A 57,671-nucleotide genomic window follows, 5' to 3' on the forward strand; every position below is an offset into this window, starting at 1 on the left:
AGCTATCGCATCGGCATCAATATAATCATTTTTATTTGTTTTAACGTAAGGTTTAACATATTGGGGAGGGATGAGTTTAACCTCATGACCGAGTGATTGGCATTTTCTTGCCAACCAGTGGGAGCCTCCGCATGACTCCATTGCAATTGTCGTTTTAGGTGTTTGCGACAGAAATTGAATGAGCTTTGGACGACTTAAATGCTTACGTAATTGTTCACGACCTGTGTGATCGTGCCCAATAAGATGAAAAGAAGATTTGCCTAAATCGATCCCAATTACTTTAATAGTAGTCATGATGGTTCGCCTCTTTGATTAGCCTACCCTAAGTTTAGTTTAGCTTAGGGGTGAGGCGGACCATCTAATTAAGACCTCATGTGAGGTCTTTTTGTTCATTGCGATGCAATAATTACCCGTGATTGAACTATTCAACGTCCAGCAATGGCCACAACACAATGCAGTCTTCTAGGTATTTTACTTTCATCTCGTTAACCGTTTTACCTTGCACAGAAATACCCGCAGCATGCATCGCCTCTTTACTGCCGGTTAACAGTGGATGCCAGCTAGGTAAACCTTTACCTAAATGTAGACGACGATAAGCACAGCTATTAGGTAACCAGGTTAATTCGCTGATATTATCTGGTGTAATTGCGGTACATTCTGGTACATATTTAAAACGCTCAATGTAGCGTCGACAGCCGCAGCTCTCACTGTCTAATAAGTGGCAGGCTGCATTGGTGTAATAAAGCTCGTCGGTTTCGTCATCGATTATTTTATTTAAACAACATTTTCCGCAGCCATCACAAAGTGATTCCCATTGTACAGGTGTCATTTTTTCAAGCGGAGTGGTTGTCCAAAACTGTGTCATCATTGTCTATCTAACTGGCTATTGATTTAAATTTGCCGTTATTTTACACCTAAAACCCTTGTGGTTACTGCTTAATTTTTTCTGAAAGATAGGTTAACGCTAAAGTGTCATGAAATGACGCAGTAAATTGATCTAATAGCCTAAAGTTTTCATACACCAAATAAAAACGTCCTTGAGGGCCATCGGGGGCAATAAGTGATGCGTTAATGTCATCTCGTTGCGGTAGGTTATTGCCATTATAGCGCCTGAACCCGTATGCCTGCCATTGCGAAAAGGTATGCGTGCTGGCAAGCCCTAACAAGTTTGGATCTAACATCATTGTTGCTTTAACTTGCCTGCCCCAGGTTGCATCAAACTGCCACCCTTGTTGATTAAGCATATTTGCAGCACTTGCAAAGGCATCTTCTGCGCTGTTCCAAATATCAAACCGGCCATCTTTATCGCCATCTACAAGGTAAATCAGCAGTTGAGATGGCATCATTTGCATTTGCCCCATGGCCCCTGTCGATGAGCTTTTGAGTGCATTTACTTCAAACTTCTTTTGTTCTATGAGCTTAAGTGCAGCAATAAACTCATTAACATAAAAGAGCTGATTTTCACCATTAAAGGCTAATGACGCCAATACCGATAAAGCAGGAAACCGACCCGGACGCTCGCCAAAGCGCGAGTTTATTCCCCACAATGCAATAATAAACCGTGGTTGCACTTGGTATTGTTGGCTCAGGTTGTTAAGTAAGGTTTCATGCTGCTGAAGCATGGCCCTGGCGGTACTGACGCTGATTTCAGGTACCATTTGCGGTATGTAGGTTTCAAGGGTGTGTTGTGAATCGTTATCGATATTGGCTTTTTTAAATATTTTGATGTCGCCAATTAATCGCTCGGCTAACAGAGGCGATACACCGGCACTGATGGCTTGCTGTTGTAGAGAAAGTAAATAATCTTCAAATTGGTGATGGCTATTGTTAGCAACCACCAAATGAGAAGTGAAGAAGTAAATAATTGCGCTTAAAATGATTTTTAGAATCATATGAGTCCTGTTTACTCCTCAAGAGATTCTGTTTATTGTTTAAAACCTATCTCTTGTTTATGTTGATCTAGCAAATTAACGATTGGTGGCGGTATTTGTAAATAAAAGCCCTTTTCTTCTAACGCGCTTTTAACTTTGTCTATGTCAGCAATACCAAGATGATCACGCTTAGATAACGGGAAAACCATTACTAACATCGGTGTGCCAAACATTTCCATTAACGGCTCTGGAACATCATCAAAAACATCACGTTTTTTGACAAAAAGGTATGTATCGGCTTTTCTACTACTTTTATATACTGCACAGATCATTTTAGTGTAAATTTCCAAAGGTTCAAACTTGATAGTCAACTAAGCACACTATAACATGGTGACTCAAGAAAATAATTGTAAATCAGCCTCTAGCTGATGTTTTGGAGAACAATGCCGGGATGGCTAAACAAAATCTCGAATTAAAAGCCACGTCTTTTACATTATCAGTACTGCATATTAATCATCACGATCTTGACCTAATCGCAGCTGAATTAGATAACAAACTGGCTCAAGCGCCTCAATTTTTTCTGGGTGCACCTCTGGTCTTAAACCTGTCTGCCATCCAGCATACTCAAATTGATTTTTACGCCCTCAAGCAATTATTAACTGACCGAAATTTAATTATTGTTGGCATAACCGATGCCAGCAAGGAACAAATAGAACAAGCCAAAGAGATGGCGATTGCGGTGGTAAAGTCTGGCAAACAAGCGCCCAAAGCTGAGTTACCCAAACGCGCCACTAAAATTGTTAAGCAAAATGTGCGTTCTGGCCAACAAATATACGCACAAAATGCTGATTTAATCATTTTTGGTGCAGTTGGTAATGGCGCTGAAGTCATTGCTGATGGTAGCATTCATATCTATGGAGCCTTGCGTGGCAAAGCCATGGCAGGTGCTGCGGGTGATAATCAAAGTGTGATTATTGCAAACTCGCTAGAAGCAGAATTAGTGTCGATTGCAGGACAGTATTGGTTAACAGAACATTTACAACAATACGCTCTCAATCAAAGAGGTTGTGTCCGCCTTGATGGCGAGTCTCTCACTGTAGAATCATTGCCCCAATAATTGGCAAATAAAAGGATATAAAACAAAATGGCGCAAATTATTGTTGTCACATCAGGTAAAGGCGGTGTGGGGAAAACAACATCCAGTGCTGCAATTGCCACTGGATTAGCCTTAAAAGGCAAAAAAACCGTCGTTATCGACTTTGACATTGGCTTGCGTAACCTTGATTTAATTATGGGTTGCGAACGTCGTGTAGTATATGACTTTGTTAACGTCATTAATGGCGAAGCCAATTTAAATCAGGCATTAATTAAAGATAAACGCTGTGATAAATTGTTTATCTTACCCGCCTCGCAAACGCGCGACAAAGACGCCTTAACCAAAGAAGGTGTTGGCCGTGTATTAGACGATTTAGCCAAAGATTTTGACTACATTGTGTGTGACTCACCTGCTGGGATTGAACAAGGCGCAATGATGGCGCTGTATTTTGCCGATATAGCCATTGTGACCACTAACCCAGAAGTCAGCTCTGTGCGCGATTCAGACCGTATTCTAGGGATGTTACAAAGCCGTTCTCGCCGTGCAGAACAATCACTTGAGCCGATTAAAGAATATTTACTGCTGACGCGTTATTCTCCTGCTAGAGTAAAAACAGGCGAGATGCTTGGCGTTGAAGATGTGAAAGAAATTTTAGCGATTGAACTGCTTGGGGTTATTCCTGAGTCACAATCAGTACTTAAAGCATCAAACTCTGGTGTGCCGGTTATTATTGATCAAGAGAGCGATGCCGGTTTAGCCTACAGTGATACTGTCGCGCGTTTATTGGGCGAAGATGTACCGGTTCGATTTATAACAGAAGAAAAAAAGGGATTCCTTAAAAGGATATTTGGTAGCTAACTATGTCGATACTTGATTATTTCAGAAGCAATAAAAAAACCAATACCGCATCGTTGGCGAAGGAAAGGTTGCAAATTATTGTGGCTCATCAGCGTGGAGAGCGCGGTGCCCCCGATTACTTCCCAAAGATGAAACAAGAAATCATTGAAGTGATCCGTAAATATGTGCAGATATCAGATGACCAGGTGTCTGTGCAACTCGACCAAAACGATGATAATTTATCGGTATTAGAACTTAACGTCACGCTGCCCGAGTCTAAGTAACTTAAGCAGCCAATAAGTCACCTAATTGTTGGGTCATTAATACCTCAAAATTCGTTTGATAAAAAAGGATACTGGCATAATGCGAGTATCCTTTTTTTATTGGTATTAGGGCCTAACCAAAGCGCACATCTGCCAGTAAATCTTTTACCAATTCACCGCGCCAACCACTTAACAATAATGGCGTTGCAGTTTGCTTGTTATGATAAAGCCAAAGTAAATATTCATGTATATGACGTTTTGCCCCCACAAACTCAAGTGATACGGCCTCACGCTCGCATAATTCGGTTAAACGATTTTTAACGTCCTTAAAGGCCGACTTGTATCCTGATTTAAGCGCAACAATATCAACCACCTCAGGTAAGTGAGTTAAGTCGGCGGTTGCCATTACACTCAATAACTCTTTGCCATGAATCCGTTTTTCTTGCTCAGTTAAATCGGTTAAACGGTTTAACTCAGTTAGGGTGGTCGGCTGTTTTTTCGCTAACGCAATTAATGCATGATCTTTTACCACAAAACCCAACGCTAAATTGCGATTAACGGCTTTATTTAAACGCCACTTTGCTAACACTTTTAAGTAGGCTAATTGCTGGCTATTTAATTGAAAAGCATTTTTCACTTTCAGATAAATTGTGTCGCCGTCAGGTAATGACATCCGTCCTTCGGTCATGCGCTGCCCTTCTTCAAAAAGCCAGGCTTCACGCTGGCTTTCAGCGAGCTTTTGTTGAAGTTGCGGATAGAGCTTATATAAATAATACACATCGTTTGCAGCGTACTGCAGCTGCGCCTCAGTCAATGGGCGTTTCATCCAATCAGTACGAGATTCGCCTTTATCAATTTCAACTTGCAAGCAAGCGTCAACGAGCTTGGCATAACCTAAACCGTGGCCTAATCCTGCAAGACTGGCTGCAATTTGGCTGTCAAATAGCGGGCTTGGCTGACACTCACCATAATGGGCAAACACTTCAAGGTCTTCGCTGCATGAATGTACTAACTTCACAATCTGTTGGTTGGTGAGTAATTGCCAAAAGGGACTGAGATCGGTAATTGCAACAGGGTCGATTAACGCTAAGGTTTTACCATCATAAGCTTGGATAAGCCCTAATTTGGCATAGTAGGTTCGAGTGCGGACAAATTCAGTATCAAGTACCAATAAGGTGCTCTGTTGGTACTGCTCAACTAATGATAAAAGGCTGGCATCATCACAGATATATTCAAACGTTAACAAAATAAGCTCCGCTAAAAATACAAATGGGGAAAAACACCAATAAAAAAGCCGGCTCAATTGCCGGCTATCATTTTATGCTTTGTTAACTTCATCTCGAAGTTGTCGGCGTAAAATTTTACCCACATTCGTTTTTGGTAATTCGTCCCTAAATTCTACCAGCTTAGGTACTTTATATCCCGTTAAATGATGCCGGCAATGCTTAATTAGATCTTCTTCGGTCAAAGATTTATCATTGGCAACCACAAACACTTTGACTAATTCTCCACTTGCTTCATGAGGTACGCCTACAGCGGCCACTTCAATCACCTTAGGATGCAACGCAACGACCTCTTCAACTTCATTCGGGAATACGTTAAAGCCAGACACTAAAATCATGTCTTTTTTACGGTCAACAATAAAGAAAAAGCCCTTTTCGTCCATGTAACCGATATCACCTGTTGCGAGCCAGCCGTCTTTGTCGATAACTTTTGATGTTTCTTCAGGACGTTGCCAATAGCCTTGCATAATTTGTGGGCCTTTTGCGAATAACTCGCCTGTTTCGCCTTGGGCTAATACATTACCATCATCATCACGTACTTGAATGAAGGTTGACGGAGCAGGGAAACCAATCGAGCCATTATAACCGTCTAAATTATAAGGGCAGCAAGTCACAAGCGGTGATGCCTCAGTTAAACCATAACCTTCGAGTAAGCGGGTTTGAGTAATTTTTTGCCACTTGTCAGCCACTGCACGCTGTACGGCCATACCGCCACCAATTGAAAACTTTAACCGTGAAAAGTCTAACTGGGTAAACTCTTCATTGTTCACTAAGGCATTAAATAGCGTGTTCACCCCAGTTAAGGCAGTAAATGGGTATTTTTTCAGCTCGCTGACAAACGCGGGAATATCACGTGGGTTGGTGATTAACAGGTTTTTGCTGCCTTTGTGTAAAAACAGTAAGCAGTTCACTGTTAACGCAAAAATATGATAAAGCGGCAATGCGGTAACCACAAATTCAACACCGTCATTTAATGCCGGTGAATAGGCGCCATTGGCTTGCAACACATTGCTGACCACATTTTTATGGCTGAGCATCGCCCCTTTTGACACACCGGTGGTACCGCCGGTGTACTGTAAAAATGCTAAATCATCACCATTGATGTCTGCTTTAATGTATTGCAAACGGCGACCTTTGCTTAACGATTCTCGAAACGATAAGGCATGTGGCAAATGGTATTTAGGTACCAACCTTTTGATGTACTTAACGACAAAATTAACCAGGGTACGTTTAGGCGCACTGAGCTGATCGCCTAAGCTGGTAATGATGACCGATTCTACTGGGGTTTGATCAACCACTTCTTCTAAGGTGTTAGCAAAGTTTGATACCACAACAATGGCTTTTGCGCCCGAGTCGATTAATTGATGCTTTAGCTCACGGGGGGTATAAAGTGGATTAACATTCACCACCACCATTCCAGCGCGTAAAATGCCAAATAATGCAATTGGGTATTGCAGCAAATTGGGCATCATAATGGCAACACGATCACCTTTATTTAAGTGCAAATCATTTTGTAAGTAGGCCGCAAATGCGCGACTGCGCTCTTCAAGTTTGCGATAAGTCATCGTCGCACCCATGTTGATAAATGCAGCTTGATCGGCATACTTTGCCACTGAATCTTCAAACATGTGTACTAAAGAACTATATTGAGATGGGTCGATTTCGGCCGGAACTTGTTCAGGCAGGTGATTAATCCAAGGCTGGTCCACAGGTGTCTCCTAATAAATCCCACTGTGCTAAGACGTGCATTCCCCGTCAGTGGTAAAATTTTTAGCGACTGCGTATCATTAATATTGTTATCGCAGGCTTTTATGTTACTTATAATGAAAAATGCTAATGACAAACTGCCGTGACAAAAATCATACAAGCGTTTTAATTTTTGACCATAATCACATAAATGAAATCAAAATAACAGCGATTTCAGTAGCCATAAGCACTAATTTAGAACAAAAGCTCCAATCGTTTCTGCGACCTGGTTAGCATTCCCCATATGTAGGTGATGATCGCCAGCTAATGTTACCATTTTAATGTCGCTAAACCAGGTATTTGCATGTTGTTCTGTCAGGGTAAGCTGTTTATAGCCATCTTGGGCAGCGATAAATAACGTTGGGGTATTACTGATGGTCATTAATCCATCAACCTGTTCAAAAGTAAAACGATTTAATGAATCTAACTTTAATCTAGGATCACTTCGCCAGGCACATTTTCCATCAACGAGTTGCATATTTCGCGCAGTAATCATCTCGCACCAAGGCAGTGCCAGCCCAGTTAATTGATGGCGGGCCTGAATGGCAACATCCGTCGAAGAATACGTAGGAGTGGGCCGAGATAATTGCTGATTAAAACGTTGCTGTTGCTGTAACCCCTTATGTAGCCTAGTTTTAGCATTAATAGCAGACTCAAATAATGGCGCTAGGGCTTCAATTAAAATCAACTTTTCAATATTGTCTCCCATGCACGCATTATAAGCCGATGCCACAATGCCCCCTAACGAATGACCTATCACATTGATGGGTTGTTTTTCTTGGCTAAGCGATTGAATAACAGCATGTAAGTCATAAATGTAATCAATCCAGTGCAGCGGATAATGCCCTGGACGGTGGTCTGATAAACCATGCCCAGGCCAATCAATGCAGATTAATTGATATTGATTAAGTAGTCCCTGCTGCTCAAAAGCTTGTGCCAAAGGAATAAAACTGTCTACGTTGTCTAACCAACCATGCAATGCCAACAGAATCGGCTTATCTTTTTGGCCATAACGCTTTGCTGCAAGGGTAATATGCGCCAAAGGTAATTGAAATTCAGTTGAATTCAGAGTCAGCATACTTGGCTCACCTTTATGTGTAAAACGACATTGGATGGAGTAAAGAGTTGGAACAGAGACAGCGCATTTACAGGCATAGACCCTAGGGGCTGTTGATCTTTCAAGGTTGTTTTTGCAGCGAATTGTTGGCCATTACTCGCATTTACAACTGCGCGGCAGAGACTTTGAGGTGTAGTTATTCTACATAAAAAAGTCGATAACTCAGTAAAAATGGCCAACAAACGCTGCCCGAAGGATTCGGCTAAAAACGTTTTACTCTTTGTTGAAAGGATTTTGCTTAGATGACTAGGCATCAATCCATTCGCCTCGATTAAAAGGTTTTTAACTCGAATAAAATTCAACCAGCAAAAATCAACAGCCCCTAATAAATGATCAATGAGGAAATCATTTAAATAAAAGGGATAACCCACTTCATAAACACAGTGTGTTATCCCTTAGCCGCTTATTTAGCCGCTGTTTTGGTGAATTTCAGTGTCATACGATCACTTTCACCAATGTCGATGTATTTTTGTTTATCTTGATCGCCCATGGCTAAACGTGGAGGAAGAGTCCACACGCCTTTTGGATAATCTTTGCTGTCTTTTGGATTGGCGTTAACTTCTGAGCTAGCGGTTAACTCAAAACCATACTTTTTAGCCAATTCGACCATTTGGTTTTCATCCATATAGCCGCTTTCAGCTGCCATACCAACATTAGCACGGTGCTCAACAACGCCAAATGAGCCACCCACTTTTAATACATCATGGGCTGCTTTAAACACACCTTCTAACTCGCCTTTCATTGCCCAGTTATGCAAATTACGGAATGTCAGCACGTGATCAGCTGAGTTATCTTTACCTAATGAAAATTTAGCCGGAGGATCTAACGTCACAAATTGCACATTACCGACACTGGCCTTGTTGTCACTCACCCACTTTTCAAAACGCAAACCCGCTGATTTAAAATAAGCAGTTTGCTTGGTGTCTGCAGCCGGTTTTGTTTCAAAATTTGCCGCTACGTACTGGCCTTTTTCGGCTAAATATGGCGCTAAAATTTCAGCATACCAACCACCGCCTGGCCAAAGTTCAATCACGGTTTGCTCTGGCTTAATATCAAAAAACGCTAAGGTTTCTGCTGGATGACGATATTTATCACGCAGCTTATTTTCTGCTGTACGGAACTCACTTGCCACAGCTTTAGCTAACGCGGCATTCACTTGAGGAGCCATCACTTGTTCAGCGGGCACTGCATCTGCAGCAAGTACATTTGCTGTTAACCCTAGGCTCGACAACCCCATTAAGGCACCTAACATCATGTTACGTTTCATTTACTTACTCCCTTGTTGTAATCGACTTTCTGCCAACATAGCCACAGCATTAACCCGCTGAATAATAGCCACGTCATGACCCATATCCATGCAGGTATCCAAGTCAATTGCGCTAGCATGACCGCATCGCCCTGGCCGCTTAAGCCTAATAACACCATTGGACTCGCCATGGCATTCAAAATTATCATGATCCCTAATATACGCAGTAAGGTGTTTAACACACTACTGTTTTTTAATTTAAGTGGTAACAAAAAAAGTATTGTTAGTACCAACAAAATAGCGATGGTAAGAATATCGCGGGCCCAAAACACTAATGATGCTGCGACAGTTAACCCGAGTAATCCGAGTGTAAAGCGAATACTGCTTCTTTTCGTCGCTAATAAAAAAATAACATAACCCCATAATGCCGCACCGAAATAGCCCGCATAAGCAATGACCATACTTATCCCACCTTGGCTGAAGCATAAACCGGCACCATTAGGAAATAACTGAATATGACTTACTATGCCACCGGTTAACAAGGCGGCAATACCATGTGATAACTCGTGAAAGTAGCTTTCGAGCCATTTGAAAGGGATAGAAATAAAAGGCAAACGTGTCAGTAAAAAGGCCACCAGCAGTTCAAGCATAAAACGACCGCGACTAGGTGTTGCCGATACCACACTAGGCATATAAGTCGATACCAACCATTTGTTGAATTTCGTCACGCTTAGCTGAGTGTTGTGTAGACAAATATTGGGCTATCGCGCCGCGTTGGCTCGTGGTGTCACGATCATATTCAACGCGAGCTTGTTGCTTTGCTGATAAAGTGACATCATCAACGATTGCAAGTTTTTGACTGTCATTGTTTTGCTGATCAGCATCTGTAGGAATAGGGTTAACAACAATAGGGTCACGGGCTGGCGCAATAGGACGATTTCCGGCAACAGCTTGACTCAGGCTCACTGGGCCTGATTGATTATGTGCTGTTGATAGTGCTGGATTAATCGTCATTTACGATTCAGTTACCTTATACTGTGATTAACACGTCTATGTAAATAATATGTCAAAATATCGCCAATGGCTATTCTCGACCGGGAAGTTTTTTCCAAGTGACGGTATCACGCAAATAAACCGGTGCAAGTTCATCAACGCTGGTATGCAAGCCTTGTTGTTGACCTTGCTGAGCCAAAACAAGCATATACTTGGCATCGGGATAACGGGCTTCGGTACAGGGCATCGTTTGAGGCGTCAGTGTTAACAGTTGTGGGTATGCATCAAATCCGGTACCACAAGCATGAATATCTTGGCGTGGGTCAAGTAATAATGCAATCGATTCAGGCGCACTCACATGCTCCTCACCCACTAATATGGCCATGCCATCTTGAGCAATATATTGTCCCCAATACACTTCATTCATGCGCGCATCAATACAGCAAAGCACTTGAGTTGCGCCGGCTTCAGTAATGGCAGCTTGTGCCATTGCCGCAAGTGTAGAAATACCAATCACTGGTAAATCAAGACCTAGTGCTAAACCTTGAGTCATACTGGTGCAAATGCGTATTCCAGTAAAACTGCCAGGACCACGGCCATACGCAATTAAATCCACATCGGCTAACGTCACTTGAGCTTGCGCTAATACGTCATCAACCATAGGTAATAAACGCTGGCTGTGCTCACGTGGGGCATCAGCAATCTGGGCAAACACCTTGCCATTGACAGTAAGTGCAGCAGAACAGGTTTCGGTGCAGGTATCAAGCGCAAGGATGGTTAACAGCTGTGACATTATAAAAAAGTACCCAGTAAAAAAGCATCAAATAAGCCGAGTATGATAACTGATGCGCCGCGTTTTAAAAAGCTTAAGGGATGTGTTTTAAAAACTGCAGCGCTTTGTCTAAATCACGTGTGCGCTGCATTGGCGGCAATGAATTAATAAAAGCTTGCCCATAAGCGCGATTGACAATGCGGTTGTCGCATAAAATCAACACGCCACGATCTTTCTCATCACGAATAAGCCGACCAACACCTTGCTTTAAACTAATCACCGCCTGGGGTAACGATATCTGCCTAAAAGGGTCTAACCCTTGGCGCTCAGCATTGGCTGCACGGGCTTTATAAAGCGCATCATCAGGCGACACAAACGGTAACTTATCGATGATGACACAACTGAGTAATTTACCGCGCACATCGACTCCTTCCCAAAAACTACTGGTGCCGAGCAGCACCGCATTGCCAAGTTGCCTAAATTTATTTAATAAGCTTTGTTTACTCGCCTGTCCCTGTACCAATAACGGATAAGTTGTACGCCCTTGCAATGACGAGGCAACTTGCTCAAGCATTTGATGGCTGGTGAACAATATAAATGTTCTTCCCTGCGCGGCATTAATGGCTTGAATACACACATCAACCAATTGTTTCACCGTATGTTGCGATTGCCCTACCTTGCCTAAATGTCTCGGTACACAAAACATCGCTTGATTGGGGTAATCAAACGGACTGTCTAAAATGATCTGTTTAGCTGATGTTAAGCCTAACTCGGTGGCAAAGTGACCTAAGCTGCGGTTGACCTGTAATGTGGCCGAGGTAAAAATCCAGCGGGTGTTAGCATCAAATAATTGCTGGCATTGCTTAGCCACATTAATTGGGCTTAATCTTAGCATGACAAACCTTGCACCTAATTCAACGCTGTAGGCCGCTTGCATGTCTTTACATTCAAAATAATCTTGTAGTTTTTCAGCGAGCTCATGGAGTTGCTCAAACGCTAAATCAAGCTGATCATCACGGCCAAGATGATGGGTCATGAGTTTTGCTAAATCAGCTAATGCTTGTTGCAAAGTCCACGAGACTGTAGCTAACTGTTTGTTAGCCAATACTTTACGCCAGTCAGACACTTGATTGTCGTACATGGCGTTGTGCCAATCACTTAGTGCCTGCAAACCTCGTTGGGCTAATTGCTCTATTTGAATACTGTCGCGGATCACTTCTCGATGAAGTTTGATAATCCCATTGAGTAAGGTATCGATTTCACGGCTGGATATATGGCTGCCAAAGTAATTAATGCAAATGTCTGGCACTAAATGGGCTTCATCAAAAATCACCACGTCGGGGTCGGGCAACAACTCTGCAAACCCAGTGTCTTTGAGTAATCGGTCAGCAAAAAACAAATGATGATTCACCACCACCACTTTAGCGTCCATAGCCCGCACCCGCGCTTTACGAGTAAAACACACATCGTAATGTTCGCACTTTTTACCGGTGCAGGTTTCTTTGGTGCTTACCACACTGGGTAACACCTCTGAATGTTCGGCAACCGAGGTTAAATTACCAATATCACCGTCTTTACTTAAATTCGCCCATTGATTAATTTTAAGTAAATCGTCGATGTAATAGTCACTAAAATGAGCGGCATTTTGCATTTGTTTTTCAAGACGTAACTGGCATAAATAGTTATTACGCCCTTTAAGTAATGCGATGGGGACGTGCATGTCTAACATGGTTAACAACGCAGGTAAGTCTTTTAAAAACAGCTGCTCTTGTAAGTTTTTACTGCCAGTACTGACCACCACTTGTTTGCCGCTGAGAATCGCTGGGATTAAATACGCAAACGTTTTGCCGACACCGGTGCCGGCCTCAAGGATGACATTTTGTTTTTGGCTAATCGCCTCACTCACCGCCACCGCCATGTCAGTTTGACTTTGACGATGATGATAGCTGTGCACATTTTTAGCCAAGGCGCCTTGTTGGCTAAATTGGTGAATCACGGTTTGAGTAAGTCTTGAGCTCAAAATGCCCTCAAATGGTCGACAAATACTGGCTGAAATTGTTAAGTATTATGCTGATAACACGCTTATGTTCCAACTATTAATCGCAACAGAACTACACAATAGATTTTTTGAGCTGGTGTATGCCACAAAACCACGTAAGCTTAACTAAAAAATGCACGAGTTATCCGATGAAATCATTACTAGTATTATTCATACTGTTAACCCCGTTTAGCGCCTTGGCCAAACAATGCGATAACCTCGATCAGTTAACTGGCTTATTGGGCAAATGGCAAAGTGTACAAGCACACAGCACATTACAAGAACAGTGGCATCAAGTTAGTGACAACACCTTCGAAGGCAGTGGTGAAACTTACACCGACCAATGGCAACATAATGAGTCGCTGCGTTTAGTAAACATGCCCGAAGGGATTTATTATCTCGCGAAAGTAACGCATAACCCATTGCCTGTGGCCTTTAAACTAACCCATTGTAAAGATGCCTTAGCCGTGTTTGAAAATCATGACCATGATTTTCCTAATAAAATTGAATATCATTTTATCGACAGTCAACACATCCGCGTTACCGTAAGCGGTCAAGATAACCAAGGCTTTGAGATCAAGTTTACTCGGGTCAACGAAACCCATAACAAGGATGAATAATGCAGCGCAGACAATTTATAACATTGGGGTTAATCGGAGCAGCAGCGGGAATCACCGGAGCAAGCGCATTATGGCTAAGCCAAGGCAACGACCCACGTCTGCTTAACCTTAATAGCTTAAAAGCCAAACTTAATGTAATGCTCGCCCTTCCTTCAGAGCAACTGGCAAGCTTAAGCACAGGTGACTGGAATAGCGCCCAGGTGTTTAGCCATTGTGCACAAAGTGTCGAATTTTCAATGAGCGGATTTCCGCAACATAAATCAGCGGTATTTAAGCACTCTGTAGGCGCACTTGCCTTTGCTGCGTTTGCCACTAAAGGTGCAATGACTCATAACCTTAGCGAAGCGATACCAGCCGCTCCTGCACTTGACCCTAATGTTGATGTAAAACAAGCTCTGACGAGGTTGTTAAACTCTGTGACAGACTTTGAGCAGTACCAAGGGCCATTGGCACCCCATTTTGCTTACGGAGAATTAAATAAAGCAGATTATGAACTTGCCCATGTTTTACATTTTTACAATCACCTAGACACGTTTAGCGCGTTTAGCTAGATCAGCGTCATCATTAATGCAACTTATCGTTAATGATGGCTGCTTTTAAACGTAATGCCCAGTTACCGTTATGCTGTTGTTGGCAAGCGGTTTCAGAATCAAAACTGACCTGTTTATCTAAATTGTTAAGTTCAATGCCACCGTCTGCCAGGCAGCGTTTAATTTGAGCGAGTAACGCAGTTTTATGGCCTTGATGATTAAATTGCCTTAACTGCTGCTCAGTATCAAACACACATACAATGCGTAAACTTTTAGGAAACGCGTTATAATCTACGGTATGAGTGATCCACTCAAAACCAGAATAAAGCTCAAGAGCATTTTCACACACATCGGTTAACGCCAACCTCAATTGATTATCTATTTTTTTATCGCTTTTACGCATGATACTGCTCTCTAATGTTCTATGATTCTACCTATACAAGGTTCTATTCAGCTTTTAATATCCGTGCCACAATGGCGCTAAGTGTCACACATTATTGCAATTGGTCATGCATCATAATAACGTTACCCTTCGTCGATGTTAAAAATAGCGTTAACAACTCCAATGCGAATTGTGCTTAAGGAAAAGCAAAAATGAAATGGTTAATTGTGGTGGTGCTCAGTTGGGGCATTGGCTTTATAAGCTACCCGCTTATTTGGCAAAATGATGCTGATAATCGCCAAGACCAGCAAACGGTCAATACTCATGCTGCAATATCTCAGCCCATTGGTGTGGCCGTTTCATCTAATACGAATGCTAGCACACCACAGCAATATGATGATTCTGGCCATGACCGAGAAGCAATGAAAGCGTCTATAGCGCAAGATGACACCTCTTACATGTCGATTTTTAGGATATTGCAACTTGCAGAACAAGACCCTTTAGAAGCCCTGTTAATTGCCCAAGAAACACAACACGAAGACTTGTATGGCTTTATTTTAGAAATTGCTGGCAAAAATCAATTTTCGAATGTTATTTCATGGATAATCGAGCAAAATACCAGCGACGATTACGAGTCGTTAGTCGACAGTTACTTACGCGGATTGGCCTCGGTGAACCCTCAACAAGCATTAAGCGATGTAGACTTATTGACGGTGGAGCCGATGAAAACCTCAGTCACCATGTCGATTGTAGACTCTTGGGCAAGTACTGATGCTATGGCTGCATTTGAGTGGCTAAAGCAACAACCAGAGAGCCCCTCTACGCTCAAAATGTATTTAAATACCATGTACTACTATATCGAGCAATCCCCTACCGAAGCGGCTAGCTTAATATCATCATTACCATTAAATGAGTCGACTAATTACCTTATCACTTCGATGGTTTATCAATTAGTTGACAAAAATGTGCAAGAGGCTGTCGACTGGCTCGACAGCATTGCCACAGAGCAGCGCGCCAGCGGCGTGTTTATTATATCGCGTAAAATGGCAGAAACCGATCCTGAAGCAGCTTTAATATTTTTAAATAACCAAAAACAAACTTACGAGCTTAACCAAGATTATTACAACAGTGCAGTGGCAGAAATTGCCAGTGTCGAGCCAGATATGATGCTTGCGCGCATTGACGATTACGAGATTAATGTGCAGCGCGACATTATCATTAACGCCAGTTATGCCCTTGTTGATCACTCTGAAGCCACCTTTTTACAATCAATTGACTCCTTATCTGACGACAATAAAGACATTGCCTTTCGGCAACGAGCCAATCAGTTAAACCAAACCGATCCACAACAAGCCTTTAATGTTGCTGAGCGCATTAGCGATACCAGTATCCGCTTAGAATCTATTATCAGTACGGTTAATGTGTGGAGCGCTTTCGATAAAAAAAATGCATTGATTGCCATCGATAACTCAACACAATTAACCGCCAGCCAAAAAGCTGACATCAGTAATCAAATGAAACTGCAGCTCACCTCATCCAATATTATTTATCCATAAACCCATGACGTGATTAAAATTCATGCACGCATCATGAGTAAAAATCATCATGACGATGCAATGCATAACTTATGCAATAAATTTGGGAATTAAATGACAGAAATGCTTTGTTCACTATTGCAAACAAGCATAAATGCGGTTAAGTTAACTGCAAGTCGTTTTACACGACATTAAGTGAGTGAATAAGTCCTCATTTAAAGTGATTATTTAAGACAACACCAAGAGATAAATTATGAACATCCAAGTGACTACAATCCACCATCATCACCATATGCGGTAGCCTTCGGATGCTTACTGCCGGAGGACATTATCCTTCTGGTGGTGAACACATTTCACATAAACCCCTGGAAGGAATTTCAGGGGTTTTTTGTTTTCTGCTCTTTGTTTTTCGAAATAATATTTTTATTTAAGCTTTTAATTTTGCAATATTTTAATTTAACATTTTAAGGAAGTATCTCATGAGTCAGTCAAAGCGTTTACGCATCGCCATTCAAAAATCAGGTCGTTTATCAAAAGAGTCACAACAGCTACTGAAAAGCTGTGGCGTAAAATTCAACGTCAATGAACAACGCCTTATCGCTCACGCTGATAACATGCCAATTGACTTATTACGCGTTCGTGATGATGACATTCCAGGCCTAGTAATGGACGGCGTTGTTGACCTAGGCATCATTGGTGAAAACGTACTAGAAGAAGAACAAATCGAGCGTCAACTAGCTGGTAAACCTGCTGGATGCACTAAATTACGAGATTTAGATTTTGGTTCTTGTCGTTTATCACTTGCCGTACCAAATGAGTTTGCCTATAAAGATGCGACGTCACTTGAAGGCCTTCGCATTGCCACCTCTTACCCAAATTTGCTACGTCGTTTTATGCAAGAAAAAGGCATTAACTACAGCGACTGTATGCTAAAAGGTTCAGTAGAAGTTGCCCCTCGCGCAGGCTTGTCTGATGGTATTTGTGACCTAGTCTCTACCGGTGCCACACTCGAAGCTAACGGCTTATATGAAACGGAAGTGATTTATCGCTCAATGGCTTGCATCATTCAATCAAACGAAGAGCAAACACCTGAGAAACAAGCACTCATCGACAAAATTTTATCTCGCATGAATGGCGTTATCCGCGCTCGTGAAAGTAAGTACATCTTATTACACGCACCAACAGAAACATTAGATCAAATCGTTGCACTACTGCCAGGCGCTGAAAACCCAACTGTACTGCCATTAAATGATGACACTAACCGTGTGGCGATTCACGCCGTTAGCAGTGAAGATTTATTCTGGGATACCATGGAAGAATTAACCGCCCTAGGTGCAAGTTCTATTCTTGTGATGCCAATTGAAAAAATGATGGGGTAACACACATGCAAATTCTCGATTGGGCGTCTTTATCTACAGCTGAGCAACAACAAACGTTAGCGCGTTCGCCATTAATCGGTGACGCCAGTGTTGAGCAAGGTGTGCGTGATATTATTGAACAAGTTAGCAGCCAGGGTGATGCGGCGTTAATCAATTTTAACAAGCGTTTTGATGGTGTTGAACTGACCGAGCTTACGTTAACGGCTGTGCAAATTAATGCTGCATGCGAGCGTGTCAGTGACGATGTAAAGCAAGCGGTGGCGCAAGCTGTTGCCAACATTGAAACATTCCATAACGCCCAAGTGTTTAATGGTGTCGATATTGAAACCCAAGCGGGAGTGCGCTGTGAGCTTCGAAGTGAGCCAATTGAACGTGTTGGCTTATATATTCCTGGTGGTACCGCACCACTAATCTCGACCGTGATGATGCTGGCTTTGCCAGCAAAAATCGCCGGCTGTGAAAAACGCGTACTCGTCAGCCCTCCACCCATTAATGATGCCATTGTGTATGCCGCCAATGTGTGTGGTATTACCGACATATTCCAAGTGGGTGGCGCCCAAGCCATTGCTGCACTAGCATTTGGTACCGAATCAGTACCAAACGTCGATAAAATTTTTGGCCCAGGTAATCGCTACGTTACCGAAGCAAAACGTCTTGTATCGCAAGATAGTCGTGTCAGCGTGTCGATAGATATGCCAGCGGGTCCGTCTGAAGTGCTGGTGATTGCCGACAAAAACGCTAATGCAGGTTTTGTGGCCTCTGATTTACTGTCACAAGCAGAGCATGGAGTTGATTCACAAGTGATGTTAGTGACGGACTCAGTTGACTTAGCAGAAGCGGTTAACCAAGCGTTAACGGAACAACTTGCGCAGTTGAGCCGTAAAGACATTGCCGCAACTGCACTAGAATGTAGCCGCAGTATTATTGTCAGCGACATGAGTGAAGCCGCTAAAGTGTCTAACTTATATGGCCCAGAACACTTGATTATTCAAACCGATTCGCCACGTGATGTGCTTAAGCAAGTACGCGGAGCAGGCTCTGTATTTTTAGGTGCTTATACCCCTGAGTCGGTCGGTGATTATGCTAGTGGCACCAACCATGTATTACCCACCTATGGTTACAGCCGCTCAGTATCAAGCTTGTCTTTAGCCGACTTTAGCCGCCGTTTTACCGTGCAAGAGCTCAGCAAACAAGGCTTACAAACTTTAGGTCAAAGTGTCATGGTACTGGCCGAAAATGAGCTGTTAGATGCGCATAAAAATGCCATCGCAATTCGTTTAGCCAGTTTAAGTTAAGATCGCAACAACACAAGATCAGTTAACACCTATAACGTGTAGAAAGTAGAGAGCAAAACCATGAGCCAAACCATAGCAGCGCCTTTTGACCCAAAGCAATTAGCCAGACCAGAATTGCTACAGTTAACCCCGTACCAAAGCGCCAGACGCATTGGTGGACGTGGTGATATTTGGATCAATGCTAACGAGTCACCGTTTAACAACAGTGATTTAGATAAAGTAAATCGTTACCCAGAGTGCCAACCTCCTGAGCTGATTAATGCATATAGCAACTATTCAGGCGTAAAGGCCAGTAACATTATTGCTAGTCGCGGCGCTGATGAAGCTATTGAACTGTTAATCCGCACCTTTTGTGTGCCCGGTGTCGACAGCATTGCTTGTTTTGGTCCTACTTATGGCATGTACGCCATTAGCGCTGCCACGTTTAATGTTGCGGTGACCACTTTAAGTTTAACCGATGATTATCAGCTACCACAGGCATGGCCAACTCAAATTGGCGCCGCTAAAATCGTGTTTATTTGTAACCCAAATAACCCAACGGGGACGGTGATATCAAAAGAGAACATTGAGCAAGCCATTCAAGCTGCACCTAATGCTATCGTGGTGGTTGATGAAGCCTATATTGAATTCTGTCCACAATACAGCGTGGCAGATTTACTCAGCACCTATCCTAACTTGGTGGTATTGCGCACCTTATCAAAAGCATTTGCATTGGCCGGCGCGCGTTGTGGCTTTATGCTAGCCAATGATGCCATCATCGATTTAGTCATGTTAGTGATTGCACCTTATCCTGTGCCACTACCCGTGTCTGAATTAGCCACTAAAGCCTTAAGTGCGCAAGGTCTTGATACCATGCAAACCCAGGTAGATTGCTTAATTGAACAAGGCCAGCGGTTAAGTGCAACTTTAAACTCATTTGGCGCTAACGTTTTGCCTGCAAATGGTAACTATGTATTAGCCAAATTCGAGGATGTTGCTAGCGTAGCTGAGCGCTTACGTGAGGCAGGTATTGTTGCCCGCGCATACAAAGATCCACGCTTGGCTGATGCTATCCGCTTTAGCTTTACCAACGAGCCACAAACCAATGCCATTATTGCGTTGTTTGACGGCTCTGCGGCATAAACCCAATTGAAACTTGTAAAAGTTAACTATAAAAATCACACCCTATTGTTAAGGTAGTCACATGAAACAGAACATATTATTCATCGACCGCGATGGCACTCTAGTAGAAGAGCCTGCAATCGACAAGCAATTAGACAGCTTAGAAAAATTGGTTTTTGAGCCGCGAGTGATTCCTGCATTACTCAAGCTACAAAAAGCCGGTTTTCGCTTAGTGATGGTGAGTAATCAAGACGGTTTAGGCACGCCTTCATTTCCAAAAGAAGACTTTGATGCCCCGCACAATATGATGATGCAAATTTTTGCCAGCCAGGGTGTTAAGTTTGACGATGTGGTCATTTGCCCACACTTTAATGACGAAAATTGCAGCTGTCGCAAACCCAAACTTGGCCTGGTGAAAGACTACTTAACTCAAGGTAAAATCGACTTTACCACCTCTGCTGTGATTGGCGATCGTGACACTGACGTAGAGCTTGCCAATGCCATGGGCATTAAAAGCTTTAAATATGACCGTCAAAGCCTTAACTGGGATGACATTGCCAATGCCCTACTAAGCAAAGGTCGTATCGCGAATGTTGTGCGTACGACTAAAGAAACCAACATTAACGTTACTATCGACTTAGACAGTCAAACCAAAGGTTCAATTGAAACCGGTATCGGCTTTTTTGACCACATGCTTGACCAAATTCAAACCCACGGCAATTTCAAAATGGACGTGCACGTCGACGGCGATTTAGAAATTGACGATCACCACAGTGTTGAAGACACAGCCCTTGCCATTGGTGATGCTATTCGCCAGGCGCTTGGCGACAAACGTGGTATTGCGCGTTTTGGTTTTAGCTTACCGATGGATGAAGCCAGCGGCGAATGTTTAATGGACATTTCTGGTCGCCCATTCATTAAATTCACCGCTGACTTTGACCGTGAAATGGTCGGCGAAATGGCCACTGAAATGGTGCCGCATTTCTTCCGCTCATTTGCTGACGGTCTTCGTTGCACACTGCATATTGGCTCAACAGGTGATAACGACCACCACAAAGTGGAAGCACTATTTAAAGTATTAGGCCGCACACTTCGCCAAGCGGTGAAAGTCGAAGGCGACATACTGCCATCAAGCAAAGGCGTACTGTAAGGAGTTAACGTGACACAAGAATCTGTTTCTTCAAGCAATGACAATGATCTCACGGTGATTATCGACACTGGCTGCGCCAATTTAAGCTCTGTGCGCTTTGCTTTTGAACGCCTTAACGCCAATGTCGTTGTGAGTGCTGACTTTGATGTTATTCGCAGTGCAGCTCGAGTGGTATTGCCCGGCGTTGGCACCGCTGGCGCTGCGATGGATGCGTTAAAGCAAAAAAACTTAATCGGGTTAATTAAAAGTTTAACTCAGCCAGTCATGGGCGTGTGTCTTGGCATGCAAATGCTCGCCAGTTTATCGAATGAGCATGGCGGACGTAGCGAGCAAGATATTACTTGTTTAGGCCTTGTACCGACTGATATTGGCGATCTTGACAGCAAAGGCTTGCCATTACCGCACATGGGTTGGAACCAAATAGATGTTGGCGACCACCCGTTATTTATCGGGATTGAAAATGGCAGTTATGTGTACTTTGTACACAGCTACCGCGCGCCCATCAGTGAATACACCTTAGCCAGCAGTACTTATGGCGAATCATTTAGTGCAGCCATTGGTAAAGATAACTTTTTCGGGGTGCAATTTCACCCTGAAAAAAGCGCCAAAGTCGGTGCGCAAATTTTAAGAAACTTTTTAAACATGGGGACACCACAGTGATTATTCCTGCCATTGATTTAATTGACGGCCAAGTGGTGCGCCTATACCAGGGCGACTACGATAAACAAACCACTTTTGACTTAAGCCCGCTGGCACAATTACAGTCTTATCAAGCACAAGGTGCCAAGTTACTGCATATTGTTGACCTCACCGGCGCAAAAGATCCCAACAAACGTCAAACCCAGCTGATCAGTGAATTAGCCGCAGGGCTCAATGTTGATATTCAAGTTGGCGGCGGTATTCGCAGTGAAGAACAAGTCGCAGAGCTGCTCAATATTGGCGTTAAACGTGTGGTGATTGGCTCCCTTGCAGTCAAAGAACCTGAACTGGTTAAAAGCTGGTTTGTAAAATATGGCAGCGATGCTATTTGTTTAGCCCTTGATGTCAACATCAACGACGCAGGTGAAAAAATTGTCGCCGTTTCAGGCTGGCAATCAGGTGGCGGTAAGTCACTAGAATCATTAGTCGCCGAGTTTGAAACCGTGGGCCTTAAACATGCTTTAGTGACTGACATCAGCCGTGATGGCACCCTAACCGGTGCCAATACCGAGCTTTATACTGAACTGGCATCAATTTACCCTAATATTCTGTGGCAAGCATCAGGCGGTATCGCCACCCTAGATAACGTTGCAACAGTACGAGACAGTAAAGCATCGGGCATTATTATTGGTAAAGCCCTGCTAATTAATCAATTTACCGTTGAGGAGGCAATACAATGCTGGCCAAACGCATAGTTCCGTGCCTTGACGTCCGAGAAGGTAAAGTGGTTAAAGGCGTGCAATTTCGTAACCACGAAATTGTCGGAGACATCGTTCCCCTCGCCGCCCGTTATGCTGACGAAGGCGCTGATGAATTAGTGTTTTATGACATTACCGCGAGTGCCCACGACCGGGTTATCGATAAGTCCTGGGTGAGCCGCGTCGCTGAACAAATTGATATCCCCTTTTGTGTTGCCGGTGGCATTAAAACCATTGAGCAAGCGCGCGAGAAACTGGCTTTTGGTGCAGATAAAATCTCGATTAACTCGCCAGCATTAACCGACCCAAGTTTGATCTCGCGCTTGCAAGATGAGTTTGGTCGCCAATGTATTGTGATTGGGATTGACTCATACTACGACGCCGAAACTGATAGCTACAAAGTGAAACAGTTTACCGGCGATGAAGCCGCCACCAAAGACACCCAATGGTATACTCAAGACTGGGTTGAAGAAGTGCAAAAACGCGGTTGTGGTGAAATTGTGCTTAACGTCATGAACCAAGACGGCGTGCGTGGCGGTTACGACATCAAACAACTCAGCATGGTACGCGCTATTTGTGACGTACCATTAATTGCTTCCGGTGGTGCGGGCATCATGGAACACTTTAAAGACGTGTTTGAACTTGCCAAAGTCGACGCCGCATTAGCTGCAAGCGTATTCCACAAAGGCATTATTGATATTGGCGAATTAAAGCAATACTTACACGCCAATCACATCGCCATTCGTTTATAACGTTGCCGAAAAAAAGAGAACATCAATGACTGATATCGTATTTGACAGTACAACTGTAGATTGGGACAAACAACAAGGGCTTATTCCTGCAGTTGTTCAACATCACCTAACAGGCAAAGTGCTCATGCTTGGCTACATGGACCAGGCCGCGCTAGAAAAAACCCTTGCCACTAAGCAAGTCACTTTTTTTAGCCGCTCGAAGCAGCGTTTATGGACCAAAGGTGAAACCTCAGGTAACACCCTAGATTTAGTTGCTATTGACAAAGATTGCGACAATGACAGCTTTTTAGTGCAAGTCATCCCGAACGGCCCAACCTGCCACAAAGGCACAGAAAGCTGCTGGAAAGACGATAACGCGCACCCTTTTATTGATAATCTGACAAACTTGATTATTTCACGTAAAGGCCAAAGTGCTGACTCAAGCTATACCGCATCATTATTTGAACGTGGTACTAAGCGTATTGCCCAAAAAGTCGGTGAAGAAGGTTTAGAAACCGCACTTGCTGCAGCCACTCACGACAAAGAAGAGCTGGTCAATGAAGCCTCTGATCTGATGTATCACTTAATCGTGCTACTTGAAGACCAAGGACTATCAATGGCTGATATCAATAAAAATTTATTGGATCGCCACACCAAAGCCAGCAAATAGAATTTGTTCAGCCGTGCTGAGTCAGATTCTATAAACAACAAAAAAGACGCCGCGGCGTCTTTTCTGTTATTTCAAAATGGTGAGAAGTTAGTTTTTATGGCTTTGAGTAATCGTTAGATTGCCATCGACATGTAAATCACGTTGTGGGTAGGCGATGACCACTTGATGCTCATTAAACAGTTCATACATTCTAAAGCGAATTTCACTGCGGCGACGGCGAATATCGGTTTCAGATACCGCACTCACCCAAAATATTAAGTCAAAAATCAGTGCGTTATCACCAAAATCTTCAAATAAAACCACTGGCTTCGGTTGCTGCAAAATATCATCGCGCTCACCAATCACTTGATAAATTAAATCGCGGACTTTAATCACATCAGAGCCATAAGCCACCCCAACTCGAATAAAAGTACGGGCATTTTTATCAATTAAGGTCCAGTTGGTTACGGTGTTTTCAAGTAATTGGCTGTTGGGCACTAACATGTGCACCCCATCATTACGACGAATTAAAGTCGAGCGGGTATTAATACACTCAACCACACCTCGCGCTTCGCCGACTTCTAAAAAGTCGCCAATACGGATTGGCCGCTCCCACATCAAAATCCAACCACTGATAAAGTTATTAATGATGTTTTGCGCACCAAAACCGACACCAATGGCAATCGCACCTGACACAAACGCAAACGCGGTTAATGGAATATTTAAAATCTCCATACTGGTAAACACCAGCACCGCAATACTGATAATAAAGTACATGCGGGTAAATAAATGAATCGCGTCTGCGCCAACATGACGTCGCTTTAACGCTTTGACAATGAGCCGTCCGGCTCGAGTAATAATAAACCAGGCTAAAAAGAGGTATAACGGCACTTGCAACAATTGCAGCAAAGTAATTGGGCTGTTGTCATAAGTGAATACCACAAACGATAAGGCAGATAACAATTCGTTAAAATCCATATAAACCTCTTTTTATTTTTATAATCAGTATTGTTGAGCTTGTTAGCGCATCTTTAACACTTAGTAATGTGCGTATTAGTAAAAGCGCTGCTCACCCGGTGGGCGAGTTTTAAGCAGCTTTAAAAACCACATGTATTGTTCTGGGTAGGCTTTAATCACCTGCTCAACCGCTTTGTTTAATGCTAAGGCTTCGTTTTCTTTACCTGCCATCTCTTGTGGACTAATGGCGGGCATTATCGTCATAACAAATTGCTTAGCTTGTTCATTATAGCCAATGTTAACTGGCATCACTTGAGCGTTGCCTGCTTGAGCAAGACGCCCTACTACGGGTAATGTTGCTTTTACTGTGCCTAAAAACGGCGTAAATACGCTTTTATCTGGCCCTAAATCTTCATCCGGTAAATAAAAGAAACTGTTATCTTTTTTAAGTTCAGCTAATAACGCGCGGATCCCAGCTTCACGCATATACACTCGACCATTTTGGCTGGTGCGCATGCGATTACTAAACCAGTTAAATAAGTCATTCCGGTGTGCTTTTGCCATGGTCACGATGGGGATTTCCATGTTCACACGTAGCCCTGCATACTCCATTGGCCACACATGAGGCATAATAAAAATAATTGGCTGGCCGGCATCTCTGGCCGCTTTAACATGCTCATAACCATTCATTTGGATACGACGCTTTAAATGATCCGTTGATCTAAACAGTAATTCGGCTTGTGACAGCAGCACCAATACAAACATCTTCACATTTTGCTTAACTAACGTTTCAACCTCTGTTTTCGACATTTCAGGAAAACAATGACTGATGTTAATTCTGGCGATTTTTATGGGCTTTTTGGCTATTTTCATCACAATCACCGCTAAAAATCTGGCAATAGGATCACGCACACTGGCGGGTAAAATACCAAATATAACCAATACTGCTATGGCTAACCATGTCAGCCAAAAACGCGGATGTAATAACGCCATTTTAAAGCGGGTATCAAAATGTTTTGCTTCTCGAGACAAAAGGAACACTCCAAATAAACGTGCACGGACAATACACACTTAAGGTTGATATCTAGGATTATACCAAGGCTTTGGTAAACTCAAAAACAAAAGAGCCACTCAATTAAGAGTGGCCCTTCGTAATACAGATCTAAAATCTGAATTGGCGTATTAACCAGTGATCTATTTTTTACCCGAGTTTGCCGCTTCAACGCGTGATTTTAACTTCTGTCCAGGACGGAAGGTAACAACACGGCGAGCAGAAATGGGAATATCTTCACCAGTTTTCGGGTTCCTTCCCGGTCTTTGATTCTTGTCCCTAAGGTCAAAGTTGCCAAAGCCAGATAGCTTGACCTGCTCACCATTTTCGAGTGCTTCACGAATCTCTTCAAAAAAAGACTCAACCATCTCTTTGGCTACACGTTTGTTAATGCCTAACGTTTCAAAAAGATGTTCTGCCATTTCGGCTTTGGTAAGTGCCATACTTTAATCCCTCAACGATGCGTTGAACTCGGTCTTAAGAGCAGATATTACTGAATCCATAGTTTCGGTAATGTCTTTTTCTTCAAGTGTACGAGTAGTGTCTTGTAATGTAAGTGCGATGGCGAGGCTCTTTTTGCCAGGCTCAACACCTTTACCTTGGTATACATCGAACAAGTTTAAGCCAACCAACTGATTTTCGCCAACTTTTCTTATCAAATTCATAACATCAGTGGCAGAAACTGCTTCATCTACTACTAGCGCGATGTCACGACGGTTAGCAGGAAACTTAGATACAGCTTGGGCTAGCGGCAAACGGGCGTGCAATAATGCATCCAGTTCTAACTCAAAAACAATTGTTTTGCCATTGAGTCCAAAAGGCTTTTCCAAGCTAGGATGGATAGCGCCGATGTAACCAATGACTCGATTATTTCTTAATATTTCAGCACATTGTCCTGGATGCAGCGCAGGATGAGTTGCCCCTTTAAAACTAAATTCTGAAGCGGCAACTGTCAAGCCTAGAATCGCTTCTAAATCACCTTTTAAATCAAAGAAGTCGACTGTTTTCGATTCCATTGACCAATGTTCTTCGTTTTGCACCCCTGAAATTACCGCACCCAGCATGGCTTGCTGGCGAACACCAGAATCTGCTTGTGCATCAGGAACAAAGCGTAAACCGGTCTCAAATAATCTTACACGACCCTGTTGACGGCTTTGGTTGTAGCCAACCGCAGTTAATAGCCCTGTGAACATAGACAAACGCATTGCCGACATTTCGATTGAAATTGGGTTTGGTAACACCATTGCTTCTTGGCCAGGATGCACTAAATTTTGCATTTTAGGGTCAACAAAGCTGTAGGTCACTGCTTCTTGGAAACCGCGAGCAACAAAAATGCTACGAACACGCTTAAGCGAAATGTCCGCTTCTTTGTGATCAGGCATAGTAAGCGCTGCTTGTGGCGCTGTATTCGGGATGTTGTTGTAACCGTAAATACGTGCCACTTCTTCGATTAAATCTTCTTCAATCGCCATATCAAAACGGTATGTGGCGGTCGTGACCTGCCATGCATCATTTACCGTTTCAACGTTAAAGCCTAAACGCTGTAAAATCTCAACAACATCAGTATCAGGAATATGATGACCTAATGTTTTGTCTAACTTGTTACGACGTAAGGTAATCGTGGCTGCTTTTGGTAAATGTTCAGCTGATACTGCTTCAACCACTTGACCTGCTTCACCACCACAAATATCCAATACAAGACGTGTAGCACGATCCATCACCTTATGTTGGAGCTCAGGGTCTACGCCACGCTCAAAACGATGTGATGCGTCTGTGTGTAAGCCTAAACGACGTGATTTACCCATAATGGCAAGGGGAGCAAAAAATGCGCACTCTAATAAGATGTCTTGGGTATTTTCATTCACGCCAGTGCTTTCGCCGCCAAATACACCTGCAAGTGCAACGGCTTGTTTGTCGTCTGCAATCACTAAAGTGTCGTTTGGCACGGTAATTTCGTTACCGTCAAGCAAGGTTAACTTTTCAACGCCGTCGGCTAAACGGACGTTAATCCCGCAGTTTAAGGTATTTAAGTCAAACGCATGCATAGGTTGACCAAACTCGATCAACACGTAGTTGGTAATATCGACAATCGGGTCGATTGAACGAATACCACTGCGACGTAACTTTTCTTGCATCCATAACGGCGTAGCGGCTTTAACATTGATGTTTTTAACCACTCGGCCTAAATAGCGCGGGCATAAATCTGGCGCAACGACATTGATGCTAAATGGCGCATCAATTGTTGCTTCTACGGCTTGCCATGTTGGTTCTGTTACTGCTTGACGGTTTAATACGCCCACTTCGCGCGCAAGACCTGCCATACCTAGGCAATCTGCGCGGTTAGCCGTTAAATCAACGTCGATAATGACGTCATCTAATTGCAAAAACTCACGCACATTAACGCCTAATGGTGCATCTTGTGGCAGCTCAATAATACCATCGCTTTCGATGTCGATACCGAGTTCACCGTATGAGCACAACATCCCCATTGAGGGTTGACCACGTAATTTGGCTTTTTTGATTTTAAAATCGCCAGGCAATACTGCACCGACCATAGCCACCGCAACTTTTAAACCTAAACGGCAGTTAGGGGCACCACAGACGATATCAATTAGCTCGTCGCCACCCACATTGATTTTGGTTACACGTAATTTGTCAGCATCAGGGTGCTGGCCACATTCAACCACTTCGCCAATAATCACGCCGCTAAACTCTGCCGCTACTGGGTCTACGCCGTCTACTTCAAGGCCTGCCATGGTGATTTGGTGTGATAATGCGTCACGACTTACAGATGGGTTAACCCACTCACGAAGCCAAGATTCACTGAATTTCATCTAATTATTGCTCCGTTATTTGAATTGCTTAAGAAAACGTAAATCGTTTTCGAAGAAGGCACGTAAATCATTCACGCCGTAGCGCAACATGGTTAAACGCTCTACGCCCATACCAAAAGCAAAACCAGAGTATTTTTCAGGGTCAATGCCCACACTGCGCAGTACATTTGGGTGCACCATACCGCAGCCTAAAACCTCTAACCATTTACCGTTTTTACCCATTACGTCAACTTCAGCAGAAGGCTCAGTGAATGGGAAGTAAGATGGACGGAAACGCACTTCTAGGTCTTCTTCAAAGAAGTTGCGTAAAAAGTCATGCAGAATCCCTTTTAACTCTGCAAAATTAACATTCTCAGCCACCATCAACCCTTCCACTTGGTGGAACATTGGCGTATGAGTTTGGTCGTAATCGTTACGGTAAACACGGCCCGGAGAAATGATGCGCAGCGGTGGCTTTTCGTGTTCCATAGTACGGATTTGCACGCCCGATGTTTGGGTACGCAACATTACTTTTGGATTAAAGTAAAAGGTATCGTGATCGGCACGAGCTGGATGGTGCTCAGAAATATTTAAGGCGTCGAAGTTATGAAAATCATCTTCAATTTCAGGACCTTCCTTAACAACAAAGCCTAATTCACCAAAAAAGGTTTCAATGCGTTCGATTGTACGCGTAACCGGATGTAAGCCACCGATTTCTAAGGTACGCCCAGGCAAAGTCACATCGATTTTTTCAGCAATTAATTTTGCTTCTAATGCCGACGCTTTCAATCCATCGATACGCTCAGTCAGCTTTTGCTGTACGGCTTGTTTAGCTTGGTTGACGGCTTGACCAAAGGCAGGTTTTTCTTCTGCGCTTAATGATCCCATCATTTTCATCATGTCAGTGATTTTACCTTTTTTACCAAGGTAATCGACACGGATATCATCCAATGTCTTTAGATCACTGGCCTTATCAATGACCTCTAAGGCTTGTTCTACGATCTCGGTTAACTGCTGCATGTTATCATCCACTGCATTTGTGCATATCAATGCGATTGGGCGCCTAGTCTGCTATTGGTGAGTCGATAATCAAAATCAATCACAACATTAATAGCGGCGACGCGGTAGTTTAACGCTTCTGTGGCTTTAATTAGCCACAAAGTGCTAAAACTAGGGTTAAAATAAAAGAGTGAAATTTTACGTGAGAGACCGCGATTTTACTAGTCATTATTGGACTTTTTAGTGGCAAATAGCTGTATTTAACTGCAATTTAGCTTTCTAGACTCGTCGTGATAGCTCATCGTCAGTCATCTTAATTATCCGCACCGCTTTTTTGCCGACAAACTAAAATTAACAGAATAATTGACGAGAGAATTAACGACAGAGTTAAGCATTAAAAATATCAAGTGGAATATGAAAACGATAATACCCAGAAACGCTAACCCCCTAAACAATCCTAATTCGCAATCTCTCTTTATGTCGCGTTAACTGAAGACAAATAATTGATATTAAATACAAACCAATTATTAATATCGTTTTTTAAATGCGGCGTTATCAAGCAAGACTGATTAACGCTTTAACCGATAACGATGCACTGTCAAAAACAGGTCAATAAAATAAAAATACCGCTTTTTATTAGCGGTATCGTTCAGGTCTGTTATTTGAAGTTTAGCTGGATTTAATGCTCTTGCGACACATCAACAACATAATGCCCTTGAAGCCAGTTACGTCCAATCAGCAATTTGTAACCCATTTTTGTGCGGTCTTTTAAGTTAACATCCACTAAATATTCTTTCCTGGGTTCGCCGACACTGAGCCTTACCATGTAACGAACTTCAGTGCCCTGAGCATTACGAATAAAAGAAGTGCCACGAATTTTAGTCCGCACATCGACCGTTTCGCCTTTGTCATTTTCGGTGGTAAAGGTGATCATTTTACCGACGTTATTGGTCTTATCGTTAAGATCTTCATCATCAATGCGCATGTTGACCGCATGCAATGAGTTTTCTACCGCGCCGGTATCAATGCGAGTATTGAATAACAAACCGGTTTGTTTGATGCTAAGTTCTGCCACTGGGCCAATGATCTTTTTTCGAGACACATCGACCAGATAGCCTTTCTTTAAAAAGTTACGCCCAATGAGAAGTTTGTAGTTCATGTGGCTGCGGTCGCGTAAATTAACATACACATTATGAAGACTATCTGGAAAGCCGACGTCGAGCTTTACCATATAGCGGGTTTCTCTCCCTTGTGAGTTTCTGACGGTTGAAGTGCTGACAATTTCCGCTTGCATCCGCTGCTTGTCACCTTGCTCGTTGACAGTGGTGAAGGCGATAGTTTTACCAATGTTTTGTTTCATATTGACAGATTCGCCGCCAATCACTTCAAGGTCGACAGCATGCAGAGAGGTATTACCGGCACCGGTATCAATACGGGCCTTAAACATTAAGCCTGAATTGGCCACGGTCATGGTTTCAATTTGACTCACTACAATGGCTTGACTATTGGCAAAAACAGATAATGATAAAACACATAAAACAGCAGAAATAACGACTTTTTTAAACATGTTCAATTCCAAAAACAACCACGCCTAAAACAACCAAGCTTACTGTGCAGTTAAGCTAATAAATGAGCGATTTCTTGATCGAATAAATTTTTAATTAACCCTGAAAACTCAGTAATAAAAATACTTTGTTCAGGCGTGGCCTGTTGGTTGGCCACTGACGCTAAAATCTCCTCTAAATCGTACACAATCGCGTCGATTTCACGGATCACCATATTACGCTGCGCAAATGACAATTGTGGGTTTTGACCACACACCATAATAATTTGTGCAGATAATTGCTCTTCAAATAATTCCATTACGGTCTCCGTCGCGGCCGCATTCTGTTCAGGCGCTTCAAACAAGCCTAAATGTTCAGTTAAATACTGAATTAAATGCATGTATCCGTCTTTATCGGTAACCATTTTTTCACCTTTTTTACGATTATTTAATGGGCAATGGCTTAGGTTTACATAACCAAAAGCCATTGCCCATAGTGTTCAATTATTGGGCTAAGGTTAGCACAAACGATACTGGCACCGCTAAGCTGATGCTTGGCAAACCAGCGATTTCTCTTAACTTTTCAACACCTGTCACTAAATTAAACTCGTCAGCTTGAACCAATAAAGGGGCAAAGCTGCTGACAACTAATTTGTCATCAGATAATTTAGCCACAAGCACTTCAACGCTTTTTTGCTGTTTTTTACCATGTAACTCAACAGTGGCATCAATTTTTGTGGTTAAGGTGTCACCGACTTTCATTCCCATCAATAACTGAGGATTAATCACGGCATTCACTTTCAACTGCGGAAATTGTGCTATTTCAAACAACACCGTTTGCATGCGGTCGTCACGAATTTTAATGCCTGTATCAACCGAATTTAAATCTATCGATAACGCAAAAGCTCCCGCTTCGGTCAATGAGCCCGCAACTTGCTTAAAATGGTGCACTTCAGCAATGTCGTTTTTCTTTACCGAGATAAAGCTAACGCGCGAGTGATCTTGGTTAACCTGCCAATCGCCTGCCATGGCTTGAAAACTTAACAACCCAGCTGCGAACAAAGGTAATGCGATTTTCATTGTTGACTCCTTTTAATTAAAATTAACACGTTATGAAACAATACAACTTGAGTATAGATAAGTCTTTTATCAATTAGGTAAAAACCGTTATTTTACTTTCGCGAGCCATTTATCTAATGCCTGCGCAAACGCGTGCTTGTCTGCCTGAGAAAAACTATTAGGGCCACCGGTGTGAACCCCACTGCTGCGCATTTCTTCCATAAAATCGCGCATGGTCAAGGTTTGTTTGATGTTTTCTGTGGTGTACACAGTCCCTCTTGGGTTTAACACCAACGCGCCTTTTTCAACGGCCTCTGCCGCCAATGGAATATCGGCAGTAATAACCAAATCACCCGAGTCCACTTGCTCAACGATATAATTGTCGGCTTCATCAAAGCCCGAGCTCACTCTAATCATCGAAATCAACGGAGAAATCGGCACTTTAATCAATTGATTAGCCACCAATACTAATTGAATCGACTTACGTTCTGAGGCACGAAACAACATGTCTTTTACGGCATTTGGGCAGGCATCAGCATCGACCCAAATTTTATTGCTTATCACGCGATATTGCTCCCATTTATTAACACAGATTAAGGTGCTAAACGATCTATTTGCCAATCGCTATCCGTTTTACTGTACATAAATCTGTCATGCAGGCGATGTTCACCACCTTGCCAAAATTCAATACTGCTTGGACGCACTAAATAACCGCCCCAAAATTTAGGTAAAGGCACTTCGCCTTGAGCATATTTAGCCTTCATTTCAGCAAACTTACCTTCTAACGCTTGGCGCGCTGAAATTTTACTCGACTGTTTTGATACCCATGCAGCGATTTGGCTATCTTTAGGTCGGCTCATAAAGTATTTAGCCACATCTAACATCGATAGAGGTTCAGCCTCACCGATGACGGCAACTTGACGCTCTAATGGATGCCAGGGAAACAACAAACTGATTTTGTTATTCACACCAATTTGCTTGGCTTTGCGGCTTTCAAGGTTGGTAAAAAACACAAAGCCGTTATCGTCAAAACGCTTGAGCAACACAATGCGCTGAAAAGGCTGCCCTTGCTCATCAACCGTTGCGACACACATAGCCGTTGGATCGGTTAGTTGCGCATCTTTAGCTTGCTGCATCCATTTTTCAAATAAATCCATTGGATTAGCAGGTAAATCACCACGTCTTAAGCCACCTTGGGTGTACTCTCGGCGAATATCACTTAAATCACTCATTGCGCTTCCTTGTTTATGCTTACTCACACTATTTTACGCTGAGCATACACAAAAAAGCCAACGCCTAAACGTTGGCTTTATCATTTAAAAGGTTATATCAACGACTTTTTTATTAAGGCTTTACCTGCGACTCAAAGGTGTAACATTTTAAGGTATCAAATTGTACCTGAGCAGTTACATAAATTCTGGGCTCAGTACTTCTGAGTCAAGCTGCTGAAAATGGCCAAAGTGGACATGATAATCTGGCTCAATCGGGTAGGAACAATGGGCTAGGCATATATTTTTAGGCTTAGCTGATGCAATCACTGGTGCATTAAATCCGATAGTGTCCCAACTAATTGGCTGTAATAAAGCTAATAATTGCGAAGCAATGGGATTGTCAGGTGAGTTAACATCGACATTGGTTTCAACACTGACATAAGAGCTCTGCTCTTGCGGGGTAATGTGAATGGTAAAATAGTGCTCATCTTTTATGCCGTTAACTGAAAACCCTAACGGAGTAAACAAGTGGGCATCGTAGTCAAACCCCTCAAACAATTTGCTTAAGCCTAATAATGCGCAAATTTGCTCTACTGTTTGTTCAGTTGAGGTTAAATACTCGGCGACTGGCCCGCTAATGTGGTACATCAATAGTTCGCTGGTGTTATCTTGCACGGTTAATAAGTAAGGTGTGTCACTGGTAAAAATAAAATGATGATGACTGTCTAAGTGACCAATTCGACACGCTGTACCGGGTATATATTGACGCAAGCGGGCAATGTCATCGGCAAACGTTGAGACTTGCAAATGCGCTAAATATTCATTTTTACGTTGATAACTCACAAACGCCACGTGGTCGACACCGATATGTTCGAGCATGGCCAATAAGCTGTCTATCAAGGTCGACAAACCGCACGTTAGCATGACGATGCGGTTATCCCAGACAAACAAACTCGACTCGCTTAATAAATACGCATCGCAATGTTGATTATGAATAACCGAGATAATATCCGCTTTGGCGAGGCTGACTATTTGAGTCCAAAAATCAGAACCAAGTGCACGCAATGAACCATGAGTCGATGCGGTTATAAGCTCAATTTTTTTTTCGGAACCTTCAAAAAACATCAGTGTGGTTAACCCTCAAACAACGTTATATCGTTCATATCATAAAGTAAGCCTTAGCAATAAATAAAGGCTTAGTTATTATACATAACTAAGCCTCTCATCTGTCGCTGTTTATTTTACGCTTACCTTTAGAAATCTTCTAAGTAAGTGTAACCGTCAAGGCCGACTTGTAACTCTTCTAAAATACTGGCGCGTTCATCCTCAACAATATGTTGAGTCACTAGTTCTTCAAAAGTGCGCATGAACTCTTCAGCGTCTAAGTTAACATAACGTAATACGTCTGCAACAGTATCGCCTTGTAACACTGACTCAATATTTGCCGCGCCGTCTTGATCAAGACGAACAACGGCTGAGTTAGTGTCACCGAATAAGTTATGCATATCACCCAGGATTTCCTGGTACGCACCGACCATGAAGAAGCCGATTAGATATGGGCTTTCTGCGCTCCATGCTGGCACAGGTAGTGTGGTTTCAATACCTTGACCATCTACGTATTGGTCAACAATACCGTCTGAGTCACAGGTAATATCAAGCATGACAGCACGGCGCTCTGGTGCTTTATCTAAACCCGATAACGGCAACACAGGGAACACCTGGTCAATACCCCAGGCATCAGGTAATGACTGGAACAATGAAAAGTTAACAAAGAACTTATCAGCTAGTTTTTCGTTCAATTCGTCAATAATTGGACGATGATAGCGGTTATTATTGCTCAGTAAGCCTTTCACTTCGTGACAAACACGTAAGTGAGCTTGTTCAGCCCAAGCACGGTGTGCCAAGCTAAATTGACCTACCGCAAATAAAGAATGCGCTTCAGCGATATCGCTTTGGGTATCGTGATAAATTTCAATAATGGCACGTTGGTCGTGTCCGCCACTGATTTCTTCCCACGACTGCCACATGTTATGCAACAGTTGCGGCGCATCGTCCGCTGGTGCTTCAATCACTTCAGGCATGTACGCTTCAGTGCCAATAACATCGGTAATCAATACCGCGTGATGTGCAGTTAAATGACGACCAGATTCCGAAATAATACGTGGCATTGGCTGCTCGTATTCATTACATAAATCGGTTAACACATTAACGATATTGTTAGCATACTCATTTAAACCATAGTTCATTGAGTTATTGCTTTGACTACGAGTGCCATCATAATCGACCGCTAAACCACCGCCAACGTCAAAACATTCAATTTTAGCGCCGAGTTGGCGTAGCTCACAGTAAAAACGCCCTGCCTCACCCACACCCTGGCGAATATCGCGAATGTTGGCAATTTGTGAGCCTAAATGAAAGTGCAATAACTGTAATGACTCAAGCATGTTAGCTTGTTGTAATTGCTCAACCACTTTTAATACTTGGGCAGCAGACAAACCAAATTTAGACTTTTCGCCACCACTTGCTTGCCATTTACCTTTGCCTTGGAAAGCTAAACGTACCCGTAAACCTAAACGAGGTGTCACGCCAAGTTTCTCAGCTTCTGCCAATACCATTTTAAGCTCAGACATCTTTTCAAGTACGATGTAAACTTTATGGCCTAACTTCTCGCCGATTAAGGCTAAGCGCACGTATTCTTTGTCTTTATAACCATTACACACGATCACAGAACTGGCTTTTTGAGCCATGGCTAATACTGCCATTAATTCTGGCTTACTGCCCGCTTCAAGGCCTAATTGCGGTACTTCTTTGGATTTTTGGCTCGCCAAAATCTCTTCAACAACGGTTTGTTGTTGGTTAACTTTAATCGGATAAACTAACAAATAATCATTTTGATATTCGTATTTAGTAATCGCATCATTAAAGGCTTCACATAAACTTTCCACTCTGTGGTGTAAAATCTGTGGGAAACGAACCAGTACCGGTAACGAAACGCCCGCTTTAACCATATCTCTAGCCAATTCATTTAAACCGACTTTATGATCAGGGTTTTGTGGATCGGGTGACACTGTGACTTCGCCATCTTCACGAATACCGTAAAAGCCTTGGCTCCAGTGAGTCACGTTATAACCCGCGCGAGCATCTTCGATAGACCAATCAGACATAATTATTTTCCGTATTTGTATCAAAGTTAAGCAGCACTTTTTATGAGACTGCTTGTTAACATCCAGATAACGACTTAGCGCTATCGCTGGTATAAGTTGCCATGTTTTGTGCTATTGGCACGTATTCATTGGCGTTGTATTCTGACGCATTAAGCTCTCTGAAGGGTTAAGTTTAATGCTCACAACCATCAGATTTTATAGAAGCAACACCACTTGTTAGCCTGATGGTGCTTTAACTAAAGGCATAACACATCTTAGTCACACATCTGCATGGCTTGCAAATATTGCCGGTCCAACATCACTCAATTTTTGTCACAAGTGTTTTACTGCTTAAAGCAAAAATAAGATCACTTTATCAAGGTTAAACCGACTTGCTAAAATCGGCGCAATTAAAACCTGCAATGCAGTGTAATGCAAGTAAATTACCCATTAATTACAGCAAAAAACCTGATTTTTTACCCTCAGCCAAGTTCAATAACGCACTGAGCGAATAAATCAATTTCAACTCACGGTAAATGACACAACTTAGTGTTGATTTACGTGTATAATTAACCGATTGAAAACACCTTTTCATTTTTTATTAAGTAGAGTCATTCATGATACAAATCGGTAAACGTTATTCATTAGAAGTGGTTAAGCAAGTGAACTTTGGAGTTTACTTAAATGCTCAAGAGCTAGGACAGGTCTTACTTCCTAATAAATTTGTCCCTACCGGTTGTAATGTCGGTGATATGGTCGATGTGTTTCTTTATCTCGACTCTGAAGACATTGTGATTGCAACTACCCAAAAAGCTCTGGCGCAAGTGGGCGAGTTTGCTTACCTAAAAGTAGTGGCCACCGGCCCATACGGCGCATTTTTAGACTGGGGCTTAGACAAAGATTTACTGCTGCCTTTTGGTGAACAACACAAACCCGCAGAAGAAGGCCGTTCTTATTTAGTTTATGTCCATGCAAACCATGCCGATGAACGCATTATGGCGTCATCTAAAGTGGATAAATTTGTCGACAAAACTGAAGCTCACTACACCCCTGGCGAACAAGTTAACTTAATCATCGGTGGAACCACCGATTTAGGTTACAAAGCCATTATTAACAACGCACATTGGGGTGTTATTTACACTAATGAAGTTTTCCAAAAGCTTCGCTTTGGCCAAAAGTTAACCGGGTTTATTAAAACCATGCGCAGTGATGGCAAAATTGATTTGGTTTTACAAAAAAGCGGCAAAGAAGATTTAGACAAAAACGCTCGCCTCATTATCAACAAGCTGCGAAGCGCTGACGGTTTTTTACCTTTGCATGATAAAACCGATGCCGACATCATTTATGACCAATTGGGCATGAGCAAAAAAGCCTTTAAAAAATCAATTGGCGGTTTATTTAAAGCAGGTGACATCAGTATCGACAGCGATGGTATTCGTCTAACCATGTAAATCGATATCGTCACATAAACATGATGAGTGGGTCTTTAGCCACTCATCATATTATTTATCCTTCAGCCTACGCAAAAATAACAACAAGTATTACATCGATTTTTTATAAGGACAGTGTATGGAATTGACGTCATTAGAAGCCCGCGTTATCGGTTGCTTACTCGAAAAAGAACTCACCACCCCCGACCAATACCCTCTGTCACTTAATTCGTTAACCCTCGCCTGCAATCAAAAAAGTAGCCGCGAACCTGTAATGTCATTAAATGAATCCGAAGTACAAGCTCTCATTGATGACCTAACTAAAAAACGCTTAATCAGTGAGCAAACAGGGTTTGGCAGTCGCGTTGTTAAATACAAACACCGTTTTTGTAATACCGAATTTAGTGAATTACAACTCAGCAGTGCTGAAGTTGCGATCATTTGTGTATTACTTTTACGTGGCCCACAAACACCTGGCGAACTCAAAACTCGCACACCTCGTTTACATGAGTTTAGCGACGTAAGCCAAGTAGAGGCATCATTGTTGGGCTTAAGCCAACGTGAAACGCCGCTTGTTGTCCAGTTAGCTCGTGAGCCAAATAAACGGGATTGCCGTTTTTTAGAATGTTTTAGCGGTAATATTGACGAGCACCTGGTCAACAGTAGTGACAGCATTCAAGTCTCAGCCCAAACGCAACACAGTTTGGCCCAAGAAAATCGCATCGCAGAATTAACTGAGAGAGTTGACGCACTAGAGCAAAAAATGGCTCGGTTAGAAACGTTACTCGACTAACCCATTGAACACCACTGTAAACTCAGACTGGTAGCGATACGAGCATCGCCTCTGCTATCTACATTAGTGCAGTTTATCCAAGGATTATTACTATGCACCACGTTTCGCCCCCGTCGGGGCTGTCTCATATTTGGTTATTGGCCAAATACGAACTCAGCAAGCGCTTTACCAATAAAAGTGGCATGGTCGCCCTTATCGCTTTTATGCTTATTTGGGCGATTTTATTACTTTATCCAATCAAAAGTGCCTCTGAATTTATTATGGGGCCTAATTTTAGAGGCTTTACCGAAGCACTATTTGGACCAGACAGTTTGCAGCATTTATTTGAATGGCCTGTTGCAGAGTTTGCCGTGTTCTGGCTCGCTGCCTTATATTTATTTCCTATGTTTAGTATCTTTATCGCCGCAGATCAGTTCAGTTCAGACAAGCAACGCGGAAGTTTGCGTTTTTTAACCTTGCGAGTGAGCCGAAGCAGTCTTTTCTTTGGCCGTTTTGCCGGGCAAATGCTAATCCAATTGTCGTTAATTATACTGACTTTGCTGGCCACTATCGCCATGGTGCTCACTCGCGATATGAGTTTGTTAGTACCGTCACTCACCACTAGCCTGCTGGTAATGGTTAATCTTTTTATTGTGGTATTACCCTACACCGCTGCAATGGCACTCTTGTCATTACATGCAAACTCAGCAAGACAAGCGAGTATTTTTGCGATTATTCTTTGGGCGTTAGTCTCAATTATTATCGGGTTAATTAATTTCAAATTCCCGCAACTGAGTGGGTTGAACATGATTTTACCGGGTTCTCAAATTTCAAGTATGATAAATACTCAGGGCTTTGGGTCACTGGCTTACACGCCAATTCCCTTACTGCAAACAGTCGTCATTTTAGGTTTGGGTAATTTATTGATGAAACGGAGTGCCCTATGAGCCTAATTCAATGCAATAACCTATCGAAACATTATCCTAATAAATTAGCGCTCGACAATGTGAATCTAAGCTTAGATGCGGGTGCACCTATTGCGTTAGTAGGCCCAAATGGTGCGGGTAAAACGACACTGTTTAGCTTACTCTGCGGTTATATTCAGCCAACCCAAGGCAATGTGACGATCCTTGGCCATGCTCCAGGCAGTAAAGCGCTTCAAGGGGTGTTATCAGCCCTACCGCAAGATGCAGAACTTGACCCTCATTTTACCATAGCATCACAGCTACAATTTTTTGCAACGTTGCAGGGCTTCAGTCAAGCCGATGCCAAGCAAGAAGCATTACGTGTATTAGCGCTAGTCGATTTAGCTGAGTCAGCGCAAGCAAAACCTAAAAGCCTTAGCCATGGCATGAGTAAAAGAGTATCGATAGCCCAAGCGTTAATTGGTTCACCGACCATTATATTACTCGATGAGCCTACCGCAGGGCTCGATCCTGCCAATGCGAAAAAGATACGCCAAATCGTTAAAGATTTATCAAATGACACAACTTTTTTAATTAGCTCGCATAATTTAGATGAACTTGAAAAACTGTGTGATCAGGTGGTGTATCTTGAACAAGGGAAGCTACAACAATCGGTTTCAATTAAAGCCAGCCAGGCAACTGACTTTATTACATTGACGATGCAAGTGTGTGATATGGAGAGCTTACATCAACAATTACTCGGATTAGCTCAGGTCATTGAAGTTAAACGCAGTGGTGATGAGCAATATGTTATTGAGTATCAAAAACAAAGTGCTTTTGAACTTGAACAACAAATCCTCAGCTTATTAGCAGAAAAACAATGGCAATACAAAGCTATACTCAAAGGTAGAACACTGGAAGAAACCCTCTTCTCATAAGCCATTGCGCTATGTCAGCACCTGAAGCCCGTTAACACGGGCTTTGTTATGGGCTATGGGCTACGGGCTACGGACTTTTATTATGACTCAAGTTCTATCCAGCCGTTAACGTGACGATGTTCTGCAATAAATTGAATTGACTGACAAACGAACCAACACCAGGCTTGAGGTATAGGTTGGTTTTAAAAGTGATGAACAAATCCGAGTATTCTCCATGTATTAAGGTGTTTGCACTTTAAAGCATGGCGATAAAATAGTGCGCTAAAATAAATTACTTAAAAGGAATACTTAAATGGAATGTCGAAGTTAGCGGGTGCGTTCAAATAGAGTATTAAAGTACCTGTGCTGAAATATCTCTCTGGATATTGAAGCTAAGACTTCTGAATTGTAAAAATGTAGACGAGGATGAAATCGAAACATAAGTAGAAGCTGGAGTAGAAGCAGTTTATCTCGTTTAGAAGCAGGTGTTGAAGATAGCGTTTGTACTAGGTCATGTTAAATTTGCAAAAAAAAACTGCAGCATAAATGCTACAGTCTTATTATCAATATCTAGTCGAAACTAGATAGAAATATTAGCCAACTACTGAAACGTTTTCAGCTTGAGGACCTTTCTGACCTTGAGTCACAGTGAAAGATACTTTCTGACCTTCGTCAAGAGTTTTGAAACCGTCAGAGTTGATAGCACGGAAGTGAACAAATACGTCTGGACCAGACTCTTGCTCAATAAATCCGAAACCTTTGTCAGAGTTGAACCACTTAACAACACCAGTAACTTGAGACATGATATAAATCCTGTAAAATATATAATTAAAGCCTTAACGGCGGTAAAGCTGGAAAATGCCGGTATTACTTATGTTCACAGGACGAAACTGGTCGTATTGAAACACATAAATATAAGCCCAACCTTCAAGCTAAGTAGACTATAAACCATTCTCAGAATAAGTCAACAAACATCAAGTCATAGCTCAGATTTTTTTGACGAATCAACAATTCGGTTTATCTTTGAGCATCAAATAGTTATTTGCATCATTTAATCAGCCAACGATTGTTCGCGTTGATGAATTTCAATTTTAAAATCGATCTCACATTCGAGCCCTTGCTCTATTATTTGCCGCTTTTGCATATCACTTAACTTCCAGGCGTATGGCGTCATATTAAGGAAGTGTTCAATATCATCAGCTTGAGTCAAGGTAAGCGGGTAAGTTAACGCCTCATGCGCAAGGTAATTAAAGCCTTCTAAGAACAATGATTCTTGCGGATGTAACCGCGGGCTACTATAAATTTTTTGTTTTAATGCAAAGTGATGCATAGGCCCTGGTGATACAGTAATTAATATACTACCGGGTTTCATAACCCGTTGTAGCTCTTCTACTTTTGACGGGGCATAAATACGAATGGCTAAATCGATACTGTCATCAGCAAATGGCATTTCAAACACACTTGCCACACAAAAGTGTAAATCAGCATAACGTTTTGCTGCAGAACGAATAGCAGATTTAGAAATATCTAAGCCATAAAGCGCGCACGGCTTTGGCATTGATTGATGAAGTGTTTCAAACAAACGATGGCTGTAATACCCTTCACCACAACCAATGTCCAATATCGTTTCAACATTAGCAGCGTAATCAACCGCTAATTGATTAACCTTGTCACTTAGCGGTTGATAAAACCCTTTATTCAGAAATTCACGACGGGCAATCATCATCTCTTTATTGTCGCCAGGGTCTTTGGTTTTTTTCTTTTGTACCGGCAATAAATTAACATACCCTTCTTTGGCACAATCAAACTGATGACGTTTGGGGCATGCCCAACTTTTATCGTTTAGTGTTAACGGCGCAGAACAAATGGGGCAAATATAAGGCATGGGGAGACTCTAAATAAGATTTTAAATTTCGTCATCAGACAGTTTATTGACCATGTCTGATACATCTTGGGGCGCGAGTAATTCAAAACAATCAAGTTTACGCTGCAATTGTTCAATATTAGACATTTGCTCGTTTGACGAACGACCCAAGCTTGGGCGCTCTAATGATTGATGATAAGTTCTGAACAACCATTGATGTTTATTTTGCAGTAAATGGTCGAGTTTTAATAGTTCTGTCGACACGCCTGGATGAATTTTGCCCGACTCCCCTTTTAAATACTCCCGTAAATCTCGGCGCACTTGTTCTAATTCACTAATATGAACCGCCAACATTGAAGACGGTTCATCATAGTCAAACTTACGCCCTAATATTGCTTTTGCCATCACCAGCGCGTGAGGCTCGCTTAAAATACGTAAGTCTTGTTCAAGGGATATTAATTCAAATCGTGCATTTTTCTCCAGGCTAAAATAAACGCTTTGGTCTGCCTGAATATTTAGGGTTAAGCCATTTCTTAATTGATCGATACACACTCTTGGTGCAATACCCATCATTGGATATAAACGTGAACCTTGACCTATCAATCTGACTTGATCATATTTTTCAGCGACGGCTTGGCAATGCTCGTAAACTAAGCTAATAAAAGGCTGATGTCGCACAATGAAGGTGGCCTCAGTTGTATTAACTTGACTAATGACAAACTCAATTAACGGGTTACTCATTGCTGACAACACCAACAAATCACTCACCGAGTCTAACAACCGCAGCGTTAATAACGTAGGTTGCTTAATTTCACTGACAATAGGTTGAGTAAATATATGTTGATGCATTCAATATCCTTTTATATCTATACCACTTATATTAGATGTCTTACTTAGATTAGCTGTATCACTTATTATATGAATTATCTTACTTGTTAGTGACTAAATTGTAACTAGCAACGCTATTAAGTTCATAGTGAAAGTTTTAAACGTTAACGTCATTATCAATTTGATGCGCATAAATGTTAATATGCAGATAATCGCGAAAAGGATCTTAACTTATTATGGCTAATGCAATTCAACCAACACTATTCTGGCACGATTATGAAACCTTTGGCGCAAACCCAGCAAAAGACCGACCGTCACAATTTGCAGGGATCCGTACCGATTTAGCATTAAATATTATTGGTGAGCCCGAAACGTTTTACTGTAAACAGGCCCCAGATTACCTGCCGTCACCTGAAGCTATTTTAATTACTGGCATCACCCCGCAACTGGCCAATATGAAAGGCGTACCTGAAGCCGAGTTTATGCGCCGCATCAACAACTTATTTAGCCAACCTAACACTTGTGTTGTCGGCTATAACTCATTACGTTTTGATGATGAAGTCAGCCGATATGGTTTTTATCGTAACTTTATTGACCCTTACGGCCGGGAATGGCAAAACGGCAATTCTCGCTGGGACATTATCGATTTAGTCAGAGCCTGTTACGCCTTTAGACCAGAAGGAATTAATTGGCCTTTAAAAGAAGATGGTACGCCTAGCTTTAAGTTAGAGCTGTTAACGCAAGCCAATGGCTTAAGTCATGAAAAAGCCCATGACGCGATGTCAGATGTGTACGCCACCATCGCCATGGCGAAGCTTATCAAAGAAAAGCAGCCTAAATTATATGACTATTATTTCAATTTACGTCGTAAACAAGCGGTAGCAGATCATATTGATGTATTAAAAATGCAACCATTAGTGCACGTCAGCTCAAAAATTAGCGCGGCACAGGGGTGTACAACCTTAATTGCGCCTGTGGCTTACCACCCGACCAACAAAAACGCCGTTATTTGCATCAATTTAGCAATGGACATCTCACCGCTGCTTGAGTTAACCGCTCAAGAAATCAGCGACCGCATGTATACACCTCGCCATGAATTAGCCGAAAATGAACTGGCCATTCCGCTCAAACAAATCCATTTAAATAAATGCCCTTTCATTGGATCTGCAAAATTACTTGACGATGAGGTAGCCACAAAATTACAGTTTGATAAAGACTTTGCTCGCGAGCAATATAAACGCTTAAAAAACCACCCAGAAATACGAGAAAAACTTAACCAAGTATTTGAATTAGAATCAGATCGTAAACCAATAACCGATCCAGATCTTATGTTGTACAGTGGTGGATTTTTTAGTCATGCAGATAAAACAAAAATGGACATCATATGCCACACCGAACCGCGCAACTTAGCCGCCTTGGACCTGCAATTTGATGACCCTCGGATTAATGAAATGCTCTTTCGTTTTCGGGCACGTAATTACCCGGAAACATTATCCGACAATGAAAGCCGCCGTTGGCGTGAGTTTTGCCACCAACGCTTATCGGATGCCGATTATGTGATTAATCTCGAAAACTTGGTCGAAGAAACCAGCGAGAATGAACACAAACAAAAGTTACTCAAAGCCCTATATCAATACTTACAGTCATTATAGTGAATCATCACTTTGCCCAGTTATTTCATTTAAGGATTAAGGGAATGCAAAATCGATTTTTAGACAGCATAACAATGCTAGACAAACCATTAGCTACCGCGTTAGCACCATTATTACATGACCAATTTTGTGGTCATATTGATGCCAATCAATTTGCAATGCTTGTAGAAGCCAGTGGTAAAAAAGAAGAGCAAGTGTTAATGGATCTATTGCCTATAGCTGCAGCACTAGCCAATCCTCCAATTAGTGAATTTTATGTCGGTGCAATCGCCAAAGGTAAAAGCGGCGACTTATATATGGGGGCCAACCTTGAGTTACCCGGTGAAGCGTTATTTCACAGTGTTCACGCTGAACAAAGCGCCATTAGTCATGCATGGTTGAGCGGCGAAACAGAAATTGTAGATATTATTGTTAATTACAGCCCGTGTGGCCACTGTCGTCAATTTATGAATGAATTGTTCAACGGCAGTAACATTAAAATCCATCTGCCACAGCAAGAAACTCATACTTTATCTTATTACTTACCTTATGGATTCAGTCCTGCTGACTTAAATGTCACCATGCCACTACTGTGCAAACGTGAAAAAGAATTTAGCCTAAACTCTGATGACCCAATGATCATCGAAGCACTAGACCAAATGGGATTAAGCTACGCACCATACACCAATACCAATGCCGCCGTCGTGCTTGAAACTACAGATGGAGCAACCTTCTGTGGCCGTTATGCAGAAAACGCTGCATTTAACCCATCAATGCAACCGATGCAAATGGCGTTGTCGAATTTGATTAGACACAACCGTCAATACAGCGAAATTAAACGAGCAGTATTGATTGAATCATCTGAGGGTAAAATTAGCTTAGTGGGCGCAACGATGGATGCATTGCACACCATTGCCGCGGTCGAATTAGAGCATATTGTTGTTGAACCTATGCCAGCTTAATATATTCGCAATATACCTAAAAGGCGCTTAATTGCGCCTTTTTTATTGGTTTTTGAAAGGATCGTATCACACAGGTTATAGACCTCGTCAGTGCCTAAGTGCGGAACCTAAGTGCAGAGCCAAGTCATAATAGAAACCATCTTTACATTAAGCCTAATTAATTATCTTTTATGGGTTTCATCAATCACAGTATTAACATGCTAAGCTCATCAATACTTAGCCATTTTTAATATTGTTACAGCGGCAAAAAGCGAGTCACTATTGCGCATATTCACCATCAAACGGATTATGGTTTTTATACTGTTATGCACAGTAGGTCTAGTGTGGGCAATAATCGAACACGCCAACCCCCTTACCGTTAAACTACTCAATAATTTACTGGCCGATAACCACATTGAAGTGCTTAACTTTGATGCTGAATATGTCTCATTAAATCATATCCGTATTCCAAGGCTTATTCTGAAAATTGAAGACAGCCATATTGCCGTTCAAGAGTTTAATCTTGAACTGCGTGACAGTATTCAAATGCTAAGAAATCAACAGTTCAATGCCGACGACATTGTCAGCATTGACACCCAAAGCGTGTATGTTGATTTAGGTGAAAGCTTTTTTATTCGCCAATCGCAGCAAACCGAAGAGTCCCCGGCAACAATGTCATTAAACCTCACTAAGTTACCTACTGTAAACTTAGGACAAATAGACATTAGATTACCCGCCTTAAATGATAACCAAGCAACGAAACACCGTTTAACTATGGATAACTTAACCTTGTCCAAAGCCGGTGAACTCGATACCTTATGGCGCTTTGATGATTATCCGCTGTTCAGTGTCAATGCCACCTTAGGCAAACGAACATGGGAGTTTGATACTCAAGTAGATTTAGGCCTGAGTTACCAGGGGCTTGAGTCTTTGCAGCAATATTTAAATGTGCTCAATGACACTCAATTTAGCTCACCGCAAAATGAGCCGAACAGTAACCCTAATTTATTAAAAGGGTTGCACTCGCAATTGTCAGCTATTTTACAGCCGATTAACGAGCAACAATTAACCATTGAGGGACAATGGCGCACTCATACCACTCTTGATTTAGTCAGTGCAACGCTTAGTAGCCAACAATCAATTAGTGACTTTTCATTACGTTCAGCACGTTGGCCAAGTGTCTATTTCGCTCCAAAAAATCCCATCAATTTTATGCTCAACATGGACCAATATCCTGTTAGCAATCCTTTTGCTGCAAATGATGCCCAAGCTGAACCCTCAACATTTTTAGGATTAACACTCAACCTTGCGCCTTTTGAATATCAGTTAGCGCCCAATAAAGCAGATTTTGAGCAATTTATTGATTTACTGGTAACAGACACATCAACTAAAACGCAAATACGCAATGTATTGGCGCAGCTGTCCCCTACCAATAAACAGCCACAATTATCCATTACTGTGCCAGAGCCCATTGAAGTGCGTTTACCATTGAATAATAACGCTATCTCGACGTTAGTGAGCATTCCCAAAGTGCGTTTAGCACTTGATGGGCATCATTTACAAAGCTTACTCACATTGCATCATTTGCAAGCAAATACCGACCTGCAATGGCGCAGTCAGTTTGAATGGAATGTTGAATTAAACTCGACAAAAATCGATAACAACACCCCTACATTTGACTTAACAACTTGGATGCCCGAACTTGGAATCGAACAATTTAGCCTCGAAAACGCAGCGCTCAACTTAAACGGTGAAATGAATACGCCCCAAACCGACAGCATTGCTATCAGCATTAACCCCAGCTCTACGCTCGCCATTGATAAAATCATTTATTCTGATCAACAAGGCGACAAAAGCACTCATAAAATTCAAAAAAATATCGGCGTACAATTAGCTCATTTAACGCTTAGCCTTGGCCAGAGTTCGACAATAAACTTGCAGCAAAATATTGAAATTAATTTGGCGCCTTTCTCACTGGTGGCCCGTGAATTTATAGGCCAGCAACTCGTCAATCAAACAGGTGTCAAATCGGTTACCACTTATGCAACAGCCAAAAATGCCAGTATTGAGGTTGAACAACCAACCTTATTGTCCGTTAATGACCAAGAAACCGCAGCGCAAGCACTGCAGCGGTGGTTGCAATCCCCTGCGACCAATAATGTCACCTGGAAAATAAACCAACTCGATGCCGCCAAACAAATTGGTAAAAGCCGAAAACAACCACTTGTCGCACTCAATAAAGTTACAGTCAATCAAGCACTCAATTTATCAAAGGGCTTGCTCGTTGGCAGCGAACAATGGCAATTAGATACCCTGGCCCTGAGCAGCTATCATTTACTGAAATTCGCTGATGAAAAAAGCCCGTTGTCGCTCGCGGGGCAATGGACATTTGATTCAGATATCGACACCGCACTTGCTACCCTGAGAAAAGTCCAACCATTGCCAACAAACTTTAGCCTACACGGCCACAGTCGTTTAATCGCTGGGTTTGCCTTAAGTGAACTGAATAATGCCAGCCAGTTCGAAATGAAAATTCAACAACAGTTGTCATCATTAAGCGGTCGCTTAGCAGACAAATCGTTTATCGGTGGTGATGTTTTTGCTCAATGCCAATTTAACTGGCAGCAGCAATATGACAAACCCGGTACCCCATTAGCTGAGCAGCATTTTGCCCAAAGCAAATTAATGTGTCCGCAAACCGCTATCAGTGTAGAAAAAGCCAATGTTGGTATTTTGCTCACTAACCTCAACATGAACGCCAATATTGAGTTAAATAAAGACGGTAACAAAGTGCCGACCAACTGGTTGCAACAATTTACCGGATTAAGTGAAACCAATGTCAGTCTAACGGCCAGCGGAGACATGCTAGATGGACGCTTTTTATTACCTGAGTTTGTGCTAAAACTGCACGAAAAATCGCACGGCTATATGTTACTGCAAGGGCTAAGTTTGGCCACATTGTTAGAAGAACAACCTCAAGTGGGCGTAAAAGCCAGTGGCATATTTGATGGGGTACTACCGGCAGAGATTTTGGATGGACAGGTCACGATTGCTGGCGGCAAATTGGCTGCACGCTCGCCAGGGGGCTTAATTGAAGTGGCCGGCAACCCTGCGATGGATCAATTAGCCCTATCACAACCTTATTTAGAATTGGTGTTTACAGCACTGGAACACCTTAACTACACTGAATTAGCCAGCACCTTTGATATGACACCAAATGGAGACGCCTCTATTTATGTAGGGGTTAAAGGCAAAAGTCGTGATATCGAGCGCCCGGTTCACCTGAATTATGACCACCAGGAAAACCTGATCCAATTATATAAAAGCACTCAGATTGGCAACCAATTGCAAAACAAAATTGAAACCAAAGTTCAGTAACATAAGCCAAATAAAATCAAAAGGATAACTCTCGTGAAACATTCGTCGCTCTACGTTGTTAGTATCAGTACCCTGCTTGCCTCGTTGGTGATGTCAGCGTGTACCCCAACGGTAAAAATTGAGCCACCTGACAAGCCGATTGTCATTAATCTCAATGTCAAAATAGAACATGAAATTAAAATCAAAGTCGATAAAGAGTTAGACACCTTGATTGAAAACGATGAGTTATTTTAGGCGGAGAAACATAATGAAATCTTCATTCGTTATCGTGACCCTTCTTGCCACCAGCATTCTGTGGTGCTCAAATGCTTGGGCTGTGACATTACAACAGGCTAAATCATCAGGATGGGTAGGTGAACAAACTAATGGCTATTTAGGCGTGGTGGTAGATACGCCAGCCACACAACAGTTGGTGTTATCAGTCAATGCTAAACGCAAACAATATTACCAAGCCATAGCTAATCGTAATCATATAACCCTTGATACGGTCGCTACACTTGCAGCACAAAAAGCCATAGCCGCAGCAGACACAGGCCATATAATACAAACGCCGCAAGGAGAATGGTTAACTAAGTAAGCCTCAATTAACGGTTTTCGCTTACGGCGCTATCACCATTGATGGAAGTACCATCAATATTGTTAGGCAATGCCAATATGATATTGGTGCGATATTACATTGTTGCCATTGTCCAGTAATCTAAACGTTTTTGCGGATCAGCAACTAAAGTCTTACACGAGTCTTTATACTCAGCCATTAAACCACGAAGGTTATTCGAACCCGCTAACTTATTCACTTGCGCCTGCTTAGCTGCAGCCACATCTTTTTCAACTTGTTCAGCGCCGCGATATTTGCTGGCAAGTGTTTGCGCATCGCTTGCTGAGGTCTTTAAACGCTCGCCTACCGCCTTCATTTGCGGAGCATTCATGGCGCCAATGGCTTCAGAGCTAATTTGGTAATACGCAGCACATTCAATCAATTCATTAGTAAAGGCTTTTTCGGCTGCATCTTCTGCAAATGACGCCGCGCTGAAACACACAAATGATGAAGCCAAAATCCACATTGCTGGTTTGAACATTCTATTGTCTTCCTTATGTAAAATAGTTTGTTTTGTTAGCGTTTCGTTCGCCAGTACCTAAACAATCAAACTCGTTAGGTCTCTGCTACGGTTTATAAAATTTGAACTCCCGCAGCACAAACCGGTGATAAACACGATACGTATCACATTATCGTATATCAATAGTGACTTAATTGAAAAGTATCACTTACACCAAACAGTCGCATTTATTGTAAGAGAACGTGGCAATGGTTGCCGTTTATAGCAGGATTGGGGATTTATAGCGCTAAAAAGAAAGTGTTATTAAACACAGATAACGAATGTCAAAACATTATCTGTGTTTAGTTATAAATCATAGTCTTGAGACTAGAAACCATGGTTAGCATTACTGACCCTAAACCAACCCGCAATACTATTACGGGTTTTAAACGTTGGACGCACTTCATGAGGAAAGCGCTCGCTTAAAAACAGTACCAGGGTACCCATTTTAGGACTAACCACATCTAAAGGTTGGTCAAGCTCGTCATAGATCACCAGCTCGCCACCGTCACATTCTTGCCAATCAGGATTGAGAAAAAACACGGTCGACAAAATACGGTTTTGACTGCCGTGCAAGGCATCAACATGTTTTTTATAAAACGCGCCATGTTCATACACAGCATAATGACTTTCAAAGTCAAATAACCCCATGAATAAACGACGATTTAAGCCATCTTTAAGCTGATTCATAACCGATAAATACTCACGGTCGGTATGATCTTGATTATCTAACCAACTAATTTTATCCGAGCGAATATCAGTGTTGATTTGTTGTTCAACACCTCGACCAATGGCGGCTTTTTTAAACTTAATATCTTGCTCAGCTTGCATTTTTTCAAGCAAAGCTAAGCTTACATAATCAGGAATGATGTCAGATAAAAGAATGTATCCTTTATCGACTAACGCATCTGCGATCACATCCAGCATTGCTTCACTTACTTGCGAAACCATACATGCCACATCCAACAGGGAGACTACGCTTTTTACTTTACTTAAGGGCTCAGAAAGGAAGTTAAGAGCCAGATTTTCGAGGGGGCGTCATTAAAAGGTATGATTGCCATACCTCAGTTATTTCGGGCGATTCTATAGAATAAAACCGCCCTAGACAACAATTATTAAAACAAATTAAAATCAATAGCTTACAGTTAATTGCGACGCGTTAAATTTGACTATGGATCAAGATTGACTGTTTATCATCTGCACTGTCATTACTCTCTGTTGATTCTGCTGTGGCGGCCAAATGACTTTGATGTAACTTTAACGCCAAATATAAATCTGAGCGAATGGTAATACCATCATCTCCCGACACCATATCAGCTTGTTCAAACCAACTAATCAACTGACGTTTTCTGCCAGCCAACACTAAGCTCACGCCGCGTTTACGCAGCAATGCTTCAATGTCGGTCAACATCGCCATGACACTCAAATCTAAATGAGTAAAACACGGCACTGCATCAATGATTACGCAGTCGACGGGGTCAAGTTGATTTTGGCGCGCAAAGCGTTCAAGTAATCTGCGTTTAAAGTAGGTCGAATTAAAATAAGTTAACGGCGAATTAAACCGATAAATAAACACACCAGGTACCGCAACCGCTTTGTCGCTGCCATCAATACTGCGAATAATCCCTTTTACGTCTAGCCCTAATACCTGATCGGTTGGCCGCATTACCGTGCGTAAAAATTGAAATAAGCCAAGTAATACCGCAAGTGTAATCCCCGGGATAACCCCAATAAATAACACCGCAAACAGTGTTGTCAGCGCTAAGTAAAATGCTTGACGATCTCGCAGGCGCAACACCCAAATCGCTTTAAAATCGATAAGGTGAATAGAGGCGATAACCAGCACAACCCCTAAGGCTGCGCTGGGAATATATTCAAGTGGCGCAGTTAAAAAAACCGCCACTATGGCTATTAGCACTGCTGCTATAACCGACACCAATTGGGTTTTACCGCCGTTCGAATCATTAACCGCAGTACGAGAGTCTGCACCACTGACCGCAAAACCTTGCGACAGTGCCGAGGCAATATTGGCGAGGCCTAACGCTTTAAACTCTTTATCCGCGTCAATGTCGTAGCCATTTTTAGCGGCAAAACTGCGCGCTGTGAGCATCATACTCACAAAGCTCACCATCGCTAAGTTCAGTGCAGGCATCACCAGTTCACGGGCAATACCAATATTAAATACAGGCGCTTGAAATGAAGGTAAACCGCCAGCCACAGAGCCAATTACAGCGATATCGTACTCTGTGAGTTTAAATCCCCACACCAACAACGCCCCAACAGCAATAGCAAACATTGACGCTGGCCAGGTGGGTTTAAGGCGCTTCATCACAAAGTAAACCATCACGGTTAATACTGCCATCAACAACGTGGGAATGTGGGTTTGTGATAAGTAACTCGGCGCGCCACCTAAACGTTCTAGTAAGTATTTTTCATCAAAGGTAAAACCAAATATTTTTGAGAACTGGCCAACAATAATGGTCACGGCCACCCCGTTTAATAAGCCCATCAAAATCGGTTTGGAGAGAAAATCTGCCAGTACACCTAATTTAAATCGACTGGCAATTAAACACCAAAAGCCCGTCATCACCGTCATGGTCATGACTAACTGCCAATGCATTAAGCTGTCGCCCGCAGCAAGTGGGGTCACAACGGCGGCAATCACCGCACAGGTGGCGGCATCAGGGCCAACAATAAGTTGTCTTGATGTACCAAATAACGCATACACCAGCATGGGTAACACGCAAGAATACAAACCAACCGCTGCATTAACTCCCGTTAGCTGCGCATAAGCAATGGCCACAGGTAGCGCAACGGCGGCCACAGATAACGCTGCGGTAATATCATCTTTGAGCCAACTTCGCTCATAGCGAGAAAAGGTCTCTAAACCAGGCATAAACGAATACAATCGACTCAGAAACACAGCGACTCCCCCCATTAACTTTGATAGCCATCATAGTGTTAATTCAAATTAATTACGACATAAAAAGTAACGACTTATGGTTAAATATTTGTTTGTCCGAACGATAAAAAACGCCAAAGATATCCTCTTTGGAGGTCATAACGAAAACAGTAAAACAAAGCTGTATTAGGTAGAAATGAAAAGTACAAATGTTGCATAAAACCGAGGCTAACTGTCGCTAGCTTGTTTTGTAAAACTCCTTAACAAATACATCGACAACCGATCTATTAATACATGCTAAACTATGCGCTCTTTTGAGCAATGAGTCGCTCAAGTCTAATTAAGTACACGAGGTTTATGTGGCAACGCCGGTAAAATCAACATCATCAACCGCAGCAGGTATTCCTAATTTGGCAATGTTAATCCCCATGCTGGCAGCGATTGTGGCTATCACCCCTTTAGCAATCGATATGTATTTACCGGCAATGTCAGTGCTGGCACTAGGGTTTGACACCAGCATCACCACGGTGCAGCAATCATTAAGTATTTACCTAGCAGGTTATGCCGTTGGCATGCTGACCTTTGGGCCGTTAGCCGACAAAATTGGCCGCCGCCCTTTAGTTATTTTTGGACTTTCAGGTTTTACCCTAATCAGTTTACTTATTGCCTTAAGTGGCAGTATTGAACAGTTTTTGCTGTTGCGATTTGCCCAGGCATTTATTGGCGCTGCGGCGACGGTTGTGGTGCCCGGCTATATCAAAGAAGTTTATGGTGATAACACCGCTAAAGGGATGTCTTATGTCAGCCTAATTATGATGTTAGCGCCATTGTTAGCTCCCACCCTCGGTAGCTTAATTATGGAAATTGGTGACTGGCACCTGATCTTTTTAAGCCAAAGTTGTTACGCCATTACCTTATTAGCACTCGTGCTGTTTAAATTAAAAATGCCCAGTGATAAAGATGCCGATAGTCGCAGTCAAAAATCTTTTTTTCGGGCTTATTACACGGTATTTTCACGCAGCGGCGTCAAGCTCAACATCACAAGTGGAGTATTAACCTCATTCGCTTTTTTCTGTTACTTGACTGCTTCGCCGTTTATTTATATGGAAGTGTTTAACTTAGACAAATCATTATTTGCCATATTATTTAGCACAAACGTGGGCGCATTAATGCTCGCCAATATTGTTAACTCACGAATTGTGGAGCGTTATGGTTCTAAACGAATGCTCCATGTTGCCACGTTTTTTGGCTCCCTCGCCGCTTGTGGTTTATTGTTGGTTAACCTATTGGGTTTGAGTTATCACTTTACCGTGTTGATGCTTATCCCCTTAATGGGGTCACTTGGGGTCATGTCTGTTAACGCCGATGCCATCGTATTATTAAAATTTAAACAAGAAACTGGTACCGCTACAGCGGTAATCGGCACCTTGCGTTTTGGCTTTGGTGCAACCGCAGGGCCATTACTAGCCTACTTTTATGATGGCAGTGCTGTGCCCTTTTCAATGCTGATGCTTAGTTCAATACTGTTGGTCGGTGTGTGTCAGTTTTTACAGTCTCGACTGCCGAAAACACCCAGTATCGAGGCACAACCTTAAGCTGTAAAAACACCTAAAATATACAATCAGGCCCTCTATATTGATGGCCTGATTGTTTTTGATGTGGTGATAAATCGCCCTACTATAGAAATTTAAAAATCACAAACATGAAATGATTTCAACCTCGAAAAATATTTAGAGAAAGAGCTTGCAGTAAAAATAAATTTACATAAGATGGAGGTCAGTGATTCAGCTGAGTCACTAAGTGAACAAGTCATTGAATTTAGCTACTGTTAATTTCAATCGTCGGGTTTGAATTACCATTCAAACTTATTTTTTAAAGCGATTACCGTCGTTGTATAACAAGATACTGTTTACCATACGGTAACTTAAAAAGGACTCATTTCATGGAAAAGCTTTCTGGCGCGAGTATGATCGTGCGCTCTCTAATCGATGAAGGCGTAAGCCACATCTTCGGTTATCCCGGTGGTTCAGTTTTAGACATCTATGACTCTCTTCATAAAATTCCCGGCATGGAGCACATTCTTGTGCGCCACGAGCAAGCCGCCGTGCACATGGCAGACGGATATGCTCGTGCAACGGGTAAAGTGGGAGTCGTACTTGTCACATCTGGCCCTGGTGCAACCAACGCCATTACGGGTATTGCCACCGCTTACATGGATTCAATCCCGTTAGTTGTGTTATCAGGTCAGGTACCGAGTAATCTTATTGGTAATGATGCATTTCAAGAATGCGACATGATTGGTATTTCACGCCCGGTTGTTAAACACAGCTTTTTAGTAAAAGACGCAAAAGATATTCCTGAAATCGTTAAAAAAGCATTTTATATTGCTGCAACAGGCCGCCCAGGCCCTGTGGTTATCGATATTCCTAAAGATTGCCTAAGCCCAGATGTGCTTCATGATTATGTGTATCCAAAAACCGTTAAAATGCGTTCTTATAACCCGACCACTACCGGGCATAAAGGCCAAATTCGTCGGGGATTACAAGCCTTATTAGCTGCCAAAAAACCTGTTTTATATGTGGGTGGCGGCGCGGTGATATCGGGTTGTGATGCACAAATCCTTAAACTAGCAGAACGCTTAAACATTCCTGTGATCAGTACGTTGATGGGCCTTGGCGCGTTTCCTGGTACTCATTCACAAAGCTTAGGCATGCTGGGTATGCACGGTCAGTATGAAGCCAATATGGCAATGCATAACACCGATTTAATTTTCGGCATTGGGGTTCGTTTTGACGACCGTACAACCAACAATGTTGAAAAATACTGCCCTAACGCGACCATTTTACACATCGACATTGACCCTTCTTCAATTTCTAAAACGGTTCGTGTCGATATCCCGATTGTCGGTTCTGCCGATAATATTCTAGACAGCATGTTAGCGCTATTAGATGAGAGCGGCGATAGTAATGACGCTGAAGCGCTAAACCACTGGTGGCGTGATGTTGAAATTTGGCGCTCACGTAAGAGCCTTGAATTTGATCGCACTAGCGACCGTATCAAACCACAACAAGTCATTGAAACACTGCATAAGCTGACCAATGGTGATGCCTATGTAGCCTCCGATGTAGGCCAGCATCAAATGTTTGCCGCCCTGTATTATCCATTTGATAAGCCACGCCGTTGGATTAACTCTGGTGGTCTAGGCACCATGGGCTTTGGTTTACCTGCGGCCATGGGCGTTAAGATGGCATTTCCTGAGGAAACCGTAGTGTGTGTTACCGGTGACGGTTCAATTCAGATGAATATTCAAGAGCTATCAACCGCATTGCAATATGACACTCCAGTAAAAATCATTAACTTAAACAACCGTTTCCTTGGCATGGTTAAGCAATGGCAAGACATGATTTACTCAGGTCGCCATTCACAATCTTATATGGATTCTGTGCCTAACTTTGCCAAAATCGCTGAAGCTTATGGCCATGTCGGCATGAACATCAATCATCCCGATGAGCTTGAGTCAAAACTGGCTGAAGCCTTAGCAATGAAAGATAAGTTAGTGTTTGTGGACATCAGCGTAGACGAAACTGAACACGTTTACCCTATGCTCATCCGCGGCGGCGCGATGAACGAAATGTGGTTAAGCAAAACGGAGAAAAGCTAATGCGTCGTATTATTTCTGTATTACTTGAAAACCAACCAGGCGCATTGTCACGAGTTGTGGGTCTGTTTTCTCAGCGCGGTTATAACATTGAAAGCTTAACCGTGGCTCCCACTGAAGACACCACGCTTTCAAGACTTAACATTACCGTGATTGCCGATGAAACCGTGTTAGAACAAATCGAAAAGCAATTGCATAAGCTTATCGATATTTTAAAAGTGGCTAACATCACTGAAGCGGCACATATTGAGCGCGAAATTGCATTAGTGAAAGTGAAAGCTCAAGGTGAACAACGCGAAGAAGTGAAACGCATTACGGATATTTTCCGTGGTCAGATTGTCGATGTTACAACCCATTTGTACACCATACAAATGGTGGGAACTAGCGACAAAATCGATGCGTTTATTCATGCATTAGGCGACATGACCAAAGTGGTCGAAATCTCTCGCTCTGGTGTTGTCGGATTAGCTCGCGGCGAAAAAGCAATGAAAGCTTAATCGTTAAACCGAACAAATAAAAACCGCTTAGTGTAATGTCTAGGCGG

The 57,671-nt window shown here is 42.4% G+C and carries 57 protein-coding genes; 26 read left to right on the forward strand and 31 right to left on the reverse strand.

The genetic code is table 11. The annotated features are described in order from the left end of the window. The 4 genes from IEY48_RS09795 to IEY48_RS09810 all read right to left on the reverse strand — a co-directional run. The coding region (locus IEY48_RS09795) for an IS110 family transposase (protein WP_188919731.1) at positions 1-294 on the reverse strand (294 nt) is incomplete at its 3' end. Between the two features lie 127 nt (positions 295-421). Then, complete coding sequence (locus IEY48_RS09800) at positions 422-868, reverse strand: YcgN family cysteine cluster protein (protein ID WP_188919734.1); 447 nt, start codon at positions 866-868, stop codon at positions 422-424. A gap of 61 nt (positions 869-929) precedes the next feature. Then, on the reverse strand, positions 930-1,892 hold the full coding sequence (locus IEY48_RS09805) for a lytic murein transglycosylase (protein ID WP_188919737.1): 963 nt from the start codon (positions 1,890-1,892) through the stop codon (positions 930-932). Between the two features lie 32 nt (positions 1,893-1,924). Then, a complete protein-coding gene (locus IEY48_RS09810) occupies positions 1,925-2,203 on the reverse strand; it encodes a YcgL domain-containing protein (RefSeq protein WP_188919881.1) in 279 nt (92 codons plus the stop codon). 119 nt (positions 2,204-2,322) lie between these two features. Here IEY48_RS09810 and minC point away from each other — a divergent pair, with 119 nt between their 5' ends. Genes minC through minE form a run of 3 tightly spaced genes read left to right on the forward strand, consistent with a single transcriptional unit; the run spans position 2,323 to position 4,088 of the window. Then, positions 2,323-2,988, forward strand: coding sequence for a septum site-determining protein MinC (gene minC, locus IEY48_RS09815; protein ID WP_188919739.1), 666 nt, complete (start codon positions 2,323-2,325; stop codon positions 2,986-2,988). Between the two features lie 27 nt (positions 2,989-3,015). Further along, entirely contained in the window at positions 3,016-3,825 is an 810-nt protein-coding gene (minD, locus tag IEY48_RS09820) for a septum site-determining protein MinD (RefSeq protein ID WP_188919742.1), read from the forward strand. Between the two features lie 2 nt (positions 3,826-3,827). Next, complete coding sequence (minE, locus tag IEY48_RS09825; RefSeq protein WP_188919744.1) at positions 3,828-4,088, forward strand: cell division topological specificity factor MinE; 261 nt, start codon at positions 3,828-3,830, stop codon at positions 4,086-4,088. A gap of 112 nt (positions 4,089-4,200) precedes the next feature. On the opposite strand, the gene rnd is transcribed toward minE, so the two are convergent. The 8 genes from rnd to yoaA all read right to left on the reverse strand — a co-directional run bounded on the left by rnd (position 4,201) and on the right by yoaA (position 13,244). Continuing rightward, entirely contained in the window at positions 4,201-5,313 is a 1,113-nt protein-coding gene (gene rnd, locus IEY48_RS09830; RefSeq protein ID WP_188919746.1) for a ribonuclease D, read from the reverse strand. Positions 5,314-5,385: 72 nt separating this feature from the next. Beyond that, positions 5,386-7,059, reverse strand: coding sequence for a long-chain-fatty-acid--CoA ligase FadD (gene fadD, locus IEY48_RS09835; RefSeq protein ID WP_188919749.1), 1,674 nt, complete (start codon positions 7,057-7,059; stop codon positions 5,386-5,388). Positions 7,060-7,286: 227 nt separating this feature from the next. Continuing rightward, on the reverse strand, positions 7,287-8,174 hold the full coding sequence (locus IEY48_RS09840; protein WP_188919750.1) for an alpha/beta hydrolase: 888 nt from the start codon (positions 8,172-8,174) through the stop codon (positions 7,287-7,289). A 442-nt stretch (positions 8,175-8,616) separates the two neighbouring features. Beyond that, entirely contained in the window at positions 8,617-9,381 is a 765-nt protein-coding gene (locus IEY48_RS09845) for a class I SAM-dependent methyltransferase (RefSeq protein ID WP_229786391.1), read from the reverse strand. A gap of 95 nt (positions 9,382-9,476) precedes the next feature. Beyond that, positions 9,477-10,151: a M50 family metallopeptidase gene (locus IEY48_RS09850; RefSeq protein ID WP_188919753.1), complete on the reverse strand. Its 675-nt coding sequence runs from the start codon at positions 10,149-10,151 to the stop codon at positions 9,477-9,479. Next, positions 10,144-10,473: a hypothetical protein gene (locus tag IEY48_RS09855; protein WP_188919755.1), complete on the reverse strand. Its 330-nt coding sequence runs from the start codon at positions 10,471-10,473 to the stop codon at positions 10,144-10,146. Before IEY48_RS09855 ends, IEY48_RS09850 begins: the two co-directional genes overlap by 8 nt. Before the next feature lie 70 nt (positions 10,474-10,543). Then, positions 10,544-11,245 carry a tRNA (adenosine(37)-N6)-threonylcarbamoyltransferase complex dimerization subunit type 1 TsaB gene (gene tsaB, locus IEY48_RS09860; protein WP_188919757.1) on the reverse strand — a complete coding sequence of 234 codons (702 nt, stop codon included), beginning with the start codon at positions 11,243-11,245 and terminating at the stop codon, positions 10,544-10,546. Between the two features lie 73 nt (positions 11,246-11,318). Beyond that, the gene (gene yoaA / locus IEY48_RS09865) at positions 11,319-13,244 is read right to left on the reverse strand and encodes a DNA repair helicase YoaA (protein ID WP_188919759.1); all 1,926 of its coding nucleotides are present in this window, start codon (positions 13,242-13,244) and stop codon (positions 11,319-11,321) included. Between the two features lie 167 nt (positions 13,245-13,411). Here yoaA and IEY48_RS09870 point away from each other — a divergent pair, with 167 nt between their 5' ends. Both IEY48_RS09870 and IEY48_RS09875 read left to right on the forward strand, forming a co-directional pair. Continuing rightward, positions 13,412-13,882, forward strand: a complete 471-nt coding sequence (locus IEY48_RS09870) for a DUF6265 family protein (RefSeq protein WP_188919761.1) — start codon at positions 13,412-13,414, stop codon at positions 13,880-13,882. Further along, positions 13,882-14,433 carry a DUF1569 domain-containing protein gene (locus tag IEY48_RS09875; RefSeq protein ID WP_188919763.1) on the forward strand — a complete coding sequence of 184 codons (552 nt, stop codon included), beginning with the start codon at positions 13,882-13,884 and terminating at the stop codon, positions 14,431-14,433. The genes IEY48_RS09870 and IEY48_RS09875 overlap by 1 nt, the downstream gene beginning before the upstream one ends. Before the next feature lie 13 nt (positions 14,434-14,446). Here the strand turns inward: IEY48_RS09875 and IEY48_RS09880 are convergent, their stop codons facing one another. Further along, the gene (locus tag IEY48_RS09880) at positions 14,447-14,815 is read right to left on the reverse strand and encodes a Fis family transcriptional regulator (RefSeq protein ID WP_188919765.1); all 369 of its coding nucleotides are present in this window, start codon (positions 14,813-14,815) and stop codon (positions 14,447-14,449) included. A 191-nt stretch (positions 14,816-15,006) separates the two neighbouring features. Here IEY48_RS09880 and IEY48_RS09885 point away from each other — a divergent pair, with 191 nt between their 5' ends. The 9 genes from IEY48_RS09885 (at position 15,007) to hisIE (ending at position 24,052) form a co-directional block, all read left to right on the forward strand. Further along, positions 15,007-16,350, forward strand: a complete 1,344-nt coding sequence (locus IEY48_RS09885) for a hypothetical protein (protein ID WP_188919767.1) — start codon at positions 15,007-15,009, stop codon at positions 16,348-16,350. A gap of 458 nt (positions 16,351-16,808) precedes the next feature. Next, on the forward strand, positions 16,809-17,708 hold the full coding sequence (hisG, locus tag IEY48_RS09890) for an ATP phosphoribosyltransferase (protein ID WP_188919769.1): 900 nt from the start codon (positions 16,809-16,811) through the stop codon (positions 17,706-17,708). Positions 17,709-17,713: 5 nt separating this feature from the next. After that, positions 17,714-19,003 carry a histidinol dehydrogenase gene (gene hisD / locus IEY48_RS09895; protein WP_188919771.1) on the forward strand — a complete coding sequence of 430 codons (1,290 nt, stop codon included), beginning with the start codon at positions 17,714-17,716 and terminating at the stop codon, positions 19,001-19,003. A gap of 60 nt (positions 19,004-19,063) precedes the next feature. Further along, on the forward strand, positions 19,064-20,125 hold the full coding sequence (hisC, locus tag IEY48_RS09900) for a histidinol-phosphate transaminase (RefSeq protein WP_188919773.1): 1,062 nt from the start codon (positions 19,064-19,066) through the stop codon (positions 20,123-20,125). Between the two features lie 61 nt (positions 20,126-20,186). Beyond that, complete coding sequence (gene hisB / locus IEY48_RS09905; RefSeq protein ID WP_188919775.1) at positions 20,187-21,254, forward strand: bifunctional histidinol-phosphatase/imidazoleglycerol-phosphate dehydratase HisB; 1,068 nt, start codon at positions 20,187-20,189, stop codon at positions 21,252-21,254. 9 nt (positions 21,255-21,263) lie between these two features. Then, on the forward strand, positions 21,264-21,914 hold the full coding sequence (hisH, locus tag IEY48_RS09910; protein WP_188919776.1) for an imidazole glycerol phosphate synthase subunit HisH: 651 nt from the start codon (positions 21,264-21,266) through the stop codon (positions 21,912-21,914). Next, positions 21,911-22,648, forward strand: coding sequence for a 1-(5-phosphoribosyl)-5-[(5-phosphoribosylamino)methylideneamino]imidazole-4-carboxamide isomerase (hisA, locus tag IEY48_RS09915; protein WP_188919778.1), 738 nt, complete (start codon positions 21,911-21,913; stop codon positions 22,646-22,648). The genes hisH and hisA overlap by 4 nt, the downstream gene beginning before the upstream one ends. Continuing rightward, positions 22,630-23,403: an imidazole glycerol phosphate synthase subunit HisF gene (gene hisF, locus IEY48_RS09920; protein WP_188919781.1), complete on the forward strand. Its 774-nt coding sequence runs from the start codon at positions 22,630-22,632 to the stop codon at positions 23,401-23,403. The genes hisA and hisF overlap by 19 nt, the downstream gene beginning before the upstream one ends. A 25-nt stretch (positions 23,404-23,428) precedes the next feature. After that, entirely contained in the window at positions 23,429-24,052 is a 624-nt protein-coding gene (gene hisIE, locus IEY48_RS09925) for a bifunctional phosphoribosyl-AMP cyclohydrolase/phosphoribosyl-ATP diphosphatase HisIE (RefSeq protein WP_188919783.1), read from the forward strand. 87 nt (positions 24,053-24,139) lie between these two features. Here hisIE and IEY48_RS09930 read toward each other — a convergent pair whose 3' ends face one another. The 12 genes from IEY48_RS09930 to speA all read right to left on the reverse strand — a co-directional run bounded on the left by IEY48_RS09930 (position 24,140) and on the right by speA (position 36,828). Beyond that, positions 24,140-25,009 (reverse strand): mechanosensitive ion channel family protein, encoded by an 870-nt coding sequence (locus IEY48_RS09930; protein WP_188919785.1) that lies wholly within the window; start codon positions 25,007-25,009, stop codon positions 24,140-24,142. Between the two features lie 75 nt (positions 25,010-25,084). Continuing rightward, positions 25,085-26,020: a lauroyl-Kdo(2)-lipid IV(A) myristoyltransferase gene (gene lpxM, locus IEY48_RS09935; protein ID WP_188919787.1), complete on the reverse strand. Its 936-nt coding sequence runs from the start codon at positions 26,018-26,020 to the stop codon at positions 25,085-25,087. 162 nt (positions 26,021-26,182) lie between these two features. Continuing rightward, on the reverse strand, positions 26,183-26,482 hold the full coding sequence (gene ihfA / locus IEY48_RS09940) for an integration host factor subunit alpha (RefSeq protein ID WP_160052251.1): 300 nt from the start codon (positions 26,480-26,482) through the stop codon (positions 26,183-26,185). Positions 26,483-26,485: 3 nt separating this feature from the next. Next, positions 26,486-28,873, reverse strand: a complete 2,388-nt coding sequence (gene pheT, locus IEY48_RS09945; RefSeq protein ID WP_188919789.1) for a phenylalanine--tRNA ligase subunit beta — start codon at positions 28,871-28,873, stop codon at positions 26,486-26,488. 15 nt (positions 28,874-28,888) lie between these two features. Beyond that, positions 28,889-29,872, reverse strand: a complete 984-nt coding sequence (pheS, locus tag IEY48_RS09950) for a phenylalanine--tRNA ligase subunit alpha (protein ID WP_188919792.1) — start codon at positions 29,870-29,872, stop codon at positions 28,889-28,891. Between the two features lie 658 nt (positions 29,873-30,530). Further along, positions 30,531-31,418: a putative ATP-dependent zinc protease gene (locus IEY48_RS09955; RefSeq protein WP_188919794.1), complete on the reverse strand. Its 888-nt coding sequence runs from the start codon at positions 31,416-31,418 to the stop codon at positions 30,531-30,533. 50 nt (positions 31,419-31,468) lie between these two features. Next, the gene (locus IEY48_RS09960; protein ID WP_188919796.1) at positions 31,469-31,819 is read right to left on the reverse strand and encodes a DUF3802 family protein; all 351 of its coding nucleotides are present in this window, start codon (positions 31,817-31,819) and stop codon (positions 31,469-31,471) included. Positions 31,820-31,898: 79 nt separating this feature from the next. After that, positions 31,899-32,474, reverse strand: a complete 576-nt coding sequence (locus tag IEY48_RS09965; RefSeq protein WP_188919798.1) for a YceI family protein — start codon at positions 32,472-32,474, stop codon at positions 31,899-31,901. Between the two features lie 87 nt (positions 32,475-32,561). Then, entirely contained in the window at positions 32,562-33,017 is a 456-nt protein-coding gene (locus IEY48_RS09970; RefSeq protein WP_188919801.1) for a YaiI/YqxD family protein, read from the reverse strand. Positions 33,018-33,046: 29 nt separating this feature from the next. After that, positions 33,047-33,685: a pyridoxamine 5'-phosphate oxidase gene (pdxH, locus tag IEY48_RS09975; protein WP_188919803.1), complete on the reverse strand. Its 639-nt coding sequence runs from the start codon at positions 33,683-33,685 to the stop codon at positions 33,047-33,049. 174 nt (positions 33,686-33,859) lie between these two features. Further along, positions 33,860-34,789, reverse strand: a complete 930-nt coding sequence (locus IEY48_RS09980) for an adenosylmethionine decarboxylase (protein ID WP_188919806.1) — start codon at positions 34,787-34,789, stop codon at positions 33,860-33,862. Between the two features lie 128 nt (positions 34,790-34,917). Beyond that, a complete protein-coding gene (gene speA / locus IEY48_RS09985; RefSeq protein WP_188919808.1) occupies positions 34,918-36,828 on the reverse strand; it encodes a biosynthetic arginine decarboxylase in 1,911 nt (636 codons plus the stop codon). A 596-nt stretch (positions 36,829-37,424) separates the two neighbouring features. Here speA and IEY48_RS09990 point away from each other — a divergent pair. The 4 genes from IEY48_RS09990 (at position 37,425) to IEY48_RS10005 (ending at position 40,852) form a co-directional block, all read left to right on the forward strand. Next, on the forward strand, positions 37,425-38,258 hold the full coding sequence (locus tag IEY48_RS09990; protein ID WP_188919810.1) for a CvfB family protein: 834 nt from the start codon (positions 37,425-37,427) through the stop codon (positions 38,256-38,258). 118 nt (positions 38,259-38,376) lie between these two features. Further along, complete coding sequence (locus IEY48_RS09995; RefSeq protein ID WP_188919812.1) at positions 38,377-39,030, forward strand: YceH family protein; 654 nt, start codon at positions 38,377-38,379, stop codon at positions 39,028-39,030. A 92-nt stretch (positions 39,031-39,122) separates the two neighbouring features. Continuing rightward, positions 39,123-39,956, forward strand: coding sequence for an ABC transporter permease (locus IEY48_RS10000; protein WP_188919814.1), 834 nt, complete (start codon positions 39,123-39,125; stop codon positions 39,954-39,956). Continuing rightward, positions 39,953-40,852, forward strand: coding sequence for an ABC transporter ATP-binding protein (locus tag IEY48_RS10005; RefSeq protein WP_188919817.1), 900 nt, complete (start codon positions 39,953-39,955; stop codon positions 40,850-40,852). The genes IEY48_RS10000 and IEY48_RS10005 overlap by 4 nt, the downstream gene beginning before the upstream one ends. 572 nt (positions 40,853-41,424) lie before the next feature. On the opposite strand, the gene IEY48_RS10010 is transcribed toward IEY48_RS10005, so the two are convergent. The 3 genes from IEY48_RS10010 to IEY48_RS10020 form a co-directional block, all read right to left on the reverse strand. Further along, the gene (locus tag IEY48_RS10010) at positions 41,425-41,634 is read right to left on the reverse strand and encodes a cold-shock protein (RefSeq protein WP_011496716.1); all 210 of its coding nucleotides are present in this window, start codon (positions 41,632-41,634) and stop codon (positions 41,425-41,427) included. 248 nt (positions 41,635-41,882) lie between these two features. After that, on the reverse strand, positions 41,883-42,716 hold the full coding sequence (gene rlmA / locus IEY48_RS10015; RefSeq protein WP_188919819.1) for a 23S rRNA (guanine(745)-N(1))-methyltransferase: 834 nt from the start codon (positions 42,714-42,716) through the stop codon (positions 41,883-41,885). A 21-nt stretch (positions 42,717-42,737) separates the two neighbouring features. Beyond that, entirely contained in the window at positions 42,738-43,544 is an 807-nt protein-coding gene (locus tag IEY48_RS10020; RefSeq protein ID WP_188919822.1) for a hypothetical protein, read from the reverse strand. 215 nt (positions 43,545-43,759) lie between these two features. Here IEY48_RS10020 and sbcB point away from each other — a divergent pair, with 215 nt between their 5' ends. The 5 genes from sbcB to IEY48_RS10045 all read left to right on the forward strand — a co-directional run bounded on the left by sbcB (position 43,760) and on the right by IEY48_RS10045 (position 50,050). Beyond that, on the forward strand, positions 43,760-45,175 hold the full coding sequence (gene sbcB, locus IEY48_RS10025; protein WP_188919824.1) for an exodeoxyribonuclease I: 1,416 nt from the start codon (positions 43,760-43,762) through the stop codon (positions 45,173-45,175). 44 nt (positions 45,176-45,219) lie between these two features. Then, entirely contained in the window at positions 45,220-46,116 is an 897-nt protein-coding gene (gene cdd, locus IEY48_RS10030; RefSeq protein ID WP_188919827.1) for a cytidine deaminase, read from the forward strand. Positions 46,117-46,404: 288 nt separating this feature from the next. Further along, on the forward strand, positions 46,405-49,473 hold the full coding sequence (locus IEY48_RS10035; RefSeq protein WP_444544666.1) for an intermembrane phospholipid transport YdbH family protein: 3,069 nt from the start codon (positions 46,405-46,407) through the stop codon (positions 49,471-49,473). 33 nt (positions 49,474-49,506) lie between these two features. Continuing rightward, a complete protein-coding gene (locus tag IEY48_RS10040) occupies positions 49,507-49,707 on the forward strand; it encodes a YnbE family lipoprotein (RefSeq protein ID WP_373292770.1) in 201 nt (66 codons plus the stop codon). Between the two features lie 13 nt (positions 49,708-49,720). Next, the gene (locus IEY48_RS10045; protein ID WP_188919832.1) at positions 49,721-50,050 is read left to right on the forward strand and encodes a YdbL family probable chaperone protein; all 330 of its coding nucleotides are present in this window, start codon (positions 49,721-49,723) and stop codon (positions 50,048-50,050) included. A 94-nt stretch (positions 50,051-50,144) separates the two neighbouring features. Here the strand turns inward: IEY48_RS10045 and IEY48_RS10050 are convergent, their stop codons facing one another. The 3 genes from IEY48_RS10050 to IEY48_RS10060 form a co-directional block, all read right to left on the reverse strand. Continuing rightward, positions 50,145-50,549, reverse strand: a complete 405-nt coding sequence (locus IEY48_RS10050) for a hypothetical protein (RefSeq protein ID WP_188919834.1) — start codon at positions 50,547-50,549, stop codon at positions 50,145-50,147. Positions 50,550-50,894: 345 nt separating this feature from the next. Further along, positions 50,895-51,518 (reverse strand): 2OG-Fe(II) oxygenase, encoded by a 624-nt coding sequence (locus tag IEY48_RS10055; RefSeq protein ID WP_188919836.1) that lies wholly within the window; start codon positions 51,516-51,518, stop codon positions 50,895-50,897. Positions 51,519-51,726: 208 nt separating this feature from the next. Further along, positions 51,727-53,505: a SulP family inorganic anion transporter gene (locus IEY48_RS10060; protein WP_188919838.1), complete on the reverse strand. Its 1,779-nt coding sequence runs from the start codon at positions 53,503-53,505 to the stop codon at positions 51,727-51,729. 380 nt (positions 53,506-53,885) lie between these two features. On the opposite strand from IEY48_RS10060, the gene IEY48_RS10065 reads away from it, so the two are divergent. The 3 genes from IEY48_RS10065 to ilvN all read left to right on the forward strand — a co-directional run bounded on the left by IEY48_RS10065 (position 53,886) and on the right by ilvN (position 57,624). Then, a complete protein-coding gene (locus IEY48_RS10065; RefSeq protein ID WP_188919885.1) occupies positions 53,886-55,064 on the forward strand; it encodes a multidrug effflux MFS transporter in 1,179 nt (392 codons plus the stop codon). 347 nt (positions 55,065-55,411) lie between these two features. Beyond that, entirely contained in the window at positions 55,412-57,130 is a 1,719-nt protein-coding gene (locus IEY48_RS10070) for an acetolactate synthase 3 large subunit (RefSeq protein ID WP_188919840.1), read from the forward strand. After that, entirely contained in the window at positions 57,130-57,624 is a 495-nt protein-coding gene (ilvN, locus tag IEY48_RS10075) for an acetolactate synthase small subunit (RefSeq protein ID WP_188919841.1), read from the forward strand. Before IEY48_RS10070 ends, ilvN begins: the two co-directional genes overlap by 1 nt. Positions 57,625-57,671: the final 47 nt, after the last annotated feature.

Source organism: Shewanella saliphila, assembly GCF_014648295.1.
GTDB lineage: Bacteria > Pseudomonadota > Gammaproteobacteria > Enterobacterales > Shewanellaceae > Shewanella > Shewanella saliphila.

Coding starts and splice junctions, on each gene's coding strand:
- pheT (WP_188919789.1), bottom strand. CDS start 28,873: ATGAAATTCAGTGAATCTTGGCTTCGTGAGTGGGTTAACCCATCTGTA.
- IEY48_RS09885 (WP_188919767.1), top strand. CDS start 15,007: ATGAAATGGTTAATTGTGGTGGTGCTCAGTTGGGGCATTGGCTTTATA.
- speA (WP_188919808.1), bottom strand. CDS start 36,828: ATGTCTGATTGGTCTATCGAAGATGCTCGCGCGGGTTATAACGTGACT.
- IEY48_RS09810 (WP_188919881.1), bottom strand. CDS start 2,203: ATGATCTGTGCAGTATATAAAAGTAGTAGAAAAGCCGATACATACCTT.
- pheS (WP_188919792.1), bottom strand. CDS start 29,872: ATGCAGCAGTTAACCGAGATCGTAGAACAAGCCTTAGAGGTCATTGAT.
- IEY48_RS09880 (WP_188919765.1), bottom strand. CDS start 14,815: ATGCGTAAAAGCGATAAAAAAATAGATAATCAATTGAGGTTGGCGTTA.
- IEY48_RS10050 (WP_188919834.1), bottom strand. CDS start 50,549: ATGTTCAAACCAGCAATGTGGATTTTGGCTTCATCATTTGTGTGTTTC.
- IEY48_RS09850 (WP_188919753.1), bottom strand. CDS start 10,151: ATGCCTAGTGTGGTATCGGCAACACCTAGTCGCGGTCGTTTTATGCTT.
- IEY48_RS09845 (WP_229786391.1), bottom strand. CDS start 9,381: ATGGCTCCTCAAGTGAATGCCGCGTTAGCTAAAGCTGTGGCAAGTGAG.
- IEY48_RS10000 (WP_188919814.1), top strand. CDS start 39,123: ATGCACCACGTTTCGCCCCCGTCGGGGCTGTCTCATATTTGGTTATTG.
- IEY48_RS09805 (WP_188919737.1), bottom strand. CDS start 1,892: ATGATTCTAAAAATCATTTTAAGCGCAATTATTTACTTCTTCACTTCT.
- IEY48_RS09875 (WP_188919763.1), top strand. CDS start 13,882: ATGCAGCGCAGACAATTTATAACATTGGGGTTAATCGGAGCAGCAGCG.
- IEY48_RS10065 (WP_188919885.1), top strand. CDS start 53,886: ATGTTAATCCCCATGCTGGCAGCGATTGTGGCTATCACCCCTTTAGCA.
- IEY48_RS09800 (WP_188919734.1), bottom strand. CDS start 868: ATGATGACACAGTTTTGGACAACCACTCCGCTTGAAAAAATGACACCT.
- IEY48_RS10035 (WP_444544666.1), top strand. CDS start 46,405: ATGGTTTTTATACTGTTATGCACAGTAGGTCTAGTGTGGGCAATAATC.
- IEY48_RS09840 (WP_188919750.1), bottom strand. CDS start 8,174: ATGCTGACTCTGAATTCAACTGAATTTCAATTACCTTTGGCGCATATT.
- IEY48_RS09855 (WP_188919755.1), bottom strand. CDS start 10,473: ATGACGATTAATCCAGCACTATCAACAGCACATAATCAATCAGGCCCA.
- tsaB (WP_188919757.1), bottom strand. CDS start 11,245: ATGTCACAGCTGTTAACCATCCTTGCGCTTGATACCTGCACCGAAACC.
- rlmA (WP_188919819.1), bottom strand. CDS start 42,716: ATGCCTTATATTTGCCCCATTTGTTCTGCGCCGTTAACACTAAACGAT.
- IEY48_RS10070 (WP_188919840.1), top strand. CDS start 55,412: ATGGAAAAGCTTTCTGGCGCGAGTATGATCGTGCGCTCTCTAATCGAT.
- minC (WP_188919739.1), top strand. CDS start 2,323: ATGGCTAAACAAAATCTCGAATTAAAAGCCACGTCTTTTACATTATCA.
- hisF (WP_188919781.1), top strand. CDS start 22,630: ATGCTGGCCAAACGCATAGTTCCGTGCCTTGACGTCCGAGAAGGTAAA.
- IEY48_RS10055 (WP_188919836.1), bottom strand. CDS start 51,518: ATGGTTTCGCAAGTAAGTGAAGCAATGCTGGATGTGATCGCAGATGCG.
- IEY48_RS09955 (WP_188919794.1), bottom strand. CDS start 31,418: ATGTTTAAAAAAGTCGTTATTTCTGCTGTTTTATGTGTTTTATCATTA.
- IEY48_RS10010 (WP_011496716.1), bottom strand. CDS start 41,634: ATGTCTCAAGTTACTGGTGTTGTTAAGTGGTTCAACTCTGACAAAGGT.
- IEY48_RS10005 (WP_188919817.1), top strand. CDS start 39,953: ATGAGCCTAATTCAATGCAATAACCTATCGAAACATTATCCTAATAAA.
- ilvN (WP_188919841.1), top strand. CDS start 57,130: ATGCGTCGTATTATTTCTGTATTACTTGAAAACCAACCAGGCGCATTG.
- cdd (WP_188919827.1), top strand. CDS start 45,220: ATGCAAAATCGATTTTTAGACAGCATAACAATGCTAGACAAACCATTA.
- hisIE (WP_188919783.1), top strand. CDS start 23,429: ATGACTGATATCGTATTTGACAGTACAACTGTAGATTGGGACAAACAA.
- IEY48_RS09870 (WP_188919761.1), top strand. CDS start 13,412: ATGAAATCATTACTAGTATTATTCATACTGTTAACCCCGTTTAGCGCC.
- IEY48_RS09995 (WP_188919812.1), top strand. CDS start 38,377: ATGGAATTGACGTCATTAGAAGCCCGCGTTATCGGTTGCTTACTCGAA.
- IEY48_RS09990 (WP_188919810.1), top strand. CDS start 37,425: ATGATACAAATCGGTAAACGTTATTCATTAGAAGTGGTTAAGCAAGTG.
- hisC (WP_188919773.1), top strand. CDS start 19,064: ATGAGCCAAACCATAGCAGCGCCTTTTGACCCAAAGCAATTAGCCAGA.
- minE (WP_188919744.1), top strand. CDS start 3,828: ATGTCGATACTTGATTATTTCAGAAGCAATAAAAAAACCAATACCGCA.
- IEY48_RS10045 (WP_188919832.1), top strand. CDS start 49,721: ATGAAATCTTCATTCGTTATCGTGACCCTTCTTGCCACCAGCATTCTG.
- IEY48_RS10020 (WP_188919822.1), bottom strand. CDS start 43,544: ATGCATCAACATATATTTACTCAACCTATTGTCAGTGAAATTAAGCAA.
- IEY48_RS09930 (WP_188919785.1), bottom strand. CDS start 25,009: ATGGATTTTAACGAATTGTTATCTGCCTTATCGTTTGTGGTATTCACT.
- hisB (WP_188919775.1), top strand. CDS start 20,187: ATGAAACAGAACATATTATTCATCGACCGCGATGGCACTCTAGTAGAA.
- hisG (WP_188919769.1), top strand. CDS start 16,809: ATGAGTCAGTCAAAGCGTTTACGCATCGCCATTCAAAAATCAGGTCGT.
- pdxH (WP_188919803.1), bottom strand. CDS start 33,685: ATGAGTGATTTAAGTGATATTCGCCGAGAGTACACCCAAGGTGGCTTA.
- minD (WP_188919742.1), top strand. CDS start 3,016: ATGGCGCAAATTATTGTTGTCACATCAGGTAAAGGCGGTGTGGGGAAA.
- IEY48_RS09965 (WP_188919798.1), bottom strand. CDS start 32,474: ATGAAAATCGCATTACCTTTGTTCGCAGCTGGGTTGTTAAGTTTTCAA.
- hisD (WP_188919771.1), top strand. CDS start 17,714: ATGCAAATTCTCGATTGGGCGTCTTTATCTACAGCTGAGCAACAACAA.
- IEY48_RS09960 (WP_188919796.1), bottom strand. CDS start 31,819: ATGGTTACCGATAAAGACGGATACATGCATTTAATTCAGTATTTAACT.
- IEY48_RS09980 (WP_188919806.1), bottom strand. CDS start 34,789: ATGTTTTTTGAAGGTTCCGAAAAAAAAATTGAGCTTATAACCGCATCG.
- IEY48_RS10060 (WP_188919838.1), bottom strand. CDS start 53,505: ATGGGGGGAGTCGCTGTGTTTCTGAGTCGATTGTATTCGTTTATGCCT.
- sbcB (WP_188919824.1), top strand. CDS start 43,760: ATGGCTAATGCAATTCAACCAACACTATTCTGGCACGATTATGAAACC.
- ihfA (WP_160052251.1), bottom strand. CDS start 26,482: ATGGCACTTACCAAAGCCGAAATGGCAGAACATCTTTTTGAAACGTTA.